The organism is Paraburkholderia sp. FW306-02-B (genome assembly GCF_058782725.1).
This window is the reverse complement of record NZ_JBYSXZ010000001.1, coordinates 1,373,349-1,431,019: the sequence shown is the minus strand read 5'-3', so window position 1 is coordinate 1,431,019 and position 57,671 is coordinate 1,373,349. Positions and strand designations below refer to the sequence as shown.

Genomic DNA, 57,671 nt, shown 5'->3' with positions numbered 1-57,671 from the left:
CGCTGATCGAACTTGCCAGAAGCCGCATCGCCGCTGAAACAACCACGTGCCCCAGTACGATCTGCGCATCATTGCAACGTGCGCATAGGGATCGAAAGCGACGCTCCGAAAACTGAAGCGCACGCTGATGTAGATGGCGTCAAGGAGGGTGGCCGGTCGCTATTGCTGAAACGTGAATAGCGGGTATGGCCGAGGATCACGATCGGCGCGTGAAGGTCCGTTGCGTTGGCAGATTGTGTTGAAAAAGTCGCCCGTGGTTCGGAATGTTCGGTATCCTGGAAGACATCGATCGACGGGAGTGATTCGTCATGATGGGTCAACTGGGCCGCGGACAGGACAAACTCTTCTACTCGTTTAACCTCGATAATCACGTCCCTCGCGAACACCTGTTGAGAGGCATCGATCACTTCCTTGATCTGCGCGATCTACGCCAGCATCTCGCGCCGTTCTACAGTCCGATGGGGCGGCCATCGATTGATCCGGAGCTCATGATCCGCATGTTGATCGTCGGCTACTGTTTCGGCATCCGGTCCGAGCGCAGGCTATGCGAAGAGGTACATCTGAACCTGGCGTATCGATGGTTCTGTCGCCTGGGCCTGGAGGACGCCGTACCCGAACACTCGACATTCTCCAAGAACCGCCACGGTCGCTTCCGCGATAGCGATGTACTACGCCATGTGTTCGAGTCGGTGCTGGGTCGGTGCATGTCCGAAGGGCTCGTAAAGGGTGAAGGATTCGCGATTGACGCAAGCATCATCAGAGCCGACGTGAGCTCTGCACGCGGTGTTCCGGGTTCCGGGCCCATCGACTGGGGTTGCGTCAAGGGACAAAGCCGTGCAGTGCGCGAGTATCTGGAAGCATTGGAAGAAGCGAATCCAGCGGGCACCGAAGCGGCGGAGATGGCAGAGACATTGCCCCCTCCAAAGAGGATATCTCTGACGGATCCCGCCGCGAGCTGGACAGCGGCCAAGGGTGGCTTGCCGTTCTTCGCCTACTCGACCAATTATCTGATTGACCTGCAGGCAGGGATCATCGTTGACGTCGAGGCGACGCCCGCGAACCGTTCGCACGAAGTGGAATCAACCAGGACGATGATTGACCGCGTTGAGCGGCGGCATGATCTCAAACCTCGACGTCTTGCAGGCGACACCGCGTATGGCTCGGCAGCGATGCTTGCCTGGATGATCGAAGAGAAGGAGATTGCACCACATGTTCCGGTCTGGGATAAAACGACGCGCAAGGACAATACATTGTCCAGCAGCGAGTTCCTATGGGATGAACTGGCCAATGAATATCGCTGTCCCACCGGGCACGCACTACGCAGTGATCGGCGCAAATTCACGAATCCGCGCTCGCGCGTCACGAAGGCTGACACGATCATCTATCGGGCAAGTCAGCTCGACTGCGAGAGCTGTTCGATGAAGGATCGCTGCTGTCCGAATACACCATTCCGCAAGATCGCCCGCAGCATCCATGAAGCTGCGCGTGACGAAACGAGGCGTATTGCGAAGACGCCTGAATACAAGCGATCTTGCCGTGAGCGAAAGAAGGTGGAAATGCTCTTTGCCCATCTCAAACGCATCCTGAAACTGGACCGTTTGCGACTGCGAGGTCCAAGCGGTGCTCATGATGAGTTCCTGATGGCAGCGACTGCGCAAAACCTGCGAAGAATGGCCAAGCGGTTCATGTCAGGAAGCAAGCAGATGAACCAGGCAGTTGCATGACGAGAAATGAGGATCGTTGCCTCGCCCAAGTTCACCGCTTCGCCGATCGTCACAACTCGATAACGTCGTGCCAACTCCAGCGCCCTGATCCAAAACAAGACTTTTTCAACACAATCTTGGCAAAAAGCCGACGTTCGAATGTCCGGGCGAGAGCGCGGGCCAAAGGCCGTAGTTGGCCGCACTGAGGCGCACGGCGATCGTCCCTGGCAGGTAGAGTCGAGATGTGGCGCGGTAGCGGTAGGCTCGGTTTGTCGGTTGAAGGAACAGAAACTTCACGACACGCTCGTCTTCCGTCGTCGCGCGAGAAGGTACTCAGCGGCATGACGCTCACCGCGCCGGGTCAAGGCAAAGAGCGATACGCCGGGACGCTTTGCAACGGCGCACGGTTTCCGTTCCAGCTTCCGCGATTGGGCCAGCGAACATGGCTACCCACAAGTGATGATTGGATTGTGTAGGTAGACGCGGGAAGAGGCAAGAACGGCAACATCCCCAAATCCCTAGCATTCAAGTGGTACATTGAATGTAGCGAGAGTGCTAAAGAATCAACGAGAAGGTTTCCTGGCGGAGAGACGGGGATTCGAACCCCGGATAGGTTATTAACCTATACACGCTTTCCAGGCGTGCGACTTAAACCGCTCATCCATCTCTCCGGCGGGGAGCCGAATTATAGCAAACTTCGGGCCCTGCGCCACACCCATGCGCAAACCGGTCTACGGATGCCGGATATAGTCCACCAGCGCCCGCGTATAAGCATCGGGTTTCCGGTCGATCAAACTCACGCCGATCGCCACCAGAAACCCCGCCGGCACGCCGAACACGCCTGAGCTGATCGGTTCGATCCCGAACCACCGCGCGCCCGCGAAGCCTGTCATCTGCGTAAAGAACGGATACGTCGACACGATGTAGTAAATGCACACCACCAGCCCCGCCACCATCCCCGCTACGGCACCCAGACGCGTGGTGCGCTTCCAGAACACGCCCAGCACCAGCACCGGAAACAGGCTCGACGCCGCCAGCGAGAACGCGGCACCCACCAGAAACAGAATATTCCCCGTATTCAGCGACGCCACATACGACGCGAACAGCGCCACCCCCAGCAGCAGAATCTTCGAGATCGTCACGCGCCGCTGGCTCGATGCCGACGGATCGATCATGTGATAGTAGACGTCGTGCGATAACGCGTTGGCGATCGTCAGCAGCAGACCATCCGCGGTCGAAAGCGCCGCCGCCAGCGCGCCCGCCGCGATCAGCCCGGACATCACATACGGCAGCCCCGCGATCTCGGGCGCGGCCAGCACCACCATGTCCGGCTGCATCTGGATCTCGCTCCAGCGCACGATGCCGTCGCCGTTCGTATCGGCAAGACTGATCAGACTCGGCTCGACCTTGCCCCATTGCGTCAGCCATTGCGGCAAATCGGCAAAGTGATGACCTACTACGCTGGTCAGCATCTCGTACTTGATCAGCACGGCGAGCACCGGCACCGTCAGATAAAACAGCGCGACGAAGAACAGCGTCCAGCCGACCGAGCGTCGCGCGGAGGCCACCGAGGTCGTTGTGTTGTAGCGCGTCAGGATGTGCGGCAGGCTCGCCGTGCCGAGCGACAGACACAACAGCAGCGACAGGAAATTGCGCTCATGGGTGCGCCGATCCTCATCGCTCGCGGTTGGAAACGGTTCGTGCATCGGCACCGGTGCGGCGGCACGCATCAGCATCTCGTCACGTCGCTGGGTCCAGACGATCTGCGCGGCAGCGGCATCGCGTGGAAACTGTTCGAGCGCCCGCTCGCGCTCCTTGATCTCGCGCAGCGGGCCGTTGTGGCGCCGCAAGTCCGCTACTTCCTGCGTGAGCCGCTGCTTCTCGTCGACGAACGATTGCGGCAGCGCGTCGAGGCGCGTCTGCATCAGCGCGGCACGCCGCCGATAGTCGTCGCGTACGGTCTGCTCGAGAGGCGCGTCACGCACCTGCTTCTCCAATACTTCAACGCGCGCCATCAAGCGGCCGTAATTGAACTGCGGTACCCAGCCGAGGCCGTCCTTATGCGCGATCATCGATACCGGAATCAGAATCGCCGCGATCAGGATGATGTATTGCGCGACCTGGGTCCACGTCACGGCACGCATGCCCCCCAGAAACGAGCACACCAGAATGCCCGCCAGTCCGCAGAAAATGCCGACGGCGAAGTCGACGCCGATAAAACGCGTCGCAATCAACCCGACGCCCTGAATCTGCGCGACCAGATAGACGAACGAGCACAGGATCGCCGCTAACGCCGCAAGTCCACGCACGGCGTTGCTCGAAAACCGCGTGCCGAGAAAGTCGGGAATCGTGTAGCGCGCGAGCTTGCGCACGTACGGCGCGAGCAGAAACGCGACAAGGCAATAGCCGCCGGTCCAGCCCATCACGTACGCAAGGCCGTCGTAGCCGGTCGCGAAGATCGAACCGGCCAAGCCGATGAACGACGCAGCGGACAGCCAGTCGGCGGCGGTCGCCATGCCGTTGAAGGCGGACGGCACGCGCCGCCCCGCTACGTAGTATTCGACCAGATCGGACGTGCGTGATAGCAACCCGATCACCGCATACACCGCGATCGGCACGAACAGGAACACATAGCCGATCCAGACGCCGGGGCCGGTAGTGCGCTCGATGCGCCACATCACATAGACGAACAACAGGAAGCCGAGCGTGTAGAACGCGTAAGAGCGGATCAGCCGATGCGTGAGCTTCATCGGTTCAGTTTCCGCGCACGGTCGAGTCGGCGCTAGCGTCGGTATCGAATGCGCGTTGCAGCCGGCGGTCGGCGCGCTGCATCAGCACGATATAGACGACGATCAACGCGACGTACACGAGAATCGCCCCTTGTGCGCCGAAGTAGAACGGCAATCTGAAGCCGCCGATGCGCACCTGCGCCAATGCCGGCGCCACCAGCGGCACGCCGAACGACACGACGAAGCCCAAGGTCATCAACGTAGCGATCAGCACGAGGTTGAAGCGCCAGTACTTCTGATGCGCGCGCGCCATCGCTGCCGAGACCGTAGGCGGTTCAGGCGCGGGATTGAGCGTAGCGTGAGAGGAGTGATGCGGCGCGGCCATGCGCCTATGTATCAAAAAGCCACCGGGCAGGCAATCGGGATTGTCCGCGCGGTGGCTTCGAGACTCAGAGCGACTCGCCGAGTTGATCGAGAATCGCCGGGTTCTCCAGCGTCGACACATCCTGCGTGATGGCCTCGCCCTTCGCGAGAGAGCGCAACAGGCGGCGCATGATCTTGCCCGAACGCGTCTTCGGCAGGTTCTCGCCGAAGCGGATGTCCTTCGGCTTGGCGATCGGACCGATCTCCTTGCCGACCCACGCGCGCAATTCGTTGGCGAGCTTCACCGCTTCCTCGCCTTCCGGCCGCGCGCGCTTGAGCACCACGAATGCGCACACGGCTTCGCCGGTCGTATCGTCAGGACGTCCGACCACGGCTGCCTCGGCGACAAGCGGGTTCGACACCAGCGCCGACTCGATCTCCATTGTGCCGAGGCGGTGCCCCGACACGTTGAGCACGTCGTCGATGCGGCCCATGATCGTGAAGTAACCGGTTTCCTTGTCGCGCACCGCGCCGTCGCCGGCGAGATACAGCTTGCCGCCGAGTTCTTCGGGGAAGTAGCTCTTCTGGTAGCGGTCCGGATCGCCCCAGATCGTGCGGATCATCGCCGGCCACGGCCGCTTGATCACCAGAATCCCGCCCTGCCCGTTCGGCACGTCCTGCCCGGTTTCATCGACGACCGCTGCCATGATGCCCGGCAGCGGCAGCGTGCACGAACCCGGCACCAGCGGTGTGGCGCCCGGCAACGGCGTGATCATGTGGCCGCCCGTTTCGGTTTGCCACCACGTATCGACGATCGGACAACGGCCGCCGCCGACATTCTCGTGATACCACACCCACGCCTCCGGATTGATCGGCTCGCCGACCGTACCGATGATGCGCAGCGACGACAGGTCATAGCTCTTCGGATGCACTTTCGCGTCCGCTTCAGCGGCCTTGATCAGCGAACGGATCGCCGTCGGCGCCGTATAGAACAGCGAGACCTTGTGCTTCGCGATCATGTCCCAGAAGCGGCCGGCGTTCGGATAGGTCGGCACGCCTTCGAACACGACCTGGGTGCCGCCGAGCGCCAACGGTCCGTACGCGATATAGCTATGGCCGGTGATCCAGCCGATGTCGGCGGTACACCAGAACACATCCGTGGGTTTCCAGTCGAAGGTCCACTTCATGGTCTGCGCGGCCCACAGCAGCAAGCCGCCGGTGCTGTGCTGCACGCCCTTCGGCTTGCCGGTCGAACCGGACGTATAGAGGATGAAGAGCGGATGCTCGGCGCCGACCCATTCGGGCGCGCATTGATCCGATTCGGCCTGCGTGAGTTCGTGCATCCACAGGTCGCGGCCTTCGTGCCATGCAATTTTGCCGCCGGTGCGCTGATAGACGATCACGCTCCTCACCGCTTCGCAGCCGCCCATGGCAATGGCTTCGTCGGCGATGTTCTTCAGCGGCAGCGCTTTGCCACCGCGCATCTGTTCGTCGGACGTGACGAGCGCGACCGCGCCCACATCCACCAGCCGCTCGTTCAGCGACTTCGACGAGAAGCCGCCGAACACCACCGAATGCGTTGCGCCGATTCGCGCGCAGGCCTGCATCGCGACGACGGCTTCGACCGACATCGGCATATAGATTACGACGCGGTCACCCTTCTTCACGCCACGCTTCTTCAGTGCGTTCGCAAAGCGCGACACGCGTTGCAGCAGATCTTTGTAGGTGATGTTGGTGACGGTGCCGTCGTCGGCTTCGAAGATCACCGCGACGCGCCCGCCGTTGCCCGCTTCGACGTGACGGTCGATGCTGTTATACGAAGCGTTCAGCTGACCGTCTTCGAACCACGTGTAGAACGGCGCATTCGATTCGTCGAGCACCTTCGTGAAGGGCTTATGCCAGCTTAGCGTCTCGCGGGCGAGGCGCCCCCAGAAACCTTCGTAATCGCGTTCCGCTTCGGCGGCAAGCGCCCGGTACGCGTCCATGCCGGAGATCGTCGCACCGGCCGCTGTTTCAGCGGAGGGCGGGAAAACGCGGCGTTCCTGAAGAACCGATTCAATCGCAGACATCGACAACCCCTTGGTGAAGATGAAACGTAAAACCTGTGCCGGCGCGCCTGTGACGCGCCATGTCATGGTGACGCCGCGAAGCGCGGCGCCTTGTCTCCAACCCTCGTGCCCCGGCCGCATAGGTCGAAGCGCAGCAAGCCGTCCGTTTGAACATACAACCTATATGTGCAACCCATGCGGCAGTGCAGCATGGATGCGCGTTCAGCGAAATGCCTGCTCTCGCAGCAAAGATAAGCTTTGCAACTTACCGGCCACTTACGTGAACGCACATGAGCGTACAAAGCGCACGGAGCGCACATGTGCGGCCGGACAGTTCGATGCTACGCGTTATGGCACGCTCGTGCCTCCGACGTGGCACGCACAAGCATCGCGGCTTGCGGACAACATCGGCGTCGCGCCTTTACGCCGGCGAACGCGCCCTTTTACAATGCTAACTGAACTAGCCGTCCGGATTCCAGCTTGAATCGTTACGCCCTGCTTCTCATCACCTCGATGTTGCTCGTCGGCAGCAATGTCGGAATCGGTAAATCGATCGTCGCGTTTGTCCCCGTCCCGCTGTTCGCGCCGCTGTGCTTCGTGATCGCGATGGCCGTGTTGTGGCCGCTGCTGCGTGTGGCCAAGCTGCGCCGCGTCAAACGCGACGAATGGTTCAATCTGTTTCTGCAGGCGCTGTTCGGCACCTTCGGGTTTACGCTGCTGATGCTCAACGGCGTGCAGCGCACCAGCGCGGTCGCCGCCGGCGTCATTACCAGCACGATTCCCGCTGTCGTCGCGCTGCTGTCGTGGCTGATCCTGAAAGAGCGGCCGACGCTCGCGCACGGCATTGCGCTCGCCTGCGTGGTCGCGGGCATCGGTCTCGCGAGTCTGAGCGTCAAGCGGGTGCCGCCGGTGGCCTCGTGAGCGTCGAGGCCCGCGGGGATCCGGCGCGGCAGCGTCCGCCCCTCGATCCGGCCCGCGCCGTCGCGGCAAATTCAGGAGGCGCTGTACAATAGCGCGCCTGGCGCGAGTTTTCCGGCCCGCCCGGGCCGTACACCGCGTCGTCCGCGCCTGGTCCGTGTACTGTGCCGCGCGCCTGATCCGCGCGTTCGGCCCAGGCGCCAGACCGGCGCATTTAATCTGCGTATTTGATCCGCATTCCATCACCTGCGCCTCATCCGACTCTAGCCTATGTCCGCCACGCGACCCGACTTCGCCCGTCAGCGCCGCCCGATGCGCCCGCTGCCCGTCATCATCTTCATGAGCCGCTGGCTGCAGGTGCCGCTCTACCTGGGCCTGATCGTCGCCCAGGCTGTCTACGTGGTCCTGTTCCTGAAAGAAGTCTGGCATCTTGTCTCGGCGTCGATGACGCTCGACGAAACCAGCATCATGCTGGTCGTGCTCGGGCTGATCGACGTGGTGATGATCTCGAACCTGCTGATCATGGTGATCATCGGCGGGTATGAAACTTTCGTATCGCGCCTCGGCGTAGAGGGGCATCCGGACGAACCGGAATGGCTCGACCACGTGAACGCCGGTGTGCTGAAAGTGAAACTGTCGATGGCGCTGATCAGCATCTCGTCGATCCATCTGCTGAAGACCTTCATCAGCCCCGATCAGAATACGACGCACACCATCATGTGGCAGGTGATCATTCACGTCGCGTTCCTCGTCTCGGCACTGGTGATGGCGCTGGTCGACCGCCTCACCACGCACACGCACCCCAAACATTTTCAGGAACCCGCGGCATTGCATGTCGTGAGTTCAAACAGTTCACACGATTCCACTCCCCTGAAGGCGCACGACTGACCGCATAACCCTGCGGCCAGAAAACAGGCGCCACCGTCCCCACTGAGCTAGCCATGACCGTCATCAAACAGGAAGATCTGATTCAGAGCATCGCTGATTCGCTACAGTACATCAGCTACTACCACCCGCTCGATTACATCCAGGCCTTGGGCCGCGCGTACGAACTCGAACAGAGCCCGGCCGCGAAGGATGCGATTGCGCAGATCCTGACCAACAGCCGCATATGCGCCGAAGGCAAGCGGCCGATCTGCCAGGATACCGGCATCGTCACGGTGTTCGTGAAGGTCGGTATGGACGTACGTTGGGACGGTGCGACGATGAGCGTCACCGACATGATCAACGAAGGCGTGCGCCGCGGCTATCTGAACCCCGACAACGTGCTGCGCGCATCGATCGTGAGCCCGCCGGAAGGCACGCGCAAGAACACGAAAGACAACACGCCGGCCGTGATCCACTACGAGATCGTACCGGGCGACAAGGTCGACGTGCAGGTCGCGGCCAAGGGCGGCGGCTCGGAGAACAAGTCGAAGTTCGCGATGCTGAACCCGTCGGATTCGATCGTCGACTGGATCCTGAAGACCGTGCCGACCATGGGCGCAGGCTGGTGCCCGCCGGGCATGCTCGGCATCGGCATCGGCGGCACCGCTGAGAAAGCGATGGTGATGGCCAAGGAATCGCTGATGGATCCGATCGACATCCAGGACGTGATCGCACGCGGCCCGAAAGACTGGATCGAAGAACTGCGCATCGAACTGCACGAGAAGGTCAACGCACTGGGCATCGGCGCGCAGGGTCTCGGCGGTCTGGCTACCGTGCTCGACGTGAAAATCATGGCTGCGCCGACGCACGCTGCAAGCAAGCCGATCGCGATCATCCCGAACTGCGCCGCCACGCGTCACGCGCACTTCACGCTGGATGGCTCGGGTGTCGCGAAGCTCGAAGCGCCGTCGCTCGACGCATGGCCGAAGGTGCAGTGGGAACCGAATACGGAAACCAGCAAGCGCGTCGACCTGAACACGCTGACGCCGGAAGAAGTCGCCGGCTGGACGCCGGGTCAGACGCTCCTGCTGTCGGGCAAGATGTTGACGGGCCGCGACGCCGCGCACAAGCGCATCGCCGATATGCTCGCGAAGGGCGAAAAGCTGCCGGTCGACTTCACCAACCGCGTGATTTACTACGTCGGCCCGGTCGATCCGGTACGCGACGAAGCGGTCGGCCCGGCCGGCCCCACCACCGCCACGCGGATGGACAAATTCACCGAAACGATGCTGTCGCAAACCGGCCTCATTTCGATGATCGGCAAAGCCGAACGCGGCCCGGTCGCGATCGAGGCAATCAAGAAGCACAAGGCCGCGTATCTGATGGCCGTGGGCGGCGCCGCGTACCTTGTGTCGAAAGCGATTCGCAGCGCGAAGGTTCTCGCGTTCGAAGACCTCGGCATGGAAGCGATCTACGAGTTTGACGTGCTGGACATGCCGGTAACGGTTGCGGTCGATTCGAACGGCACGTCCGTGCATCAGACCGGCCCGAAGGAATGGCAAGCCAGGATCGGCAAAATTCCGGTCGCGACGGTTTGATTCGCTGCTAACGCCTGTCACGTGTGTCAAGAAGCCGGGGCTGCGGTCCCGGCTTTTTCATAGCTGCGGCAAGCGCGGCGCGTGACGCCAGGAACAACGTCAAAAGATGCATCCGTTTCCTTGGCTTTTTCAGGTCTGGCGTTTATTGTTGTTGAAAATTCAAAGCCCCCATAAGGAATCATCATGCAAGGCGACAAGAAAGTTATCGAGTATCTGAACGCTCAACTGAAGAACGAGCTCACCGCCATCAATCAGTATTTCCTGCACGCACGGATGTACAAGCACTGGGGCCTCGAAAAACTCGGCAAGCATGAATACGACGAATCGATCGGCGAAATGAAGCACGCCGACTGGCTGATCGAACGCATTTTCATGCTCGACGGCCTGCCGAATCTGCAAGACCTGCACAAGCTGCTGATCGGCGAGGAAACCAGGGAAATCCTCGAATGCGATCTGAAGCTCGAACAGATCTCGCAAAACACCTGTAAAGAAGCGATTGTGTATTGCGAATCGGTTCGCGATTTCATCTCGCGTGAAATCTTCGTCAAGATTCTCGACGACACCGAAGAACACATCGACTGGCTCGAAACGCAACTGGATCTGATCGACAAAGTCGGCATTCAGAACTACCAGCAAACCGCGATGGGTTCGGTCGAGTCCTGATCGAACCAGGCTGGAAAAGCCCACGCGCCGGCTCATGCATCAGATCATGCGCGCGCGGGCGATATACTTGCGCACTTCCCTGTTTTCGTGATTTTCCCTTGACCGCTGTCCCGCACGCGCCCTCTTCGCCTATGCCTGCAAAATCGCCGTCTCCGAGTGCCCCGCTTGTGACCTCAGGTGCCAATGCGCGCGCGCCAGTCGGCATTTTCGATTCGGGCCTGGGTGGCTTGTCGGTGCTGCGCGCGGTTCGGGCGCAACTGCCGGACGAAGCGATTCTGTATGCCGCCGACTCGCTGTACGCGCCCTATGGCGAACGCGACGACGACTTTATCGCCGACCGCACCCTCGCGATCGGTGAATGGCTGGTCAAGCAAGGCGCGAAAGTGTTGGTGGTCGCATGCAATACGGCGACGGCGCAGTCGATCGCGCTGGTCCGCGAAAAGCTGCCGATTCCGTTGGTGGGCGTAGAGCCCGGCGTCAAACCGGCCGCGCTGCAATCGAAAACACGCGTCGCCGGCGTGCTCGCCACGCAAGTCACCTTGCGCAGCGCCCGCTTTCAGGCGCTGCTCGAACGCTACGCCGCGGATTGCCGCTTTCTGTGCCAGCCGGGCCACGGGCTTGTGCAGGCGGTGGAACGGTGCGACGTCAGTTCGGCCGAACTGCGCGCGCTACTGCGCGGTTATCTGCAGCCGATGCTCGATGCCGGCGCCGATACACTGGTGCTCGGCTGCACCCACTATCCTTTTCTCGATGCGGCGATCCGCGACATCGTCGGCGACCGGCTGACGCTGATCGATACGAGCGTCGCGATTGCGCGCCAGCTGGAACGGGTGCTCGACCAGCACGGCCTGCGCGCCGCCCCGGAAAGCGGCAGTGTTCTGCCCCGTTTTTTTTCGACCGGCGACGGCGCCCATCAGCAACAGCTCGCCGCCACCCTGCTACATATCGACGCGGCAGTCGAACGCGTACTGATCCCCTCGCGCCGCACCGCAACGCCGGATTCCCAAGCCGCATAAAACCATCGGAAGCGCTGCTTTGACGCCGCCGAGCGGCCTTCTTGCGCGCTTTTTAGGCGTTTTTTGGCGTTTCTGCACCCTTCCAGCCACTCTCGCCGCCCCCTGTCTATCGGCGAAACCCTTCTAACAGTCTGGTTTTGTTACAAAAATTCATGCGGGACGCTTGCCAAACGCCTCAAACAAAATGATAATAATTCGCATTAACGTTAGCTATGACGCCCTACCATGATTGTCTGTGTCTGCAAGTCTGTCTCTGACCGAAAGATCCGTGCCTCGATCGCGGAAGGCGTCGATTCGTTCGACGAGCTTCAGTTCGAACTGGGTGTCGCCTCCTGCTGTGGCAAGTGCGCGGATTCCGTGCGCGACGTCATGCTGCAAAGCGGGGTCTGTGCGAGCCGCTGCGGCTTCGAGCATCACCAGCAAGTGATGCCGCTGACATTTTACGAACGCAAGGCGGCCTGAAGTCAGGTTCACGGCGCGGCCCATGCCGCGCCAGAAGTGTTTATCGCTCCGGTTCACCGCCTCACTCTGCTTCTCACGCTGCTTCTAGCGTTTTCCCACTGCCGTCAGCAAGCCAGTATCCGTACCAGCCAGCTACCCGCCTCCCCCGTTAAAAGGAGCTTGAGATGGAATTGCTGATCGGTTTCGTAACTACTTTGTGCATTTCGCTGCTGATCTTCCGAACATGACGCTGTCTTGTCTGACGTGCTGTATCGACGGCGCGCCGCCACGCTAAGATGCCGGCTTCGCCTACCGTTTCAGCCGGCGCCGCGCCGGCCACTTCCGTCCGAATGAATTCCCGTGCCTTGACCGTGACTGCCGCGGTGGCCGCGCTTCACGTCGCGCTACTGGCCGTTGTGCTCACACTGCGTAACGAACCCGTCGTACGGCCGATCGAGTCACGCACCATGACCGCCGAGTTGCTGAGCCCCGCGCCGGTCGCGGCGCCCGTCGCATTGCAATCGATCGCGCCGCCACCTCCCAAGCCGACGCCGCCGGTTCACACCAAGCCGAAGGTCCAGCCGAAACCGGCACCCACGCCCAAACCGACGCCTACTCCATTGCCGCAGGCCGCCGCGCCGTCGCCAACGCCGGTCGCAGCTGCCGATCCGACTCCGCCCGCACCTGCTGCGCCGGCAGCGCCCGCCGCTCAGGCCGCGCCCGCAATCGGCCGTCAGACGATGGAAATCGCCGCGCCGAAGAACGTCTCGCACCTCGACTGCAACATCGCCAGGCCCGACTACCCGTCGCTGTCCAGGCGACGCGGCGAAACCGGCACCGCGTATGTGAAGTTCGTGGTCGGCCTGACCGGCAAGCTCGAAAACATCGAACTGAAGAAGAGCAGCGGCTTTAGCCGCCTCGACGATGCCGCGCTCGCCGCCGTGCATGCAAGCGCCTGCAAACCGTATCTCGAGAACGGCCAGCCGATTCGGGCGGCGTACACCCAGCCTTACGACTTCAATCTGAACGATTGAGGCAGCTTTCAAAAAAAGGAATTGCAATGCAAAACTACGGATTGGCGCACGTGTGGGCGCAAGGGGATTTCGTGACGCGCGGTATCGCGCTCGCGCTGTTGCTCATGTCGGTGATGTCGTGGAGCGTGATCGTCATCAAAGGCTGGAACGTGATGCGGCTGAAGCGCCTCACGAAGAACGCCGAGCAGGCGTTCTGGCATTCGGACGATCTCGCCGACGGCGTGAAGAAGCTCGGCGCCGAATCGTCGACGCCGCAGGACAACCCGTTCCTCGCGCTGGCGGTCTCGGGCCAGGAAGCCGCCGATCACCATCATCAGACGCAGCCGCACCTGCACGACCGCATGGACGTGTCGGACTGGGTCACGCGCTGCCTGAAAGACACGATGGACGAAAGCGTGGCGCGCATGCAGAGCGGTCTGGCGATTCTCGCGTCGATCGGCAGCACGGCGCCGTTCGTCGGCCTGTTCGGCACGGTGTGGGGCATCTATCACGCGCTGCTGGCGATCGGTGCAAGCGGCCAGTCGTCGATCGATCAGGTGGCCGGCCCGGTCGGCGAAGCGCTGATCATGACCGCATTCGGCCTGTTCGTCGCGATTCCGGCGGTGCTCGGTTACAACGCATTGACGCGCGCCAACAAGGCGATCGTCGCCAAGCTAAGCCGCTTTGCGCACGGCCTGCACGCATTCTTCGTGACGGGCGCCCGCCTGTCGTCGTCCAGGCGCGGCGACGGTCTGCGCCTCGCCACGCGCGCCAACTGATCAGCGAGGCACTCCGATGGCAATGAGCCCCTTTGCCGGCGACGATGACGACGGCCTGATGAACGAAATCAACATGACGCCGCTCGTCGACGTCATGTTGGTTCTCCTGATCGTATTCATGGTGACGATTCCGGTGATTCGTCACGCGGTCAAGATCGATTTGCCGCATGCAAGCAGTCAGAAGGAAGACACGAAGCCCGCGCAGGTCTCGGTCTCGGTCGATGCGAACGGCAACGTGTTGTGGGACGAGCAAAAGGTCGACGACGCGACGCTGCGTGTGAAGATCGCGCAGGCCGCGCAAGCGAACCCGCAACCGGAGCTGCACCTGGATGCGGACCGCAAGGTCGCATATGAGAAAGTCGCTGAGGTGATGTCGGCGGCGCAGGCCGGCGGCCTGACCAGGATCGGCTTCGTTACACAGCCGAAGGCCAGGTAAGTACGAGGTACGGCACTCTTAAGCAGAGTCTGCAGAAGTACGGAAAAGTCCTTGTTTCAAGGGCTAAAAGTAAAAGGCCCTCATCGTCAGATGAAGGCCTTTTTTTGTGCGCACTCGGCGCCTTCGGGCGGCGGGATCACTTGCCATCGGAATGATAGCCAGTGCCATCGCATGCGGCAGCCGTGGTCGACACGGACAGCGCGGTCAGCCCTATCAGGCCGGCTATCATAGCGGCCATGAGTTTCCGCATAAGAGACTCCTTAGCGAAGGGATTTCAATATAGGCCTGCGAGCGCGCGCATTCAAGCAATCAGCCATTGAAAGTACTCATGACAAGCGGCGCTTAAATGCTAAAAGCGATGCCGTGCCACGTAAGAAATGCTATGACGCGACGGCGAGTACCTGCTGCGTAACGGGCTTCTTTTCTTCCCGCGCCGGACATTCGCCTGCGGTGTGTTTACCGCTGTCCGGGTCGAGCATCTCGACCAGATAATCGACGAATGCGCGCACCGCCGGCACCATCCCCTGCCGCGAGACGAATACGGCGTATAACTGCGGCGTCGGAAAGGTCCAACCCGGCATCACCGGCGACAACTGCCCCGCGCGTAACGCTGCGCCGTACATCATTTCCGGCAACGCCGCGATGCCGACGCCGGCCAGTACCGCTTCGCGAATCGTCATGAGATCGGCGGTCACCAGACGCGGCTCGTGCTCATGCACGTGGCGCGTGCCGTCGGGCGCGATCAGGTTGAATACGTGGCGGCCGTCGCTGGTCGGCACATCGAGCGTTTCGAAGCGGTTCAGATCGGCGGGCAACAGCGGTGGTGCGTTCTGCTGCAACAGGCTCGGCGCGCCGACCAGCATCTGCTGCGTGCGCCACAACGGCCGCACGACGATGTTGGCGTTTTCCGGCGGATCGGAACGCACACGCAATGCGACATCGATCGAATCCTCGAACAGATCGACCACGCGGTTCGTCACACGCATCACGACGCGCACCTCCGGGTAGCGATGCATGAATTCCGGCAGGATTTGCGACAGGATGGTCTGCGAGATGGTCACCGGCACGCTCACGCGCACGGTGCCGCGCGGCGACGAGCGCAACTGCTGCACGACGTTGACGGCCGCCTGCGCCTCGCTGAGCATCGCCTGACAGTGCTGGTAGAACAGTTGCCCGGCTTCGGTCAGCGCCAGCTTGCGGGTGGAGCGCTGCAGCAAACGCACGCCCAGCGATGCTTCCAGCTCGGTCAGCCGGCGCGAGAGCCGCGACTTCGAGATGCCCAGCACGCGCTCGGCGGCGGAAAAGCCGCCATGTTCGACAACCTGCGAGAAGTACATCAGGTCATTCAGATTGTGTGAATCGATCTTCATCTCATCGTTCCAGTAATAGAACAATCCATTGCGTGACAGCGGCTGGCACCTCGAAAAACGGTCCCTATAATAGCTCCATGTTTCAAAAATAACGCTATTCCCCATTTTTTAAGGTGACTTTGATGAGCACGACACGCACGATCGAACGCACGTATCCCGCCGTTCGCACGACCGAGGGTGGCGGCTTTATCGTCCACCGGCCGTTCCCGACCCGCATGCTGATGGATTTCGACCCGTTCCTGCTGCTCGACGAAATGGGTCCGATCGACTACGCGCCCGGCGAGGCCATAGGCGCGCCAGACCATCCGCATCGCGGCTTCGAGACGGTCACCTATGCGCTCGAGGGTCAATTCGGCCATAAGGATTCAGCAGGCCATTCGGGCACGCTGCATGCCGGCGACGTGCAATGGATGACCGCGGGCGCCGGCGTCGTGCACAGCGAAATGCCCGATCCGGAGTTTGTCCGCACCGGCGGCCGCGTGCATGGATTGCAGCTGTGGGTGAATCTGCCGCGCCGCGACAAGATGATCGAGCCGCGCTACCAGGAGATACCGTCGTCGAGCATTCCGGTCGCGACGTCCGCGGACGGCAAGGTGCGCGTCAAGGTCATTGCCGGCGAGGCGCTCGGCGTCAAGGCGGCAATCGAAACACGTACGCCGATCCTGTATCAGCATTTCTCGCTGCAACCGGGCGCGACGATTCAGCAGCCGGTGCCGGCGGACTATCGTGTGTTCGCCTACAGTCTGTCGGGCAAGGGCTTTTACGGCGAAGGCGACGCGCGTCAGGAAATCGACGCGCGGAAGATGGTCGTATTTCAGAACGACGGCGATAGCGTCACGCTCACGGCCGGCGCCGAGCCGCTCGAAGTGCTGTTGCTCGGCGGCGTACCGCTGAAAGAACCGGTGGTGCGCTACGGCCCGTTCGTGATGAACACCGAAGATGAGATCCGTCAGGCCGTCACCGACTACCAGGCCGGGCGCATGGGCGCGATCACACACTGATCGGGCACTGGACACCGGGTACGCCTGGCCACCCGGAAACACCGCGGCGCGGTTAGCAACGCGCCGCCGCGCCGCACCATGTGGCGCGAACGCCGGTAAATTCGTTCACAATAGCGATTCATGCCGCGCGCCGCGCCGTTTAGCCATAACGGTTGCCGGCGCGCGGCGATTTCCGTCCCTGTTCAGGAGCGCGCATGGCAGAGTCCACCGTCACCGCCCACATCGGTTCGACGAATTTTCAGGTCATTTTCGACGACGGCAAGCACACGTGGCTCGCCGACGAACCCGAGTCGCTGGGTGGTGGTGATCGTGGGCCGGCGCCCATCGCGCTATTGCTGTCGAGCCTCGGCGCCTGTACGTCGATCACGCTGAAGATGTACGCGCAGCGCAAGGGCTGGCCGCTCGCCGGTGTGCGCGTGGCGCTGTCGATGGAAACCGGCGATGCCGGCTCGACCATCGACCGCCGGATCGTGCTGGAAGGCGATCTGTCCGACGAACAGCAGGAACGGCTTTTGCAAATTGCCAATGCGTGTCCGGTTCACAAGATCCTGACGCATTCGATCACGATTCGTTCGGGACTCGCAGTCGCGTAACGTCGCGCGAAAACGGCACAAGACCCGGCTGAACAGGGCAGAACGTATTGCAGCGCTTTCATAGGAAGCTGTCGTCTTGAATTTCGAACACCTTATCCAGATCAACGATCCGTTGAATCCGTTTGTCGACACGATGACCCGCGAGCAGTTGTGGGAAGGTCTCGTGCTGCGCGCCGAGCAGCCGCAGCTGTTTGTGCTCGGCCTCGACAGTTGCACCATCCTGTCGCGCACCGGGAACATACTGGAACGTGAGCTGCACTACGGCCAGGCCACCGTGCGCGACCGTGTCACGCTGCTGGAGAGCCAGAGCGTGCGCTACGACATTCTGCCGACCGAATCGCATGTCGGCGGCTCGCTGACCATGACCATCGAACAGCCCGACGAGTTGCAGCTGTTTCTGCGCTTCGAGTACACGACCACCCTGCCCGTCTCCGACGACCAGGATGCGGTGCAGACGACCGAGATCGTCAAGTCGGCGTATCGCGAGTCGGACATCGATACGGTGCGGCTGATTCGTCAGTACATGCAGACGCGTCAGGAACCCGGTTCGTTGCATTGAAATTTGCGCGTGGGCGGCCCGCCCGTGCGTTAGCATTCCGGGCCGCCAGTTTGACGGCGGCCCCGCCTCCATGCCTTTCATCGCTTTGCTCCCGCTTGTCTGGCTATCGAAAGTCGAATCCGATCAATTTCTCTTTCTTGTAAATAGGAATAGTTATCATTTAGAATTAGTCCATCGAATCGACTAACAGCTAAAACGAATGACCGATCTCACGCGCTCTTCCACACTCAGCCTGCGCCGCCCGGCGGCCGCGCTGACCAGCCGTCCGAAACCATCGACGGCTACGGCGACCGCCACGAAGCCCGTCGCGGATCGCGTCAACAGTTCGGGAGAGTCGTCGAATCGGGTTGTGCGCAGCGACGCACTACTGCAAGGACAAAGCCACGTCAGCATCATCCATAACGGCGAAACCTACCAGCTGCGCGCAACGCGTCTGGGCAAGCTGATCCTGACGAAATAAGGAACGAATAGAAGGACGTACCGGGTATTGTGGGGACCACCTCCTCGAGAGGTGTTGGGCATTAGCCAGCCACGACGGCTTGCACGTGAGAACTAGACCCCTTCGTGCAGACACCAAGCCAGCCGTCGCAGCCAGCCAGGCCGCTTTTTTGGTCCTCATTTGGGTTCTCAACCAATGCGGATACACGAAACGACGTGTGTCGCACGCGATAGATGTAAAAAAGCCGTGGGATGTTTTCATCTCCACGGCTTTTTTACGGCCCAAACACGACAAGCACTGCGACAGCGCGCTTACTTCGACGCCCAGCCCCAGAACATTAGCCACCATGCGCTATCGACCACGGCCAGCGCCGCGACGAACCACAGCATCGCGAGGCCACGCTGAACGAAGTGCTCGCTATAGCGGCGTGTGACGAGCCAGGCCAGCCACGCGCTCCACAGGTTGGCAATCACCAGAATGCCGATGCGCAGATCCGATGCCCACCACAACGGCACATGTTCCGCGCGCAGCAGCGACAGCGTAGTGGCCGACAAACCGAGGAATACTCCCGCGCCGGCAATCGGAATCAGCCCTTGCGTCAGATGATGCAGACGCACGAAGTTGAAGCGCCCCAGCATGCGCGTGGCGCCCGTCAGCAGCAGCAGCAGCGCCGTGCCGTACACCAGCGCCGTGGCGAGGATATAGCCGATCACCATCGTGCCGTCGAGCCACGAGAACACGTCGTTCTGCTCGGGGTAATGCGTGAACAGAAACCACGGCACGTCGGTGTCGAGCGGCCACGTGATGTCGTGATCGACCAGCCACGTCGCGAAGAACATCTTCAGGTCGACGAACCAGCGCGAAGCGGTCCAGTGGAACGCGCCGATCGCGATGCCGAGCAGGCCATAGAGGATCAACGCGGTGTCCCATGCGCTCGCCTGCTTGTCGCCGAGCTCGACCACTTCCGATGAAGACGCGCGCCACGTCAAGGCAATCGCGTCGCGATGCCCGCTGCAACGGCCGCACATATGGCAGTCCGATGCGCCCTTCATATTGCGCAGCGGCACCAGCGGCGCGCAATTGATCGGAATCACCCGATGCCCATGCTCACCGTTCTTGTACGAACGGCGCCACGCGTCTTCGTCGACTTTGTAGTGAAACGGCGCGAGGCGCGCCAGAAGCGAAAAAACCCCGTTGACGGGGCACAGATATTTGCACCAGACGCGCTTCTCGCGCCCGTACAGCAAACCGATGATCATCGCCGCGAAGGTCGAGCCGCCGAGCACCAGCAGCACCGCCTTCGGATACTGGTAGACACTCACCATCTGGCCGTAGATGGTGGTGAGGCCGAACGCGACGAACGGCCAGCCGCCCCAGCGCATCCAGCGCGGAATCGCCCAGCCGCGGCCATATTTGCTGGCGAACTCGGCGAGCGCGCCTTCCGGGCACAGCACGCCGCACCATACGCGGCCGAGCATCACCATCGACAGCAGCACGAACGGCCACCAGATGCCCCAGAACACGAACTGCGCAGCAAGCGTCAGGTTGTTCCACAGATGCGCGGTGTCGTCCGGCAGCGGCGTCACCGCCGGCACCAGAATCAGAAACGCGTACACCGCCACGACCACCCACTGAATGCCGCGAATCAGCCCGCCGTGACGCTGCATCCATTGACCGGCCGCAGCGAGGCGGCCTGGGCGCGCCATGACTGTACTCACGCTGCGCGCCCAGCGGCCTGCTGCACCGGCTTACGGTTCGCGCGACGCACCAGCAGATAGACGACCGCCCAGTACGCAGCGTAGGCAATCAGATTCATCAGCGCCGGATGCGCGCGATAACCGGTGAGCGTGGCGACCAGCGAACCGAAGGTGCTCGAATCGTCGAGGATGGCTGACGAATTCCACATCTGGCCGACCAGCGTCGGCAGAATTTCCTTGTCGATCAGCTTGTCGACGCCGGTCTGGAACAGGCCCGCACCGAGGAACAGCAGCATGATCTCGGTGACGCGGAAAAAAAGCCGCCACGAGAAGAACTTGCCGCCCAGTTGCAATGCGTAGAAGGTCAGAAGTGCGAGACCGAGGCCGATGAACACTGCAAGCATCTGGCTGCCGTCCACGTGACCCGACTGACCGAAGCCGAGGCCGTACAGGAAGATGACCGTTTCGCTGCCTTCACGCGCAATCGCCAGCGCGACCAGCAATGCGACGCCCCACCAGTTCGAATCGCGTGTGCTCTTTTGCAGCGACTGTTCCATGTCGCGCTTGAGCGAGCGGCCGTGCTGCTTCATCCACAGCACCATCTGCACGATCAGCACGCAGGCGACCAGCACCATGGCGGTCTGGAAATAATCCTGCGCGTCACCGGAAAGCACCTCGGTGAAGCCGACCAGCGCCGCGCCGAGCGCGACCGCCGCGATCACCCCAGCCGCGACGCCGCCCCACAAATACGGCAAACCACGGCGCGCATCTTCGTCGCCATTCTTCAACCACGCGTACAGGATGCCGACAACCAGCAATGCCTCGACACTTTCCCGCCATACGATGAACAACACCTGACCCATCTAGCCCTCCGTCTACTGCAGTGGCGAACGCCCGATCAACTGCGCTCGCGGCCCAAGCCCTTATTTCGCGACGATCACGCCCTGCGCCTGCTGGTGAAAGTCGTCAAAAAACTTGTACTCGCCCGGATCCAGCGGCGCGATCACGACGAACGATTCCGCCCCCGGCGCCAACACCTTTTCCTTGCGCAACTGAACGCTTTCGAACTCGGCCGCACCCTTGCCGGTGTTGCGTATTTCGATCTTGATACGCTGTCCGACAGGCACCTCGATACGTGCCGGATTCAGCTTGCCGTCGTTCATTTCCAGCTTGAAGGTCGGCAAATCGGCCGCGTGCGCGGCACCGGCCAGCGACGCCATCGTGGCGAGGATCGCGATCTTTCGGTTGATTCTCATTAGCCCTTCCGGAGAACACGGCGCAGCGGGTTTCATCGCCCGGGCGCCGCCTGCTGCATTCACTCACTCACGCGGTGGCCACGCGGGAATGCGTGGCAAGCCGTGACGATTCCCGGCGATCAGTAACCGCCCTTCTTGCCGATACCCGCGAACGTGAAGTCGTATTCGAGCGTGATCGGCTTGAACCACGAGCCCACGCCGGTTTCCTTGTCGACGTGACGGCCGAAGGCCATGTGGCCAGTTTGCATCGGCGCTTCGACGACCATCTTCAGGTGATACTTGCCCGGACCTTGCAGCTTGACGTTGTCGCCGTAGTGCGGACCGTCGTTGGCGACCATCGCCATCATGTCGCCCTTCTGCGTCTGATTCGAACCTGCTTTCGTCAATTCGTAGCGCACTTGCAGGTACGGCATCCAGTCGCCTTCGGCGAAACCGGTCGGGTTGTTCTTGACCGCGTGGATATCGGCCTCGAGATGGATGTCCGAATCCGACGCTTTGCGCATCATGCCTTCGGGTTCCATCGTGATCGGCTGCAGATACACCGCGCCGATTTCCATGCCGCCCTGAATCTGATGCTTGCCGATCGGGTATTCCGCTGCTGTTGCCGAAAGCGCCGCTACTGCGGCTACCGCTGCGGCGCCACCGCGCACCAATGAAGAAATCCGCATTGAAACTCCTTGTTTTTATCTGACTGGAACCGAACCGATTGGAACAGTACGTTGCGTGTGCCTTGATGCGGCGACCCACCAATCCCTTGGCAGAGGCGATGGGTCATAAGCAAATCGCATATACGAACGTTAATGCGAACCATTCTCAATATTGGTCGAGTTTATCATCGTTCGACAGGGAGAACAAATGCGACAGCACGCAAAGCCTTATGGCAGCGGGGTCTTAAGGCAGGCTTAAGGAAGGGCGCGTGGAGGGATTGGCGGGTGAACGGCCTGCGGAGACGGGACGCGGCACATTGCCGCGCCCAGGTGCGGGAGGAAACATTGACTCGAACTTAGTCGATGCCGGACACGTGATCGCCGACGTTGGCGCCGAATACGCGCTGACGCAGCAGCGCCAACTGGTCGCGGGTCTGCGCGGCCTTTTCGAACTCGAGGTTCCTGGCGTGCTCCATCATCTGCTTTTCGAGACGCTTGAGCTCCTTGGCGAGCTGCTTCTCGGACATGTCCTCGAATTTCGCGCGGGTTTGCTGCTCCTTCAGTTCGGCGCGCGCGTCGTCGACGTTGTACACGCCGTCGATGATGTCCCGAATACGTTTGACCACACCGCGCGGCGTAATGCCGTTCTCGAGGTTGAAGGCGATCTGCCTGGCGCGCCGCCGCTCGGTTTCGTCGATTGCACGGCGCATCGAATCGGTCACTTTGTCCGCGTAGAGAATCGCCTTGCCGTTCACGTTACGCGCGGCCCGGCCGATGGTCTGAATCAGCGAGCGCTCGGCGCGCAAGAAGCCTTCCTTGTCCGCGTCGAGGATCGCGACCAGTGACACCTCGGGGATATCGAGCCCCTCGCGCAGCAAGTTGATCCCGACCAGCACGTCGAAGGTGCCCAGACGCAGATCGCGGATGATTTCGACCCGCTCGACCGTGTCGATATCGCTGTGCAGATAGCGCACCTTGACGCCGTGATCGGCCAGAAACTCGGTGAGCTGCTCGGCCATCCGTTTGGTCAGCACAGTGACCAGCACGCGGTCGCCCGCCTTGACGCGCTCGTTGATCTCGGCGAGTACATCGTCGACCTGCGTGCGTGCCGGACGCACTTCGATTTCCGGATCGACCAGCCCGGTCGGACGCACGAGCTGCTCGGCTACCTGCCCGGCCGTCTTCTTTTCGTAATCGGCCGGCGTGGCCGATACGAACACCACCTGGCGCATCTTGCGCTCGAACTCGTTGAACTTGAGCGGCCGGTTATCGAGCGCCGACGGCAAACGAAAACCGTAGTCCACCAGATTCTCTTTGCGCGCGCGGTCGCCGTTGTACATGCCGTTCAGCTGGCCGATCAGCACGTGCGATTCGTCGAGCAGCATCAGCGCGTCCGACGGCAGATAGTCGACCAGCGTCGGCGGCGGCTCGCCGGGCGCGGCGCCCGAGAAGTGCCGCGAGTAGTTCTCGATACCTTTGCAGAAGCCCAGTTCCTGCAGCATTTCCAGATCGAAGCGGGTGCGCTGCTCGAGCCGCTGCGCTTCGACCAGCTTGCCTTCGCCATAGAAGAACTCGAGCCGCTCGCGCAGTTCGTTCTTGATGGTTTCGACCGCGCGCACCACGGTATCGCGCGGCGTCACATAGTGCGACGACGGGTACACGGTGAAACGCGGAATCTTCTGGCGCACGCGGCCCGTAAGCGGGTCGAACAGCTGCAGCGTCTCGACTTCGTCGTCGAACAGTTCGAGGCGCACCGCCATTTCAGCGTGCTCGGCCGGGAAAATGTCGATCGTGTCGCCGCGCACGCGGAACGAACCACGCTGGAAATCGGCTTCGTTGCGGTTGTACTGCATCGCGATCAGCCGCGCGATGATGTCGCGCTGGCCGAGCTTGTCGCCGGTGCGCAGCGTCAGAATCATCTTGTGATACTCGGACGGGTTGCCGATACCGTAGATCGCCGACACCGTGCCCACGATCACCACGTCGCGCCGCTCCATCAGGCTCTTGGTGGCGGACAGCCGCATCTGCTCGATGTGCTCGTTGATCGACGAATCTTTCTCGATGAACAGGTCGCGCTGCGGCACGTACGCTTCCGGCTGGTAATAGTCGTAGTACGAGACGAAATACTCGACCGCGTTGCGCGGGAAGAACTCGCGGAACTCCGAGTAAAGCTGGGCGGCAAGCGTCTTGTTCGGCGCGAACACGATCGCCGGGCGGCCGAGCCGCGCGATCGTGTTGGCCATCGTGAAGGTTTTGCCGGAGCCGGTCACGCCGAGCAGCGTCTGGAACGACAGGCCGTCCTCGACGCCCTCGACGAGCGTGTCGATCGCCGTCGGCTGATCGCCGGCCGGCGGATACGGCTGGTAGAGCTGGAACGGCGAGCCTTCGAACGTGACGAATTTGGATTCGTCGAGCGTATCGTCGACTTCAGTCAGATGGTGTTCGGACATGTGGGCGGCACCGGGCCTTGGGCAAAAGACTATTCTAGCGGTTTGCGGGAAACGCGGGCTCAGCGGGTCTGCGTAGGGTTCCTGGGGGCGCGGGCTTGCTTGCGGCCCTTCGTGCGAGCGTGCCGGGGCGGCGCTTTTTGAGCGCCGGGCGGCCGGCCCCGGGCTGGTCCCGGGCAGATCCGCTACGGGCACGTGGCGCCGGAGTGCCTGTTTTTCAAGCAAATAATTCGCTCTGACGGCCTTCCCATCCCGAAAAATGCCCGCGGATTCGCTACAATGCCAAGTCGCGCTCGTTCGCCGCTGTCCGCCGCCGGTCCCGGTCTGCACCTTTTGTCAGGCACCTCAGCCGGGCCGCCCGCGCTCGAAGCCACCCCTCTTTTTACAACTGCTGCTGCCCACCCATCATGTCTCTGTTCTCCGCCGTCGAACTTGCTCCCCGCGACCCGATTCTGGGCCTGAACGAAGCCTTCAACGCCGATGCGCGCGCCACCAAGGTCAATCTTGGCGTCGGCGTGTACTTCAACGAAGAAGGCAAGATTCCGCTCCTGCGCGCCGTGCGCGACGCGGAAAAGGCTCGTGTCGAAGCCGCGCTGCCGCGTGGCTATCTGCCGATCGAAGGCATCGCCGCCTACGACGCCGCTGTGCAGAAGCTGCTGCTCGGCAATGACTCGCCGCTGATCGCCGCTGGCCGCGTGGTGACGGCACAGGCATTGGGTGGCACGGGCGCGCTGAAAATCGGCGCGGACTTCCTGAAGCGCCTGAACCCGAACACCAAGGTCGCGATCAGCGATCCGAGCTGGGAAAACCACCGTGCGCTGTTCGAAGGCGCCGGCTTCGAAGTCGTGTCGTACCCGTACTACGACGCGCACACCCACGGTGTGAACTTCGAAGGCATGCTGAGCGCGCTGAACAGCTACGCTGCGGGCACGGTTGTCGTGCTGCACGCGTGCTGCCACAACCCGACCGGCGTCGATTTGAGCGTCGAGCAATGGAAGCAGGTGGTCGAAGTCGTCAAGGCACGCAATCTGGTGCCGTTCCTCGACATCGCCTATCAGGGTTTCGGCGACAACATCGAATCGGACGCTGCAGCAGTGCGCCTGTTCGCCGCATCGGAACTGAACGTGTTCGTGTCGTCGTCGTTCTCGAAGTCGTTCTCGCTGTACGGCGAGCGCGTCGGCGCGCTGTCGATCATCACGGGCAGCAAAGAAGAATCTGCTCGCGTGCTGTCGCAACTGAAGCGCGTGATCCGCACGAACTACTCGAACCCGCCGACGCACGGCGGCTCGGTCGTCGCAGCCGTGCTCGGCTCGGCTGAACTGCGGGCCACGTGGGAAGCGGAACTGGCCGAAATGCGCGACCGTATCCGCGCAATGCGCAACGGTCTGGTCGAACGCCTGAAGGCAAGCGGCGTGGATCGCGACTTCAGCTTCGTCAACGCGCAACGCGGCATGTTCTCGTACTCGGGTCTGACGGCGCCGCAAGTAGACCGTCTGCGTGAAGAATTCGGCATCTATGCCGTCGGCACGGGCCGCATCTGCGTGGCTGCGCTGAATACGCGCAACCTCGACGTGGTGGCGAGCGCGATCGCGCACGTGCTGAAGTAAAGCTTTCCAAAGCGCGTGCGCTTGTCGTGCGTTTCTTTTTGCGCGCTTTGCTGAAACTGGTTGTAGAAACGGCGCCCTTTCGGGCGTCGTTTTCGCGTGCCGCTAACTACCGCCAACTACCGCTTCAGCGAGAATCCCGGTGAATATCGTGCGTGACAAAGCCCGCGTCGTTCTCGGGCATGTCGAGCCAATCGGGCTGCGCAAGCGATTGGCGGATATCCTGCAAACCGCTTTCCCAGTGTTCACGCATCGTCGACAGGCCGAACTGGAAGTCCTTGAAGTGCCCTTCGTATTCCTTCTGCCGGTAGATGAGGTGGATCACGTTGTAGCGCTTCGAACACGATAGCTCGTCGGCCAGCTTGCACCACGGATCGTCTCGCTGATCGGCCGGCACGCGATCGAGCACCTCGCGCAACACATGCCGGAAACGCTGCGATCGCTGCAGCATGTCGGTCACAAGACGTGTGCGGCTCGAATACTGAATGTCTTTCACGCGCCCCTGGACGTCGGTGATGTTGTCCGGCACCGGCCCGATCGCACTCCAAAGATCGACCTGGAAGGCGAGCGTGTCGCGGCGCGGCGTGGTCTGAATCACTTCGTAGAGCGGCGTGTTCGACATCAAGCCGCCGTCCCAGTAGTACTGGCCGTCGATTTCAACCGCCGCAAAGCCCGGCGGCAACGCGCCCGACGCCATGAAATGCTCCGGCTTCAGTGTCGTGTGCGTGTTATCGAAGTACGCAAAATTACCGGTGCCGCAATTCACCGCACCGACCGATACCCGTATTTCGCCGGAATTGATCCGGTCGAAATCGCACAACGCTTCGAGTGTCGCTTTCAGCGGCGCAGTGTCATAGTAGCTGGCCGCTTGCGGCGGCCCCGACACGGTGGGCAACGGCGGTGGGAAGCGCGGCACGAAAAAGCCCTTCTGCCCTTCCATGATTGCGCCCATTGCCTGCGTCGCGGTGAAGGCTTTGCGCACAGCGTCGCTGGAATTGAAGAGTGCATGCTCGATGAAGGCAGGCAGCGGCGGCCCGAAAGCCGGTTGGCAGATCGTCTCCCAGAATTGCCGCAGCCGTTCGACGCGCTTCTCCGGCGGATTGCCGGCAATGATGGCGGTGTTCAACGCACCGATCGAAATGCCGGCGAGCCAGTTCGGCTCGATGCCGGCTTCGTAAAGCCCCTGAAAAACGCCTGCCTGATAGGCGCCCAGCGCGCCGCCGCCTTGCAGCATCAGCGCGACGGTTTCATAGTCGGGTACACGGAGCAGCCGGTCGGGACGGACGGAAGGCGCCGGCCCGGCGCCCTCACCATCCCCGTCGCCCGGCGCGCCGACGCGCGCCCGCTTGAGATTGCGTTGCGCCATGTGCGCCTCCTTATTGCATGTACCAGCCGTGGCTCACAATAAAGGACTGGCCGGTCAGCGCCGCAGTCGGGAAAGTGGACAGGAACAGCACTGTCTGCGCGACGTCTTCCACCGTGGTGAAGATGCCGTCGACCGTGCCGCCCAGCATCACGCGCTTGACCACGTCTTCCTGGCTGATGCCTAGCTCCTTGGCCTGCTCGGGAATCTGTTTGTCAACCAGCGGCGTGCGCACGAAACCCGGACACACAACGTGCGAACGCACGTTATGCTTCGCGCCTTCCTTCGCCAAAACGCGCGACAGACCCAGCAACGCATGCTTGGCCGTCACGTAGGCGGACTTCAGCGGCGACGCTTCGTGGGAATGGACCGAACCCATGTAAATCACGATACCGCCGCGATCGTCCTTGTACATGTGTTTGAGCGCCGCCTTGGTGGTGAGGAACGCGCCGTCCACATGGATCGCCTGCATTTTCTTCCAGTCGGAAAACGAGTAGTTTTCGATCGGATTGACGATCTGAATGCCGGCGTTGGAAATCAGAATATCGACTGAGCCGAGCTCGGCAGCGACCTTGTCGATCCCCTGGTTGACGGCGTCTTCGTTCGTAACGTCCATCGCGACGCCGATTGCCTTGCCGCCGCCCGCTTTGATTTCTTCAGCGACGGCGTTCGCGCCGTCCTGATTCAGGTCGGCAATCGCGACCGCAGCGCCCGCCGCGGAAAGCGTCAGCGCAATCTGCTTGCCGATGCCGCTCGCGGCGCCAGTAACTACCGCGACCTTGCCATTCAGATTCGTATTCAGTGACGACATCCAGAACCTCCATGCAGTTGATGAGCAATGACACCACAAGCCGCAGGCGGCGTGAAGTCAGCCGAACGGCATAAACCGTCCGGCCGGATGTTGCACTGCGGCCAACGCTGCTATTGTGCATGAACCGCGTGAACCACATCTGGAAAACGCACATCGGACCGTATCTCTTTAAACTGGACGTTTCAGCGGGATTCCGGCGGCATCACTACAAAGGAGGAATGCATGAATTATCGACGTCTGGGCCGTTCCGGCCTGCAAGTCAGCGAGCTGTCCATCGGCTCATGGGTTACCTACGGCAATCAGGTCGACCATCGCGCGGCGCGCGAATCGCTCGCCGCCGCGCGCGATGCGGGAGTCAATTTCTTTGACAACGCCGAGGTGTATGCCGCGGGCCAATCCGAAGAAATCATGGGTCAGGCGCTCAAGGAACTGGCATGGCCGCGCGTGAGCTACGTGGTGTCGACGAAATTCTTTTGGGGTCTGGAAGAGGCGCCCAACCAGTACCACACGCTGAACCGCAAATATCTGCTGAACGCGATCGACGCGTCGTTAAAACGCCTTCAACTCGATTACGTCGATCTGGTGTTCTGTCATCGTCCTGACCCGAACACGCCGGTCGAGGAAACCGTCTGGGCGATGAGCGACATGATCGCGCGCGGCAAGGCGTTGTACTGGGGCACGTCCGAATGGAGCGCCGATGAAATCCGCGCCGCTTACGACATTGCCGAGCGGCATCATCTGCACAAGCCTGTCATGGAACAGCCGCAGTACAACCTGTTCCACCGCAAGCGCGTCGAGCAGGAATACAAGCGGCTTTACGAGGACATCGGCCTTGGGCTGACGACCTGGAGCCCGCTCGCCTCCGGCCTGCTCACCGGCAAGTACCGCGATGGCGTGCCCGCCGATAGCCGTGCGCAGTTGCAAGGCTACGAATGGCTGCGCAAGCAGGTGACCGATGCCGGCAAGAACAACGTGGTCGGCAAGCTCGGCGAAGTGGCCGACGAGCTGGGCTGCACGGTCGGCCAACTGGCGATTGCGTGGATCCTGAAGAATCCGAATGTGAGCACGGTCATCACCGGCGCGTCGCGGGTCGAACAGATCGCTGAGAACATGGCCTCGGCAGAGGTGGCGGAGCGTATCACGCCGGAGATCAAGCAACAGATCGAGGAGATTATCGGCGACGCCTACAACTAAGGCGGCAGAGCGTCCGCCAAGCCGTGAACGCGGCCCGCGCAGCATCCGGGCCGTGTCGCGCGGAACGCACTGCGGCCTGCAACGCGGCGTCGCGTACAATACGCGACCGCACACCGGTTGTGCCGCCGCATTGCATCCGCATCGCCGAATCCGCCCTGGACCGGCACGCCCTCTTTCAGCGTCTCCTCATCATGCTCAGCTACCGCCACGCCTTTCATGCAGGCAACCACGCCGACGTTCTGAAACACGCCGTCGTGTTGCAGCTACTGCGCTACCTCGGCCAGAAGGACAAAGCCTACTGGTATATCGACACGCACGCGGGCGCCGGCGTCTATTCGCTGAAGGAAGGCTACGCGACCAAAACCGGCGAGTTCCAGACCGGTATCGCCAAACTATGGGGCCGCAACGATCTGCCGCCGCTCTTCGCCGATTACGTCGACGAGGTGAGCGCGTTGAATCCGGATGGCCAGTTGCGCTTCTATCCGGGCTCGCCGTATATCGCGTGGCGGCAGATGCGCGAGCAGGACCGCATGCGTCTGTTCGAACTGCACACCACCGAGATCGACGTGCTGCGCCACAACTTTCGCGATGCAGGCCGGCGAGCCATGCTCTACGCGGGCGACGGCTTTGACGGCATTCTGGCCTTGCTGCCGCCGGCGCCGCGCCGCGCGCTGGTGCTGCTCGATCCATCGTACGAGGACAAGCGCGACTACACGCGCACATTGCGCTGCGTCGAAGAGAGTCTGAAGCGCTTTCCGACTGGCACGTATGCAGTCTGGTATCCGCAGGTGAAGCGCCTCGAATCGCAGCGCTTTCCCGATCAGTTGAAGAAGCTGCAGGAGCGCAACTGGCTGCATGTGAGCCTGACCGTCAGCAATCCGCCGACCGACGGTTTCGGCCTGTTCGGCAGCGGCATGTTCATCCTGAATCCGCCGTACACGCTGGCAAAAACGCTGAAAGAGCAACTGCCCTGGCTGGTCGAAGCGCTCGGTCAGGACAAGGCAGCGCAGTTCAAGGTCGAATACCGCGGCGATTGATCTTTCTCGCCGGCTGCGCGCATACGCCGTCGAAGCGGTACGGCGGGCAGCCTGACGGTGAGCGGCTTAAGCCGCTTACTTCAGTTGCGCGGCGGCCTTGCGAGCGAAGTCGTTGGTATAGGTTGCGTTCAGGTCGATCTTTTTCGGGTCGAGCCGGTTGTCGAACGACGACAGCGCGCGCAATGAGGTGGCCGGGCCGTCCGCGGGCATCAGGCCATCCGGCGAATACGCGTCGCGCACGTTGTGGAAAGCTTCCACATAGAGCGCCGAGTCGTTGAGCAGATAGGCCGGCGGCACCATCTTCAGCAAGTCGGCGTCGCTTGCGGTCTGCAGCCAATGGTCAGCGCGCACGATCGCGTTGGCGAGCGCCTGCGTCGTCTTCGGATACTTCTGGATAAAGCTCTCCGATGCATATAGCGTCGCTGCCGGCATCGTTCCGCCGAATATCTCTTGCGTGCCCTTCACCGTGCGCGTGTCGACCAGCACCTTGATCGCGCCGCTGTGCTGCAGCTTGGTCATCATCGGATCGACGTTGGACAGCGCGTCGATCTGACCACCGCTTACTGCGGCTAGTACCGTTGCACCACTGCCCACACCGATCGCCGAAATCTCGTTGCGCTGTACGCCGGCTTTGCGCAAGGCCACGGTCAGCACCAGATCGGTCGACGAACCCGGCGCGCTTACGCCGACTTTTGCGCCCTTGAAGTCTGCCAGCGTCTTGATCTGATCGGCCTTCGACTTGAGCACCGCAACGACGATCTGCGGCGCGCGCCCCATCAGCGCGAATGCTCGATAGTGCTGCCCCTTCGCCTGCATGAACAGCGTGTGCTCGAATGCGCCGGCGCCCACGTCGGCGCTGCCGCCCACTACCGCTTCCAGGGCCTTTGATCCGCCCGCGAAATCTTCGAGCGTGATGTCGAGCCCTTCGTCCTTGAAATATCCCAACTGCTGCGCCGCGAGCACCGGCAAATAGTAAAGACCCGGCAAACCACCGACGGCCATTGTCAGCGTGGGTTTTTCCGGCGTGTCTTTGGCGAGTGCAACAGCGGGTAGCGCAACGAGCGCGATCAGTGTGGCGCATCTGCCGGCGGCACGCCGCATCCAGTGAGTAGGCATTTCGATGTCTCCTTGTTCTGTTTTCGTTCGATGCGGCGGCACAGCGCAATGTGCATGCCCCATATCGTTGGCGTGAGGCCGCGCAACGATTGTCGTCGGACGGTTTCACCCACGCCATGCGCCGAAACCCGAATGGCCCAATGCCGTGCGCGTGATCCAAAGGCGCGCGTCAACACACGGCGGCGCCACGCAGGGGCCGCGGCTCGAACGTCAACGAATCGCGGAGGAACTGCTGAGAACTATCGCGCGGAAGACGCTTATTGCGGACGTAGCGCCGGACCAGGCTGCGGTTGTGGTTGCGGCTGCGGAACTCCACCGCCGCCGGGCAACTGGATGTAAGGCGCGACAATGATCGGGATCGACGAATTCGGCGTCAGTTCGGTGGGTGCCGCGATTGGCTGAGCCTCGACGATCCGCGCCCGCGAAAGCGGTGCGGTTTGCAGCACGGTGCCGCTCTGGCCATCGCTAATGCCGCTCTGCGTGTCGAGGATCAACGGCTTGCCGGTATTGCTCGACGCGGCGAAGCTCGCCGGTACCGCGAAAACCGTTGTCAGCGATGCGGCGACGGTGGCCGCCAGTATGGATTGGAGCGAGCGGACAGGAAGCATGGGCGGACCCGATAAGTTTTGGGAATGCCGGATTGCGCAAAAAACGCTTTACCTTACCGCGGTGGCAACCTTCAGGCTAGTCGATATTGGCCTGTAGACAGTTTTCGAGCATAGATTGCCTGCAGTTCGAGGAGTCCAGATGTGACAAAGCCCCGTCTATACGGGGCTCAACACTGTACTGCTATGGCCGCGCGACGCGCGCTGCCGGGTCAGACTTGATGCGCGTGCTGCTTACAACGAGTAGCCGTTGGTTTCGAGCGAGCGGATGCGTTGCTCAAGCTGAACGATATCCGACGACGACGCCAAGTAGGCTTCACGACGGCTACGTTCTGCGGTTTCAAACCAGGTGCTCAGCTTTTCAAGAAGGTATGCAAACATGATGTTCTCCAAGGATCAGATTGAATCCCCGGTGAGTTGTGCATCAGGGATTTCCCGTAAAAGGGTTAACCCGGATTATAACCCTATGGTGCAACCTGGCTAGTGAAATGCCCGCATGACGTGCATTCCGTTTTGGAATGGTGCACGCGATTGGGGCGTCTAAGTTTTTGATTTTATGAGATGTATGGCGATTTTTCCGTGACAGGCGGAATTTCCCGCACCAAAACGCACATTATTGGTGCGTCCACGTGACAGGTTGCAACAAATGTCACATTCAGGTTGCACCACCCCCCTGTCAAATCGGATGACAGCCCTTCCCCGACACCAGATCCGTATCCGCCAGCCGCTCGATAATCGGGCAGTCCGGACGCTCGTCACCGTGGCAATGATCGGCCAGATGCGCCAACGTGTCGCGCATGTCCGTGAGTTCGGCGATGCGGCGATCGAGATCCGCGACGTGTTCAAGCGCAATCGCCTTAACTTCGGCACTGGCGCGCGATCGATCGTGCCACAGCGCCAGCAGCCGGCGAATGTCTTCGACCAGAAAACCGAGCCGGCGCGCCTGCCGGATGAAGCGCAGCGAATGAACCTCCTGCGGTCCATAGACGCGATAGCCGGCGCTCGTACGCGCTTTGGCTGCCAGCAAGCCGACCCTCTCGTAGTAGCGAATCATTTTCGCCGTGACGCCCGACGCGCGAGCCGCTTCACCGATGTTCATGACTGTTTACCCAGTATGTGCGTCGATCGTACACCTTCCCATGATGGGAAGGTCAGTCACTCAAGTGCGTATCGGCAGGCATAATTCAACCATCGCAACATTCATTTTTTCGAGGCAATCCAGATGACGATCGAATTCCAGGTAGAAGGCATGAGCTGTCAGCATTGTGTGGCGGCAGTCACCCGGGCGATCCGTGAACACGACGGCGCCGCGCAGGTACAGGTCGACCTGGCATCCGGCCGCGTGGTGGTCGAATCGGCGCAGCCGGCCGAAACGCTGAAGGCCGCGATCGACGAGGCCGGTTATACGGTCACGGACGTGATCAGCGGCGCGGCCCGATAAGGCGGGTTCCTGTCATGTTCAAAGTAGCAGTCATTGGTGCTTCTGGCTTGCTTGGCCGCGCGCTCGTCGATGAATTGGCGCAGCAAACCGGCTGGCAGGCGGTCGCAACGGCGTTCAGCCGGCCTGGGTTCAACACGGTCGCGCTCGATATTCGCGACGCGCAGGCGGTCGAGCAGTTTGTCGAGCGCGAAGCGCCGGATGCGCTCGTGATTGCCGCGGCGGAGCGTCGCCCGGATGTGTGCGAGCACGATCCGGCGCTCGCCCGTGCGCTGAACGTCGATGCGGTGCGCACCTTGGCAGCGGCGGCAAAACGGCGCGGCGCATGGACGCTGTCGATCTCCACCGATTATGTGTTCGACGGCACTCGGCCGCCCTATCAACATGATTCCGAGCCGGCCCCCCTCAATGCCTATGGGCACAGCAAGCTCGACGGCGAGCGCGCACTGATGGAGACAACCGATCTCGGCTGCGTACTGCGTTTGCCGCTGCTGTACGGGCCGATTGTCAATTGGGCAGAATCGGCGGTAACGAGTCTCGTGCCGGCGATTGCCGCGTCGGCTTCACTCAATGGCAAGGTTGCCGTCATGGATGCCTGGGCGATTCGTTATCCGACCTTCACGCCGGACGTCGCGTTCGTGATCCGGCAAATGCTCGAACGGCATGAGCGCGGCGAAGCACTTCGCGGCATCGTGCAATGGTCGGGCGACGAGCCAATGACCAAGTACGAGATCGCCTTGCGTCTGGCCGAAGCGCTGCAACTCGACGCGCAACTGACGCCGCAGTACAGGCCGACCGACGCGACCCCGCGTCCGCATAACTGCCACCTCGCCTCGAGCCGGCTCGAGGCGCTTGGCGTCGGCCGCCGCACGCCTTTCGACACCGCGATCCGGCAAGTGCTGACCCGCTTTCCATGGCGCGGCGATGCAGGTGATAAGCAGGTCTAGCATCTGGCGGCGATGTCAGCCGCGTCGAGCCGGCATCAATGAAAATCGCGGCTTGCCGTGGCCAGTTCGCCGAGCAATTCGCTGTGATCTTCGAGACGATGCGCAACGAGATGAATCACCTCGCCCTGGTGTTTCTGTTTCGCCTTGCCTGCTTTATTGACGCTCACCACGTTGCCGACGCTGTCGCCGCCGGTAGCGACGCCGTCGTCACGCTGCAAGACGCCATACACCGCCAGCAACGATGAACCCAGCAACACCTTGCGCTGCTTTTCCACCAGCGACGGCCAGACGATCACATTGATCGAGCCGGTCTCGTCTTCGATGGAAACGAACACGGTGCCGTTTGCTGTGCCCGGCCGCTGCCGTACGGTGACGATGCCGCATGCGCGCGCCAGCGTGCCGTGCTGACACGCAGCGAGTTCGGCCGCCGTGCGAAAACGCTGTTTGGCAAGACGTGCACGCAATAGCGCGACCGGATGGCGATTGAGCGTAAGGCCAAGGCTCGCGTAGTCGTCGACAATCTCGCGGCTTTCGGCTGCCTGCGGCAACGCCAGCGGCGCTTCGGCAATCGGCGCATCGCGCAGCAGCTTGGGCACCGTGTGCTGCGCGGTCACCGCCCACCACGCTTCGCGCCGATGGCCCGCGATGCTGACCAGTGCGTTCGCCGCGGCAAGCGCTTCGAGATCGCGCCGCGTCAATGTCGCGCGGCGCGCCAGATCGTCGACATCGGCAAACTGCGCGTCGCTGCGAGCCGCCATGATGCGTTCGGCGGCCACCTGCGAAAGGCCATTGATCAGATGCATGCCGATGCGCACCGCCGGGCCGCCCGCGCCGTACGTGCTCGACGGCTGAAATACACGTGCGGTCAGACGTTTCGCCGCGCGCCGGACGGTCCGGCTCACCGCGAAGCGCCGCAGCGATAAATCGCGCAATTGCTGCGCCGATAGTACGGTGTGCTGACGATGCAAACAGGTTTCGCTCGATGAAATCCGCTGCCCTTCATAACCGTTTCTTTCAAAGGTCGATTCCCAGTCGCTCAACGTCACGTCGGGCGGCAATACTTTGACGCCGTGACGCTTCGCATCCTGCACGAGTTGCGACGGCGAATAAAAACCCAGCGGCTGACTGTTCAGCAAGCCCGCCAGAAAAGCGGCCGGCTCATAACGCTTCAGCCACGCGCTGAGATAGACGAGCAACGCGAAGCTCGCCGCATGGCTCTCCGGAAAACCATATTCGCCGAAGCCTTCGATCTGTTTGCAGATGCGGGTTATGAACTCGAGTTCATAACCCCGCTTGAGCATGCGCTCGGTCAGATCCTTCTGGTACTTCGCCAGGTTGCCGGTGCGCCGCCACGCGGCCATCGCACGCCGCAACTGGTCGGCTTGCTCACCGGTGTATTCCGCCGCAACCATCGCGAGGTGCATCACCTGCTCCTGGAAAATCGGCACGCCGAGCGTGCGTTGAAGCACCGGCCGCAATTCATCCTTTGCATAGTCCTCCGCCTCGAGACCTTGCTTGCGGCGCAGATACGGATGCACCATGCCGCCCTGAATCGGCCCGGGCCGCACGATCGCGACTTCGATCACGAGATCGTAGTATTCGGTCGGTTTCAGCCGCGGCAACATGCTTTGCTGCGCACGCGATTCGATCTGAAAAACGCCGATCGTATCGGCATGGCCGCACATCTCATAGACGGCCCGGTCCTCGCGCGGAATATCCCGCACTCTGAACTTAGGAAAGCCGCGCCGCAATGCGACGAACTCCAGCGCGCGCCGGATCGCCGACAACATACCTAGCGCCAGCACGTCGACTTTCAGCAGCTTGAGCGCATCGATATCGTCCTTGTCCCACTCGATTACGCTGCGATCTTTCATCGTCGCGTTCTCGATCGGCACGAGCCGCGACAGTTTGTCTTTCGCGATCACAAAGCCGCCGACGTGTTGCGACAGATGACGCGGAAAATTGCGCAACTCTTTGGTGAGGCGAATCAGATTCTGCGTGATGTGCGAGTCGGCATCGAAGCCCGCTTCTGCCAGATATCTGGCGACCGCATCCGTGCCGTCCCACCATTGCTGCGATTTACTGATCCGCTCGATCAACGACGCTTCGAGTCCCAACGCCTTGCCGACGTCTTTCAGCGCGCTGCGCGCGTGATACGTGATCAGCGATGCAGTCAGCGCCGCGCGGTGGCGGCCGTACTTCCCGTAGATATATTGAATCACCTCCTCCCGGCGCTGATGCTCGAAATCGACGTCGATATCAGGCGGTTCGTTGCGCGCGCGCGAGATGAACCGTTCGATCAGCATGTTCATGTGCACCGGATCGATTTCCGTGACATGCAGGCAATAACATATGATCGAATTCGCCGCCGAACCTCGCCCCTGACACAGTATGTTTCTGGAGCGCGCGAAGCTCACGATATCGTGCACCGTCAGGAAATATTTTTCGTATTTCAACTCGGCGATCAACCTCAGCTCTTTCTCGATCTGATCGATGCGTTTGAGATCCATGCCGTCTGGCCAGCGCTCCATCGCACCGGCCATCACCAGCTTGCGCAGATAGCTCGATGGCGACTCGCCAGCGGGAACCAGTTCCTCCGGATACTCGTACTTGAGTTCATCGAGCGAGAAGCGGCATAGGACTGCGATACGCAGTGTTTCTTTGAGTGTATCGTGCGGATACAGTTTGCCGAGCCGCACACGCGTACGCATATGCCGCTCGGCATTCGCCTCGAGCGCGTGGCCGCAGGCCGATAGCGGCGTGACCAGACCGATCGCGGTCATGGTGTCCTGCAGCGGTTTGCGCGAACGCACATGCATCAGGACGCCGCCTGCAGCAACCAGAGGCAAGCCGCTGGCCTTTGAAATCATCCGCAATGCGTCGATCTGAAGATCGTCGCTGCCGGTTTGCCAGAGTTCGAGCGCGATCCATGAACGTTGCGATGCGAATGAGGCAAGCCAATGTGCGCAGCGCAGTGTGTGCGCGAGCGTCGCCGTGCGCTGCGGCACGAGAATCAGAACGCAATCGGGTAACGTCTTGAGATGTTCGAGATGCGGTAGCGAATCGGTGAAGTCGGACGGACCGAGGCGATAGCTGCCTTTGTCCGCACGTGAGCGGGCTAGCGTGATCAGTTCGGAAAGGTTGCCGTAGCCGTTGCGGTTGGTTGCTAGCGCAACTAGTGTGCAGAACGGTTCGCCTTGAGCATCGGTCAGGTTGAGTTCGCTGCCGATGATCAGGTGAGGAATGGGGTTGAGCGTGTCTTCTTCAGCCTCTACTGGCTCTTCCGCCCCATCTGAAGACGCTCCTGCTTGTGCGGCTTTTGCTTTGTCTTCGCGCTCTTGCTGCTGACGATCCCGCTCCTGTTTGATTTCTCTCACCGCCGTGTGCGCGCGTACGACGCCCGCCAGCGAGCATTCGTCGGTGATCGCGAGCGCGCGGTAGCCGCACGACATCGCCTGTCCGACCAGTTCGTGCGGGTGCGAAGCGCCACGCAGAAAGGAGAAATTAGTCAGGCAATGCAATTCCGCATACGCCGGCAAGCGGGACGCAAGCGCCTGCTCCGATGAGGATGGAAAGCGGGAAATTGCCATGATGATGCTCAGCCGAACAAACCCTGCAAATACCACTCGCCGCTAATACGTTCGCGGTACACCCAGAACATATGACCGCGATCGTCGGCCGCGACGTAGTAATCCCGCTCGACGCGGTTGCCGTCCCACCACCCTGCTTCAATCCGCTCGGTACGCGTGAGCATTTTCAGCGGCCGACGATAAATCGGCCGCTGGTCGCGCATCATCAAACGCAGTGGCTTATCGAGCATCCAGACAGGGCGAGGTTGCGACGGCAACGCACTGTCGGGCAGATCGAGCGAGGCCTGTGCATCGCCCGGTTGTGTCGCGAACGTGCGGCTGCTTTTATCGCCCGCCATTTCATCTAGCCATCGTGCGCTGTGCGGCGATCGTGTTGCCGCATCGCCATCTGCGTGATCTTCTTCAGATGCCGCATGTTGCAACTCATCCGTCAGCCAGGTTTTATCCGCTTTGATCTTCACCCTGGCTTTGGCGGGCGAACGCTTCTTGCGTGAAAATGCTTGTGCCTGGTACGGCTCGACACGCATTGCCTGCTCAGGCCGATGATCATTCTGCACCGACATCTGCAACACGTTCTCCGGCCCCAATCGCGCGCCCAAGCGTTCGAGCAGACGCGCGATCGAATCGCCGTCTGTTTCAGGCATCGGAAACAAGGTGTCCGATTGCCCCGCATACTCGCCAATCTGATCGGCGATCAGCTTCAACTCGATCACCGGCGCCACCAGTACGGTCTGATTCAACTTTTCGCGCAACAGCCAGATCAGATGTTCGGCATCGCGCGACGGTACGGCCCACGCGACCTTCAGACTCGACGTCTTCGGCGCATGACGAAACGCCAATTCATGCTCGAGCAATAGCGTGTAGCCACTGAGCGCCGCATGATGCGCGCTCAGCCATCCGGCCAGTTGCACGATCAGCCGACGCGCGGCAAACAACAGTGCGTCGGCGTTATCGACCCGCGACGGCAACTCCAGTTGCGCATGAAACGACGCCGGCGCACGAAACGATTCGCGTGGATCCGGGCGCGTGCCATACGCTTGCGCCAGCAGATCCAGAATGCCGCTGCCGAAACGTCGCACGACGCCCGCCCGTGGCAACTGACGCAAATCGGCCAACGTAGCGCAGCCGATCTGCGAGAACGCATCGCGATGCGCCTGCGCAACCGGCAGCAACGACACGGATAAACGGTCGAGGACGCGCGCAAGCGAAGTCTCCTTCACTACATGCCAACGCTGTCCCTGCCGATTGGCGCACGCTTGCGCCAACAACCACGCGCCCCACGCGGTCGGCGCACAAGCGATGCGCGTCGTATAGCCGAATTCAGCCACCGTGGCGGATACTCTCGACAACAACACTCGCAAGCCGCCGAATAATCTCAAACCGGAGCCTACTTCCAGCAGCAACGTGTGTGCGTGGGCGAGCGACACTTTCGGTGTGTACATCAGCAATGCAAGCGCCATCGCTTCGAATGCCTGAGTTTCACGGGTGGTATCTGCGGCAAGCATTTTGAGACCTGGTGCCAACGCCAATGCATACGAGCGCGAATGACCGGCATGCACACCGGCACGCAATGCGTCGAAATCGGGCAACAGAATGTGTGCGTGATCGGCCAGCGCATAGCAATACCCACCGCCGACATCTTCGCCGACGGGAAGTTGGCTTGCGTCGGCGCCCGGCTCAGGCCGATTCGACCTGGCGGGCAAACCATCCGGAAGCGGCATGAGAGGCTTCACTGCTTCCAGCGACAAGAGTGGCAATGTGACTGCGATCCACAACATGATTGATCTCTCGTCCTTGATTGCTAACGCCCCCGTTCTCCGGCAACACGACGCCTTGTAACGGCAAAATGAGACGCAGAGGCTCTGCTAGCGGCGGGCCGCGACGCTTGAAGATATCGATCGAGATGCCGATCTCCTGCAACCATTGGCGACGGTTAATCGTCTGCGCATTGGCCGGCAAAAGTGGTTCGCAGATCATCCGCAATGGCGCCGGCGAAGATTGCGTAGCGGCTTCAACAGGACGGATCAGAAATACCAGCGATGCCGACTCCTGAGCTGCCACTTGCAGACGCCGAACCTTATCGGCGCGCGCATTCGGTAGCCACACCAGTACCGCGCCGATGCCATCCTGTTTCAATGCTTGAGCCGCGGCCCATAGAGACTGGTCTTCACCCGGGCGCACCCATAGGACTCGCCCGACATCGACACCCCAAGCCCTCAGTGCCGCGGCACATGGCTGGTAAGGCGGCGCCACGAGCATGACGTGCCGTTCGGCTTGCGTCGTAAGATGCCGAAGCGTGTGAGCGAGCAGGCGCACCTCGCCCACTCCGCCATGTTCGATCAGTAGCTCCGTCAGGCCGCCGGCCGACCAGCCTTGTCCCGGCAGCAGTTGATCCAGCGCGGCGTAGCCGCTGGAAATTACTCGCGAGTCCGCCTCGGCAAGCTCATTGCCCTGCCACACCTGACGCCGCAATTGCGGCGTCAGTGCGGTCGTCGCAAGCTGAATTGCTGCTGCCATAGACACGCTCTTTCAATGGGTAATGCTCTGCCCCACCCGGCATCGGGCAAGCATCAGACGGCAAATTTTCACTGTATATTTATACAGTATTTTGAGAAGGATGTTAAGACGGAACGACGCTGCGCGGTGCGTACAGAGGGACATTTAGGGTGGGCGATGAAGCTCACGCGGCTTGTCGTTTGCAGGTTTTATGCGGCGCAGCGATTGCTGTTTTTGGGGCTGCGGCTACGCATGGGGGGAAAGCCGGATTTGGCTGCTGCGGAGGGGCTCGGGGATGCTATAGCGCGGTGTATGTACACGGCAATGGAGGGCTTTTTTGCGTTGCGGTTTTCGGGCCGTAAACGCAGAAACCCCACCGTTGCGGGGTGGGGTTTCTGGTCTTGCATGGGAGCCTGACGATTACCTACTTTCACACGGGAATCCGCACTATCATCGGCGTGGAGTCGTTTCACGGTCCTGTTCGGGATGGGAAGGGGTGGGACCGACTCGCTATGGTCATCAGGCATGACTTGTTGCCGTACTGTTCTTTGGGAACAGCACAACCAATCGGGAAGAAGTAGTTTCTGGTGATGCTCACCAGAGGGAGTTGTGTTGTTTCCGGCACAACATCGATCTCAACCTGTGTGTTCTGCTACCCCATCTGGGGGTTCACACGCATCCCCTTCGGGGATCGGACCAGAGTAAGGGCTTTGCATGGGCCCGGAGCAAGTGCTAAAGCACTCACTCCGGCCGACAGCTAAAGCGCTAACGCTGGTCGAGACACACCTGTTATAGGATCAAGCCTTACGGGCAATTAGTATCAGTTAGCTTAACGCATTACTGCGCTTCCACACCTGACCTATCAACGTCCTGGTCTTGAACGACCCTTCAAGGGGCTCGAAGCCCCGGGGATATCTCATCTTAAGGCGAGTTTCCCGCTTAGATGCTTTCAGCGGTTATCTCTTCCGAACATAGCTACCCGGCGATGCCACTGGCGTGACAACCGGTACACCAGAGGTTCGTCCACTCCGGTCCTCTCGTACTAGGAGCAGCCCCCTTCAAATATCCAGCGCCCACGGCAGATAGGGACCAAACTGTCTCACGACGTTTTAAACCCAGCTCACGTACCTCTTTAAATGGCGAACAGCCATACCCTTGGGACCGGCTACAGCCCCAGGATGAGATGAGCCGACATCGAGGTGCCAAACACCGCCGTCGATATGAACTCTTGGGCGGTATCAGCCTGTTATCCCCAGAGTACCTTTTATCCGTTGAGCGATGGCCCTTCCATACAGAACCACCGGATCACTATGACCTGCTTTCGCACCTGCTCGACTTGTCGGTCTCGCAGTTAAGCACGCTTATGCCATTGCACTATCAGCACGATTTCCGACCGTACCTAGCGTACCTTCGTACTCCTCCGTTACACTTTGGGAGGAGACCGCCCCAGTCAAACTGCCTACCATGCACTGTCCCCAGTCCGGATCACGGACCAAGGTTAGAACCTCAAACAAACCAGGGTGGTATTTCAAGGACGGCTCCACGGAAACTGGCGTTCCCGCTTCATAGCCTCCCACCTATCCTACACAGATCGGTTCAAAGTCCAATGCAAAGCTACAGTAAAGGTTCATGGGGTCTTTCCGTCTAGCCGCGGGGAGATTGCATCATCACAAACACTTCAACTTCGCTGAGTCTCGGGAGGAGACAGTGTGGCCATCGTTACGCCATTCGTGCAGGTCGGAACTTACCCGACAAGGAATTTCGCTACCTTAGGACCGTTATAGTTACGGCCGCCGTTTACCGGGACTTCAATCAAGAGCTTGCACCCCATCATTTAATCTTCCGGCACCGGGCAGGCGTCACACCCTATACGTCCACTTTCGTGTTTGCAGAGTGCTGTGTTTTTATTAAACAGTCGCAGCCACCAGTTTATTGCAACCCCTTCACCCTCCTGGCGCAGGCCAGTCAGGCTACAGGGGCGTACCTTATCCCGAAGTTACGGTACCAATTTGCCGAGTTCCTTCTCCCGAGTTCTCTCAAGCGCCTTAGAATACTCATCTCGCCCACCTGTGTCGGTTTGCGGTACGGTCCTGTTAAACTGAAGCTTAGAGGCTTTTCTTGGAACCACTTCCGATTGCTTCTTCACCGAAGTGAATGGCCTCGCACCCTTGAATTCCGCGCCCGGATTTGCCTGAGCGCCTTCTCCAATGCAAGGACCGGGACTTCCAACACCCGGACAACCTTCCGCGATCCGTCCCCCCATCGCATTTAACAATGGTGCAGGAATATTAACCTGCTTCCCATCAGCTACGCATTTCTGCCTCGCCTTAGGGGCCGACTCACCCTACGCCGATGAACGTTGCGTAGGAAACCTTGGGCTTACGGCGAGGGGGCCTTTCACCCCCTTTATCGCTACTCATGTCAGCATTCGCACTTCCGATACCTCCAGCGCACTTTTCAATGCACCTTCGCAGGCTTACGGAACGCTCTCCTACCATGCACATTACTGTGCATCCGCAGCTTCGGTATATTGCTTAGCCCCGTTACATCTTCCGCGCAGGACGACTCGATCAGTGAGCTATTACGCTTTCTTTAAAGGATGGCTGCTTCTAAGCCAACCTCCTGACTGTTTTAGCCTTCCCACTTCGTTTCCCACTTAGCAATATTTGGGGACCTTAGCTGGCGGTCTGGGTTGTTTCCCTCTTGACACCGGACGTTAGCACCCGATGTCTGTCTCCCGTGATTGCACTCTTCGGTATTCGGAGTTTGCTATGGCGTAGTAATCCGCAATGGACCCCACAACCATGACAGTGCTCTACCCCCGAAGGTGATACACGAGGCACTACCTAAATAGTTTTCGGAGAGAACCAGCTATTTCCAGGTTTGTTTAGCCTTTCACCCCTATCCACAGCTCATCCCCTAACTTTTCAACGTTAGTGGGTTCGGACCTCCAGTACGTGTTACCGCACCTTCATCCTGGCCATGGATAGATCACCTGGTTTCGGGTCTACACCCAGCGACTGAATCGCCCTGTTCGGACTCGCTTTCGCTACGCCTGCCCTAATCGGTTAAGCTTGCCACTGAATGTAAGTCGCTGACCCATTATACAAAAGGTACGCCGTCACCCCTTCGCAGAGGCTCCGACTGTTTGTATGCATGCGGTTTCAGGATCTATTTCACTCCCCTCCCGGGGTTCTTTTCGCCTTTCCCTCACGGTACTGGTTCACTATCGGTCGATCACGAGTATTTAGCCTTGGAGGATGGTCCCCCCATCTTCAGACAGGATTTCACGTGTCCCGCCCTACTTGTCGTACACCCAGTTCTTCCATTCTGTTTTCGTCTACAGGGCTATCACCTGCTATGGCAGCACTTTCCAGAGCCTTCGACTAACAGTACGGATAAAGAGTACAGGCTGGTCCCATTTCGCTCGCCACTACTCTGGGAATCTCGGTTGATTTCTTTTCCTGCGGTTACTTAGATGTTTCAGTTCACCGCGTTCGCTTCACGTAGCCTATGTATTCAGCTACGGATGACCCATACGGGCCGGGTTTCCCCATTCGGATATCGGTGGATCAAAGCTCGTTTGCCAGCTCCCCACCGCTTTTCGCAGGCTACCGCGTCCTTCATCGCCTGTGATCGCCAAGGCATCCACCACATGCACTTGTTCGCTTGACCCTATAACGGGTGTGTCTCATGTGTCACCCACTGGGAATGACACGTTCGTCACAATCGCTACAGGTTGAGTATTCGTGTTGCGCCGTATTCCAAGAGCAATCTTTCGATCTCTCTTTTCATACATTGATACAATCACAACCCTGATTCACCTACTCAGCACCCATCTCTAAGTGCCTTTCGTGAATCTCTTTACTACTTCTTCCTGATTGTTAAAGAACGACAGCCGATATCGCAGTTGCTATAACCGCGTATCACTCTGACTGGCTCAATCGCCAATGCCTGTTTCACTACACCGCAAACCTCTTTCAAGGTTCACCGCAGTAAAACCGGCATTGAAGATTGGTGGAGGATGACGGGATCGAACCGACGACCCCCTGCTTGCAAAGCAGGTGCTCTCCCAGCTGAGCTAATCCCCCAGTCATGCACAGATAATCACCCTACTTCGGGATTCATCGATTAGCGCAGCCATCGCAGACAAGACAATGGTGGGTCTGGATGGATTCGAACCATCGACCCCCGCCTTATCAAGACGGTGCTCTAACCGACTGAGCTACAGACCCCTCAGTCTGTCTGACTTACTGTCCTAATTCACAGCCGATAAGCGTGAGCGCTCAACGTTTGACACGTTAGCTCGAGAAAGGAGGTGATCCAGCCGCACCTTCCGATACGGCTACCTTGTTACGACTTCACCCCAGTCATGAATCCTACCGTGGTGACCGTCCTCCTTGCGGTTAGACTAGCCACTTCTGGTAAAACCCACTCCCATGGTGTGACGGGCGGTGTGTACAAGACCCGGGAACGTATTCACCGCGGCATGCTGATCCGCGATTACTAGCGATTCCAGCTTCACGCACTCGAGTTGCAGAGTGCGATCCGGACTACGATCGGTTTTCTGGGATTGGCTCCCCCTCGCGGGTTGGCGACCCTCTGTTCCGACCATTGTATGACGTGTGAAGCCCTACCCATAAGGGCCATGAGGACTTGACGTCATCCCCACCTTCCTCCGGTTTGTCACCGGCAGTCTCCCTAGAGTGCTCTTGCGTAGCAACTAGGGACAAGGGTTGCGCTCGTTGCGGGACTTAACCCAACATCTCACGACACGAGCTGACGACAGCCATGCAGCACCTGTGTTATGGCTCCCTTTCGGGCACCCCGGCCTCTCGGCCAGGTTCCATACATGTCAAGGGTAGGTAAGGTTTTTCGCGTTGCATCGAATTAATCCACATCATCCACCGCTTGTGCGGGTCCCCGTCAATTCCTTTGAGTTTTAATCTTGCGACCGTACTCCCCAGGCGGTCAACTTCACGCGTTAGCTACGTTACCAAGTCAATGAAGACCCGACAACTAGTTGACATCGTTTAGGGCGTGGACTACCAGGGTATCTAATCCTGTTTGCTCCCCACGCTTTCGTGCATGAGCGTCAGTATTGGCCCAGGGGGCTGCCTTCGCCATCGGTATTCCTCCACATCTCTACGCATTTCACTGCTACACGTGGAATTCTACCCCCCTCTGCCATACTCTAGCCCGCCAGTCACAAATGCAGTTCCCAGGTTAAGCCCGGGGATTTCACATCTGTCTTAGCGAACCGCCTGCGCACGCTTTACGCCCAGTAATTCCGATTAACGCTTGCACCCTACGTATTACCGCGGCTGCTGGCACGTAGTTAGCCGGTGCTTATTCTTCCGGTACCGTCATCCCCCCGCCGTATTAGGGCAGAAGTTTTCTTTCCGGACAAAAGTGCTTTACAACCCGAAGGCCTTCTTCACACACGCGGCATTGCTGGATCAGGGTTGCCCCCATTGTCCAAAATTCCCCACTGCTGCCTCCCGTAGGAGTCTGGGCCGTGTCTCAGTCCCAGTGTGGCTGGTCGTCCTCTCAGACCAGCTACAGATCGTCGCCTTGGTAGGCCTTTACCCCACCAACTAGCTAATCTGCCATCGGCCGCCCCTGTAGCGGGAGGTCCGAAGATCCCCCCTTTCCTCCGTAGAGCGTATGCGGTATTAATCCGGCTTTCGCCGGGCTATCCCCCACTACAGGACACGTTCCGATGTATTACTCACCCGTTCGCCACTCGCCACCAGGATTGCTCCCGTGCTGCCGTTCGACTTGCATGTGTAAGGCATGCCGCCAGCGTTCAATCTGAGCCAGGATCAAACTCTTCAGTTCAAACCTGTTACTGTTTTTCGGTTCTCGCAGTTGCCTGCTTATGAACCGGTCGCTCACTCAACGTACTGACGAATGATCAACCTGCCGGCGTGAATCCACCCCAGCAGGAAAACCTTCCTTTAATACTAGTGTGAGACTTGATACTTTCGCTTATGCCGGACCCCGAAAGACCCGGCGCGCGTCGCGCATCAAGCGCCCACACTTATCGGCTGTTAATTTTTAAAGATCGATTACGCATTCACCACCGTCACAGCACCGCGCGTCGTCAACCTCACAACCACCCGGCACCGCTTCGTTCTGCGTCGCTGCATCAGCAGCAGAGAAACGAGATTATGGAGAACTTTCGCTACGTCGTCAACAGGTTTTTCTAACTTCCTGAACCTGCCCGACCTGTCGGAAACCCCCGCCATTGCTGGCTCTCCCGCCTCCCGCGCCCCGTTGTCCGAAGCGCGAAAGAGCGAGATTCTAGCGAGCCGGACGACGGCTTGCAAGCGTTATCTGAAATTTATTCAAGGCGCCTTTTCTACGCGCCCCGATTCATCGCCGACTGGCGCTTTTACGTCTGGCGCCAAGGCTCGCGCAGCTGGAGCCCCGATCGTCCAATCGTGCAGCACGGTATAAGCAACCGCCAGCAAAGTCGGGCCAATGAAAACGCCAAGGAAACCAAAAGCGAACGCGCCGCCCAAGATACCCAGCATCACCAGGATCAGCGGCATGTCGCTATTCTTGCCGATCAGAATCGGCTTGATGACATTGTCAGCCATGCCGACGACCAACACGCCCCACACGATCAGAAAGATTGCCCAGCCGGTTGCGCCGCCGTGATACAGCCAGATCGCCGCGGGCAACCACACGACCACCGGGCCGCCCGGTATCACCGACAGGAAGAAAGTTGCCAGCCCGAGCAACGCCGGTGCCGGCACACCGGCGATCCAGCAACCGAAGCCGGCAAGGATGCCTTGCACAAGCGCAGTGCCAAGAATCCCGTAGACCACGCCCTTCACCGTGCTGCCCGCCAGCGCCAGCAGATAATCGGCGCGTTCGCCGGCAATCCGCCGCATGCCCGCATTCAACCAGGCAGCTGCGCCCTCTCCACCGGTATAAAAGAAGAACGCCAGCACGATACTCAGCGCCAACAACCCCAGACCGTGCGTGACAGCAATTGCCGCAGCCAGAATCCACTTGCCGGCCGGCGCCGCGAGCGTACGCAATTGCGCGATCAGTTCAGAGTTGTTGCTTGTCAGATGCCCCCAAAACGCCTCGATATTCGAACCAACCAGAGGAATTCGCCCGACCCACGACGGCAAATCCGGCAAGCCAGCGTCAAAAAGCCTTTCCACCAGCGCAACGATTTCGTGAACGTGCGCGCCAAACGCAAAGCCCGCATAGACGAACGGTCCAAGCACCACGACCAAAATGATGATCACGATCAACGTCGCCGCCCACTTGCGCCGCCCGCCAACTGCCGCTGTCAGTCGGCGGTACAGGCCCCACGAGCTATAGCTCAGAATTGCCCCCCACAGCAGCGCCGTCGTGAACGGCGCCAGCACCAGTAGCGAACCGCCCACCAATACAATCAAAGCGAATACAGCGGCGAGACGTTCGATCAATTGGTCCGATTTCACAATGAATCTCCCTGTTGTGCCAGACCACGGCGACGAATGGACATACGCTTGCCCCGGGTGCGTACTGAAAGCTGTCAGGTCAGTATAGGAGCGAGTTACTGCGCCGGAGACGTCTTATATCATCCGGCCAAGCCGGCGTGCAACGCACCCAACGGCGCTCGTGGCAGGCCGTTTTTTCATGTCGAAACGTCTTAATTCATCCGGCATCGCCGGACAAATAATATGGCGGCATAGAAAAGACTAGAATATAAGGTTCTCTGCACCCCAATTTCCGGATTTATGCGCTCGCGAATCGCCAAACGTCTCCCCCCCGATGCCGACAAGCTTGTCGGTCTCTCGCTCGCGCTATTCGCGTCGGGCAGCCGCACCGAAGACCGCTTCTGGGAAGCGAAGCTCGATGCGTTGCTGGCCAAGATCGTCCGCAACGCCAACCAGACTACGCTGGACGCCGCGCTCGATCATCTGCAGCAAAACCACCCTGATGCTTACGGCGCACTCGCCGATATGGCGGAAACGCACAGCGAATCGTTCATTGTCGACCACGAAGGTGTTCCGCATGAAGCGCTGCTGATCGCCGCGCCCGTGCTGGCCTGGACTCGCTACATGATTCCGTCCGGTCCGCTAAAAGGCGACGCAGCCGACGCCCTGCGCGCACATCTGCAGGCACATGTCCTCGCGGCCAACACCCGTGTCGCGATGGCGCCGTTCCTGTACAGCATCGATCAACTGCCGCGTCACCACGTCGAAACGTGGCGCCTTGCCCAGCAACTCGCTCAAGCAGCAATGGGCGGCGGCAACGTCAAACTCAATTTCGGCGAGTTGCCGGAAACCTCGCCGATTCTGGCCGACCCGCGCTTCCTGCTGGCCGTGGTTGCCGCGCCGGTCGGCGAGCCGACATTCCGCTGGCAGGAAGAAGAACACGGCAGCCGGATCGAACGCGGGCAATGCCTCGAACAATGGGCAACGCAAGGAGGCGCCAATCTGTCGCTGGTGCTGCCCGGCTGCGAATTCGAGTGCCTGCTGCCCGATGCGTACTATTCGGCCTGCCGCGACGCCGACGAACGTGTGCGCCCTCACACGGTACGTACCGCCGTACGCTACCTGTTCGACACAATCGGCGCGGCGCCGCAGGAACTGCGCGCGGTTGTCGCAGGCTTCGGCGAGCGCCGTATCGACGAATACCGCGTCGGCTTCACACGCCGGGGCAGCAATGAAGTGATCTACGGCGTCGTGTGGCCACTGTACGGCCGCGAGAACGGCGAACCGGGCATCGACGAAGAACCGCAAGAGACCGCCGCGTCGGACGACCCACTCGAAGAAATCGTCGCGCTGCTAAAAGAGACCGGCGTGACCGACGTGCGCCGCCACGCGGGCCGCTTCGAGCCGGAATATTGCGACGACTGCGGCGTCCCGCTCTACGCAGACCCGCTCGGCGAAATCGTCCACGCCGAAATGCCGGAGGACGCGGAGCCCGCTCAGCCGCACTTCCATTGACGCGGTGCCAGCGCCCCGGCGTCTTGTCATCGAAATGAAAAAGCCCCGTCGTGCGCGGGGCTTTTTTATGGCTTTCTTCTTATGCCTTTTGGACAGGCCGTCAAGTCGAAGGGAATTTGTCATCATAGGCCCGGTGACGCATCGCAACGCGCCCGGCCCCTTCGCCGGATCGCCTGATCGCGCCACTTCAGCCGATTCATCAGGAGACATGGCATGCGATTCTCGATACTCAACTCAGACGCGGAACGACGCGATGGGCTCAAAGCCCTACTGCGGCAAATCGACCGGCTGGCGCGTTTCAATGAAGCACAAGATTGGCGTCAGGTAGAACGCACGCTCAAGCGCCAGCAGCCCGACTTGCTGGTAATCGACTGGCAAGACTGGATGTCGGTGGCGGATGCTCGCCGCCTGCTCAGTCACTATCCGGACCTGCGCATTGCCGTGCTGGCCGACGAGGTCTCGCCTGCCTGCGTGCGGGACCTGATGGACGAAGGTGTGCTCGGCGTGGTGCCGCGCGAAACCGACCCGTGCCTGATTGTGCGCGCTTTCGAGATGGTGCTGCTGGGCGGCCACTATGTGCCGGCAGGCGCGTTGGCGCTCAATCCCCCACTGCCTCCGGATGCCGCCATCCGCCTGTTCGACGAGAAGAATCCCCCACCTCGTCGCGCCCGGCTTTCCAGCGGCCTGTCGCCACGCCAGGAGCAGATCATGCGCTGCGTCCACATGGGCAGCACCAACAAGATGATCGCGCGCACGCTCGGCATCAGCGAAGGCACCGTCAAGATTCATCTAACCAGCATATTCCAGCAACTCGGGGCACCCAATCGCGCCGCCGCGGTCGCGCTTTACAACGGCTGGCTGTCGGCCCATTTGCAGGTACTGCGCAACGATGGCGAAAGTCCAGTTCGGCCGGTGATGGGGCAAGCCGGCGTGGTGCCATTGCGGCGCCGCACGCGGCAGCGTTTCCAGTATCCGTTGCCAGCTAACGACACGGCCGACGCGCTGCCTATGGCAGCCGAACCGAGCACGCCCTTTGGCGATCCACCGCCAGCCGGTTCAGCGCCGGAACCGGCTACGGAAGGCTCGACCTGACAACAACCGGCGCCCGCGCCGATATCAGGACACGCACCGTTCTGGCAGTGTTTGCGCCGGCTGGCATGGAATCCGCTCACACCTTTCGCCGTCCAACGAGTAATATGAGAAACATGGGTTTCCTCTACACACCGCTTCCGTTTTGGGTTGCTGTCGGTGGCTGGATCGCCACTGCGATAGTGGTCGCGCTCGCGCTCTGGAAAAACCCCTTCAAACGACTTCAGGACGGCACGCTGCAGCACGTCTGGCTCGCGATCGTTGTCGCGATTTCCGTGCTGTGGGCCAGCAATGCGTGGCTCGACGACGGCACCGTCATGCATCTGCTCGGCGCCACACTGGTCGTCACACTATTCGACTGGGCGCTGGCGCTGATTGCAATGGCGGTGGTCACCGGTCTTGCCGCCGTCGTTTTCGACGCACCCTGGCAGGGCATCGCGCTGACTTTCCTTGTATTCGGTGCACTGCCTGTCGGCATCTCGACGCTGGTTCAGCGCGCCAGCATCGCCTGGCTGCCACGCAACATGTTCATGTTTATCTTCGGCCAGGGTTTTGTGTCGCCGGCTATTGCCGTGTCGCTCACCGCCTCTGCGGCACTTGGCATTCACATCGCGCTTGCCGACGGATCGATGACCGTGGTGCCGGCCGGCTATGCATTCAGCGTGCTTCTACTAGCCACCGGCGAAGCATGGTTCACCGGCATGTCGACGGCTTTGATCGCGGTCTACCGGCCCGCATGGGTCACCACCTACGACGTGCGCCGATATCGATTGGGCGGACCACGCACCTGACATCCGGCGCTCCATGAAGCGCGTATCTGCGGCGATCGGCCACCTCGACGCGCAACGCGTCCGAGCCCGCACACCACAACAGGACAAAATATTTGTGTCAGGATTGAACTCCTTCCTCGCGTTGGGCATCTTACGTGCCTGATGTCTCATTAGCGTCTAACGAACTAGATGGATAGCACCAACGTACCGCGCCGATTGCTGCGGTTGGTCGGCCGGTTAGCGGCATGTGCAGCGAGTCTCTCGCTCATGTGCTCCGCTCCCGCATTCGCCGATCAACTCGAACAGCACAACGATCTCGTAAACAGATTTGTCAATGACATGCACGCGGACCCGCTGGTCGCGGACTGCGCAGCTCATGGCAACTTTGTCGCCAGCACCTCGACCGCCTTCGAGCGTGTCGAATTCCCACCCAGCTCCTTCGATAGCGCGCATGCGTCGGTCACGCCCTGGAACGACTCGTTCGACCAGGGCAAGCAGCGCGTCAAGGTGGATAGCATCGTCACCGTCGAAGGGCTTGGTATCCGTCAAAGCGGCGACGGCGATCCAGCCGATCTCAAATTCCGCTGCGGCTATGTCGGCACTCAGATGCTGGCGTTCAGCTGGAACGATCCAGTGCCGCCGGCTCGCGCCCACAGTACCGGGTCTACCGGGGCCAGGGTGTCGCCGGGTAAGCACAAGAGCGTAAAGGGCAAGCACTCGGCGAGCGGCAAGACAACGAAGAAAGCGTCGGGCAAATCTTCCGGCAAAACCACTTCGAGCAAATCGGCCGCGAGGAAAGCACCCGCGAAAAAGACTCACTAACTGGCGAAACCGGCGGCCGCATCAACGAGGCCGCGCCGCCGGTCATGCAGGCACACAAAAAAGCGAGGCACGCACTTCAGAAGTGCGTGCCTCGCTTTTTTGTGTCGCGTCCGTTTAGGGAACGAACGTCAAGTGAATGTCAGGCAAACGTCTCGACGTGCCGCAAAATCGCCTGCAGCATCGCAGCGCCGAGCGACGCGCTGCGCTCGCCGTTCCAGCCCACCCGCTCGTCGGGCAGATTGGCGTTGTCCTTGAAGGGCATTTCGAGCGTCAACGACAGGCAGCCGAATTCGTTGCCGATGTACTTCGAAGCCAGCTTCAGCGCGTCCTCGCGATACTTGCTCGCGGCATAGCCATACTTGTCCTGAAAGTCCGGGCTCGCATGCTTGAACGCCTCGATAAACGCCTTTTGCTCCACCCCTTGCCGCTCAGTGAAACCCGGCAGCATTTCGGAGCCGGCCACGAACACGTATGGCAGCGCTTCGTCGCCGTGAATATCGAAGAACAGATCGCAACCGGTCGCGTGAATCGCATCGCGCACCACCAGCACTTCCGGGCTGCGCGCGACATCCGGCTCCATCCATTCACGATTCAGGTTCGCACCGGCCGCGTTGGTGCGCAGATTGCCGTGCACGCTGCCGTCCGGATTCATGTTCGGCACGATGTAAAACACCGCGTGATCGTACAGCTTGCGCGCGACCGGGTCGCCCGCCCAATCCCCCCAGCCCGCCAGACGTTTCACCAGGCCCTCGATAAACCATTCAGCCATCGTCTCGCCAGGATGCTGACGGGCAATCAGCCAGATCTTCTTCTTGAGCGTGTCGCCGGTTTGCGGCGTGCCGAGCGTCAATAGCGACATCGGCCGGCCTTCGACAGTCTTGCCCAACTCCGTGAGCGAAGCCTGCGGCATCTGCTGGACCGCGCCGAGAAACGCCGAGTGCCGTTCTTCGCTATACGGTTCGAAATACGCGTAATAGATGCGGTCGAAATCCGGCGTGTGATCGATCGTCAGTACGCGGCCGTCGTAAGAGGTCGGCACGCGGAACCAGTTCACCCGGTCGTAGCTCGCCACCGCCTGATAGTCGCGCCAGCCTTCGGCGAACGCGCATGCAGCGGCATTTTCGAAGGTCATCACGCAACGCTCGCGAGCAGCGCCGGACACCCGGAAGTAGAACCATTGCGCGAACTCGGCGTGACTGTCGGGCCGCACACGCAGACGGATATTGCTGGCCTCTTCGCAGGACAGCAGTTCGATCGCACCCGCGTCGAAGTTGCTCGTAATCGATAACGTCATGGTGTTCTTCCCTGCTTGTGTGTAGGCGGCAATCGCTTAGTCAGCGACGCGGCGGCGGAATACGTAGGTGGAATCGTTCGAAGCTTCGGGCTCGAACGCGTAGCCTTCGGCGTCGAAGCCCTTCAGTTGCTCCGGCGCCCCAAGGCGGTTTTCGACCGCGTAGCGCGCCATCAGGCCGCGCGCGCGCTTCGCGTGGAAGCTGATGATCTTGTAGCGGCCGCCCTTCCAGTCTTCGAACACGGGCGTGACGACCGGTGCCTCGAGCAGCTTAGGCTTGACCGACTTGAAGTACTCGCCCGATGCGCAATTCACCAGCACGCGCGAGGCGGTAGCGTTCTTCTTCAGTTGCGCGTTCAACGCCTGCGTGATCCGCTCGCCCCAGAACGCGTACAGATCCTTGCCGCGCGTATTGGCAAAGCGCGTGCCCATTTCGAGCCGGTACGGTTGCAGCAGATCGAGCGGCCGCAGCAATCCGTACAAACCGGATAACACCCGCACATGGTTTTGCGCGTAATCCAGATCAGCCGACGACAGCGTCTTCGCGTTGAAGCCTTCGTACACGTCGCCGTTGAACGCGAGCACCGCCTGCTTGGCGTTGTGCGTGCCGAAGGTCGGCGACCATTCGGCGTAGCGCTGGAAATTGAGTTGCGCGAGCGGATCCGAAATGCTCATCAGCGTGGCGATCTGCTGCGGTGACAAACGGCGCAATCCGCCGATCAATTCGGCCGCGTCGTCGACAAAATCGGGAATCGTGTGTTTTTTGACGTGTGGCGGGGTTTCGTAGTCGAGCGATTTCGCCGGCGACAGAACGATTATCATAGAGGCTTGCAGGCACGCCGTGCCTGGCGGTCAAAGACGAAAGCCAGATTGTAACGAATGCCCGGTTCCCATGCCTCACGCGGCGCTTTGCGCGTCGTCCTCGATTCCAATGTCTGGATCGATATTCTCGTGTTCGACGACCCGCACACGCGGCCGATCCGCGCCGCGCTCGAAAGCGGCGCTCTCGCCGCGCTGATCGACGCGCGCTGTCTCGCCGAACTGACCTACGTGCTCGACTATCCGCAATTCGTGCATCGAAATGTCGACAAGGCGGCGGCTCTTGCCGTCGTCGCGCGCCTCGCGCAGCGGGTCGAACCAGCCGCGCCGGCGGAAGACGCAAGGCCGCTGCCCAGATGCAAAGACCGCGACGACCAGAAGTTTCTCGAACTCGCGCACGCCGCGCAGGCCGACTGGCTGGTGTCGAAAGATCGTGCGGTGTTGAAGCTCGCCAAGCGTATCGCGCGCGACTTCGGCTTTCAGATCGCCCAGCCGGCGCCCTTCGTCACGTTAGTCGGCGCCTCTTTGACGGCCGCCGGCGAGCCTGCGCCCGCGTGACCCCTAGCCGAATGGCCAACAGGGGACCGATGGCGCGCACGCAGCGCCGCGATTCCCTACAATCAGGCTTCGTTCTTTTCAAACGACGTCTTTCGCCAACTCACCCGCTTACGCTCCGGACAGCGCCATGAATGCACCGCACGACACGCCCACGATTCCTTCGTTTCCGTCTCGCCTGCCGGATGTCGGCACGACGATTTTCACCGTGATGAGCGCGCTCGCCGCCGAAAAAGGCGCGGTGAACCTCGGCCAGGGCTTTCCCGACTTCGGCTGCGATCCTCGAATTGTGGATGCGGTCGCGAACGCCATGCGCGACGGCCACAATCAATACCCGCCGATGGCCGGCGTCGCGCCGCTGCGTCAGGCGATCTCGGACAAGATTGCGAACCTGTACGGCCGCCGCTACGACGCCACCAACGAAATCACCGTGACAGCAGGCGCTACGCAAGCGCTGCTGACCGCGATTCTCTGCACCGTGCATCCCGGCGACGAAGTGATCGTGGTCGAACCAACCTACGACAGCTACCTGCCGTCGATCGAACTGGCGGGCGGCAAGCCGGTGTTCGTCACGCTCGACGCACCTGATTACGCGATTCCCTTCGACAAGCTCGCTGCTGCGATCACGCCGAAAACACGGCTGCTGCTGATTAACACGCCGCACAATCCGACCGGCACGGTCTGGCGCGCCGAAGACATGCGCAAGCTCGAAGAAATCGTGCGCGGCACCAACGCGCTGATTCTGTCGGACGAAGTCTATGAACACATGGTGTACGACGGCGCACCGCACGAAAGCGTCGCGCGTTATCCGGAACTGGCGCAGCGCAGTTTCGTGGTGTCGAGCTTCGGCAAGACCTATCACGTGACGGGCTGGAAGGTAGGCTATGTGGCCGCGCCCGCCGCACTGACCGCCGAATTCCGCAAGGTGCACCAGTTCAACGTGTTCACGGTCAACACGCCGATGCAGATCGGTCTTGCGCAATACATGCGGGATCCGGCACCGTATCTGGATCTGCCGGCGTTTTATCAGAAGAAGCGCGACTTCTTCCGCACCGGTCTCGCGAATTCTCGCTTCAAGCTGCTGCCTTGCACAGGCACGTACTTCCAATGTGTAGATTATTCGACGATCAGCGATTTGCCCGAAGCCGAATTCGCGCAGTGGCTGACCAGTGAGGTCGGCGTCGCGGCGATTCCGGTGTCGGCGTTCTATCACGAAGCGCATGAATCGGGCGTGGTGCGCTTCTGCTTTGCCAAGCAGGAAAGCACGCTAGCCGCCGCGCTCGACCGGCTGGCGCGGCTCTAGGACGCCCCGCGCGATGCCGCGAACGAATCCACGTTCCTCGCCATCGCGCGCAGCGGCCAAGGCGTGCGTTGCAAGCCGGCCCTCACGCCAGCGCTCAGGCCGCACGCGCCGCCGCGATATACGCCTTGCGGTCCTCGGTCACGCGCTGCGCGGCCGGCCGGTCGTTGATCGCCTTCACATAGCTTTTCCAGTCGACGCCGGCGTCGAGCAGAAGATCGCGGCCGTAGATCGTCTGTGTCGCCATGCCCACCAGCGGCAAACTGACATAACCCGCCGTATCGGCGACACTGAAACGCTCGCCGCGCAAATAAGGCCCGAACTTTGCGATTCTCCTGAAACCGGCGATGTGATGCGCGAGCAACTTCTCGACTCGCGCCCTGGTCGCGTCGGTCACCGTGCCGCCGAAGAACGCTTCCTTGTAGAGATTGCGCGCGGTCAGTTCGAGATGCACGTCGACGAACATAATCAGTTCGCGCTCTTTGGCCGCTTCCCACGGGTCCGGCGAGAAGATGGCCTTGTCGGGAAAACGCGCGGCCAGATAGTCGACGATGCATTGCGACTCGCACAGATCGCCGTGCTCGGTCTGGATATAAGGCACCTTGCCGAGCGGCGAATGCTCGAGCATGGCCTCTTCCTGGCTCGGCAGCACGGGCACTTCCTCGAACGGAATGCCGTGTTCGAGCAGCACGAACTTCACTTTGTTGTAGTAATTGGACAGCGCGAAACCGCACAGCTTGATCATCGGGTGTCTCCTTCCTTCGGGTTGTTGAGACCGCTCGCCAGACTCAATGCGGCCGCCTTCGATCAATCATCCAGTAAATTGCACGATCGTGCTATTCTAAAATAACCATGGAGTCGAGCATCACAATGACCTCTCGCAATTACAGCATCGAGACTATCGGCATTGTCGGAACCGGTGCAATGGGCCGCGGTATTGCCCAGATCGCCGCGCTGGCGGGCCTCACCGTGCGTCTTTACGACACGAATCCCGCCGCGATCGGCGCCGCGCGCGACTACCTTGCCGAGACTTTCGCCAGGTTGAGCGCCAAAGGCAAGCTCGACCAGGCTCGCTCGCTCGCCGCGTTAGCGAACGTGAGCGACGCACAGGTCATCGGCGATCTGGCCGATTGCGATCTGGTCATCGAGGCGATCGTCGAAAAGCTCGACGTGAAGCAGGCCCTCTTCCGCGAACTCGAAACGGTGGTGAGCGGCCGCTGCGTGCTGGCTTCGAACACGTCGTCGCTGTCGATCACGGCGATCGCCGCGGGTTGCACCGAT

General features: G+C 60.7%; 48 protein-coding genes, 3 tRNA genes, 3 rRNA genes and 1 pseudogene (1 of these 55 only partly in view). 26 read left to right on the top strand and 29 right to left on the bottom strand.

Annotated features, from left to right (window positions below):
• Positions 1–308: 308 nt before the first annotated feature.
• Positions 309–1,724: an IS1182 family transposase gene (locus AC3WOG_RS06315; RefSeq protein WP_492576091.1), complete on the top strand. Its 1,416-nt coding sequence runs from the start codon at positions 309–311 to the stop codon at positions 1,722–1,724.
• A 559-nt stretch (positions 1,725–2,283) separates the two neighbouring features.
• Here AC3WOG_RS06315 and AC3WOG_RS06310 read toward each other — a convergent pair.
• From AC3WOG_RS06310 to acs, 4 genes are all read right to left on the bottom strand, one after another.
• Positions 2,284–2,374 (bottom strand) — tRNA-Ser (locus tag AC3WOG_RS06310).
• Positions 2,375–2,434: 60 nt separating this feature from the next.
• Positions 2,435–4,453 carry a sodium:solute symporter family protein gene (locus tag AC3WOG_RS06305; protein ID WP_492577180.1) on the bottom strand — a complete coding sequence of 673 codons (2,019 nt, stop codon included), beginning with the start codon at positions 4,451–4,453 and terminating at the stop codon, positions 2,435–2,437.
• A 4-nt stretch (positions 4,454–4,457) separates the two neighbouring features.
• Complete coding sequence (locus tag AC3WOG_RS06300) at positions 4,458–4,817, bottom strand: DUF4212 domain-containing protein (RefSeq protein WP_492577179.1); 360 nt, start codon at positions 4,815–4,817, stop codon at positions 4,458–4,460.
• Between the two features lie 64 nt (positions 4,818–4,881).
• Positions 4,882–6,864, bottom strand: coding sequence for an acetate--CoA ligase (gene acs, locus AC3WOG_RS06295; protein WP_492577178.1), 1,983 nt, complete (start codon positions 6,862–6,864; stop codon positions 4,882–4,884).
• Positions 6,865–7,323: 459 nt separating this feature from the next.
• Here acs and AC3WOG_RS06290 point away from each other — a divergent pair.
• The 3 genes and pseudogenes from AC3WOG_RS06290 to AC3WOG_RS06280 all read left to right on the top strand — a co-directional run.
• A pseudogene (locus AC3WOG_RS06290) lies at positions 7,324–7,672 on the top strand (EamA family transporter); the annotation flags it as partial.
• 401 nt (positions 7,673–8,073) lie between these two features.
• Positions 8,074–8,649: a TIGR00645 family protein gene (locus AC3WOG_RS06285; protein WP_492579730.1), complete on the top strand. Its 576-nt coding sequence runs from the start codon at positions 8,074–8,076 to the stop codon at positions 8,647–8,649.
• A 53-nt stretch (positions 8,650–8,702) separates the two neighbouring features.
• Positions 8,703–10,226, top strand: coding sequence for a fumarate hydratase (locus tag AC3WOG_RS06280; RefSeq protein ID WP_492577177.1), 1,524 nt, complete (start codon positions 8,703–8,705; stop codon positions 10,224–10,226).
• Between the two features lie 26 nt (positions 10,227–10,252).
• On the opposite strand, the gene AC3WOG_RS06275 is transcribed toward AC3WOG_RS06280, so the two are convergent.
• Positions 10,253–10,411, bottom strand: a complete 159-nt coding sequence (locus AC3WOG_RS06275; protein WP_492577176.1) for a hypothetical protein — start codon at positions 10,409–10,411, stop codon at positions 10,253–10,255.
• On the opposite strand from AC3WOG_RS06275, the gene bfr reads away from it, so the two are divergent.
• From bfr to AC3WOG_RS06245, 6 genes are all read left to right on the top strand, one after another.
• Positions 10,410–10,889 (top strand): bacterioferritin, encoded by a 480-nt coding sequence (bfr, locus tag AC3WOG_RS06270; RefSeq protein ID WP_341312691.1) that lies wholly within the window; start codon positions 10,410–10,412, stop codon positions 10,887–10,889. The genes AC3WOG_RS06275 and bfr overlap by 2 nt on opposite strands.
• A 131-nt stretch (positions 10,890–11,020) precedes the next feature.
• Positions 11,021–11,905 (top strand): glutamate racemase, encoded by an 885-nt coding sequence (gene murI, locus AC3WOG_RS06265; RefSeq protein WP_492577175.1) that lies wholly within the window; start codon positions 11,021–11,023, stop codon positions 11,903–11,905.
• A gap of 225 nt (positions 11,906–12,130) precedes the next feature.
• A complete protein-coding gene (locus AC3WOG_RS06260; RefSeq protein WP_492577174.1) occupies positions 12,131–12,367 on the top strand; it encodes a (2Fe-2S)-binding protein in 237 nt (78 codons plus the stop codon).
• A 275-nt stretch (positions 12,368–12,642) separates the two neighbouring features.
• Positions 12,643–13,380, top strand: coding sequence for an energy transducer TonB (locus AC3WOG_RS06255; protein WP_492577173.1), 738 nt, complete (start codon positions 12,643–12,645; stop codon positions 13,378–13,380).
• Between the two features lie 26 nt (positions 13,381–13,406).
• Positions 13,407–14,138, top strand: a complete 732-nt coding sequence (locus tag AC3WOG_RS06250; RefSeq protein WP_492577172.1) for a MotA/TolQ/ExbB proton channel family protein — start codon at positions 13,407–13,409, stop codon at positions 14,136–14,138.
• A gap of 16 nt (positions 14,139–14,154) precedes the next feature.
• Positions 14,155–14,574 carry an ExbD/TolR family protein gene (locus AC3WOG_RS06245; protein WP_492577171.1) on the top strand — a complete coding sequence of 140 codons (420 nt, stop codon included), beginning with the start codon at positions 14,155–14,157 and terminating at the stop codon, positions 14,572–14,574.
• Positions 14,575–14,954: 380 nt separating this feature from the next.
• On the opposite strand, the gene AC3WOG_RS06240 is transcribed toward AC3WOG_RS06245, so the two are convergent.
• Positions 14,955–15,944, bottom strand: coding sequence for a LysR family transcriptional regulator (locus AC3WOG_RS06240; protein WP_492577169.1), 990 nt, complete (start codon positions 15,942–15,944; stop codon positions 14,955–14,957).
• Between the two features lie 122 nt (positions 15,945–16,066).
• On the opposite strand from AC3WOG_RS06240, the gene AC3WOG_RS06235 reads away from it, so the two are divergent.
• The 4 genes from AC3WOG_RS06235 to hemP all read left to right on the top strand — a co-directional run bounded on the left by AC3WOG_RS06235 (position 16,067) and on the right by hemP (position 18,557).
• Positions 16,067–16,945: a pirin family protein gene (locus AC3WOG_RS06235; RefSeq protein ID WP_492577168.1), complete on the top strand. Its 879-nt coding sequence runs from the start codon at positions 16,067–16,069 to the stop codon at positions 16,943–16,945.
• Between the two features lie 194 nt (positions 16,946–17,139).
• On the top strand, positions 17,140–17,538 hold the full coding sequence (locus AC3WOG_RS06230) for an OsmC family protein (RefSeq protein ID WP_492577167.1): 399 nt from the start codon (positions 17,140–17,142) through the stop codon (positions 17,536–17,538).
• A gap of 76 nt (positions 17,539–17,614) precedes the next feature.
• The gene (locus AC3WOG_RS06225) at positions 17,615–18,097 is read left to right on the top strand and encodes an SRPBCC family protein (RefSeq protein ID WP_492577165.1); all 483 of its coding nucleotides are present in this window, start codon (positions 17,615–17,617) and stop codon (positions 18,095–18,097) included.
• Positions 18,098–18,296: 199 nt separating this feature from the next.
• Positions 18,297–18,557, top strand: coding sequence for a hemin uptake protein HemP (hemP, locus tag AC3WOG_RS06220; protein ID WP_492577164.1), 261 nt, complete (start codon positions 18,297–18,299; stop codon positions 18,555–18,557).
• Positions 18,558–18,847: 290 nt separating this feature from the next.
• On the opposite strand, the gene AC3WOG_RS06215 is transcribed toward hemP, so the two are convergent.
• The 5 genes from AC3WOG_RS06215 to uvrB form a co-directional block, all read right to left on the bottom strand.
• The gene (locus AC3WOG_RS06215; protein WP_492577163.1) at positions 18,848–20,254 is read right to left on the bottom strand and encodes a 4Fe-4S binding protein; all 1,407 of its coding nucleotides are present in this window, start codon (positions 20,252–20,254) and stop codon (positions 18,848–18,850) included.
• Entirely contained in the window at positions 20,251–21,096 is an 846-nt protein-coding gene (locus tag AC3WOG_RS06210; protein WP_492577162.1) for an FTR1 family iron permease, read from the bottom strand. The genes AC3WOG_RS06215 and AC3WOG_RS06210 overlap by 4 nt, the downstream gene beginning before the upstream one ends.
• A 60-nt stretch (positions 21,097–21,156) precedes the next feature.
• Positions 21,157–21,489 carry a cupredoxin domain-containing protein gene (locus AC3WOG_RS06205; protein ID WP_341312704.1) on the bottom strand — a complete coding sequence of 111 codons (333 nt, stop codon included), beginning with the start codon at positions 21,487–21,489 and terminating at the stop codon, positions 21,157–21,159.
• A 119-nt stretch (positions 21,490–21,608) separates the two neighbouring features.
• Positions 21,609–22,157 (bottom strand): iron transporter, encoded by a 549-nt coding sequence (locus tag AC3WOG_RS06200; RefSeq protein ID WP_492577161.1) that lies wholly within the window; start codon positions 22,155–22,157, stop codon positions 21,609–21,611.
• Positions 22,158–22,492: 335 nt separating this feature from the next.
• Positions 22,493–24,586, bottom strand: a complete 2,094-nt coding sequence (uvrB, locus tag AC3WOG_RS06195; protein WP_492577160.1) for an excinuclease ABC subunit UvrB — start codon at positions 24,584–24,586, stop codon at positions 22,493–22,495.
• A gap of 404 nt (positions 24,587–24,990) precedes the next feature.
• Between uvrB and AC3WOG_RS06190 the strand changes: the two genes are divergently transcribed.
• The gene (locus AC3WOG_RS06190; protein WP_492577159.1) at positions 24,991–26,190 is read left to right on the top strand and encodes an amino acid aminotransferase; all 1,200 of its coding nucleotides are present in this window, start codon (positions 24,991–24,993) and stop codon (positions 26,188–26,190) included.
• Positions 26,191–26,314: 124 nt separating this feature from the next.
• On the opposite strand, the gene AC3WOG_RS06185 is transcribed toward AC3WOG_RS06190, so the two are convergent.
• Both AC3WOG_RS06185 and AC3WOG_RS06180 read right to left on the bottom strand, forming a co-directional pair.
• Complete coding sequence (locus AC3WOG_RS06185; RefSeq protein WP_492577157.1) at positions 26,315–27,553, bottom strand: DUF3734 domain-containing protein; 1,239 nt, start codon at positions 27,551–27,553, stop codon at positions 26,315–26,317.
• A 10-nt stretch (positions 27,554–27,563) separates the two neighbouring features.
• Positions 27,564–28,361 carry a 3-hydroxybutyrate dehydrogenase gene (locus AC3WOG_RS06180; RefSeq protein ID WP_492577156.1) on the bottom strand — a complete coding sequence of 266 codons (798 nt, stop codon included), beginning with the start codon at positions 28,359–28,361 and terminating at the stop codon, positions 27,564–27,566.
• 222 nt (positions 28,362–28,583) lie between these two features.
• Between AC3WOG_RS06180 and AC3WOG_RS06175 the strand changes: the two genes are divergently transcribed.
• Positions 28,584–29,555, top strand: coding sequence for a potassium channel beta subunit family protein (locus AC3WOG_RS06175; RefSeq protein ID WP_492577155.1), 972 nt, complete (start codon positions 28,584–28,586; stop codon positions 29,553–29,555).
• 191 nt (positions 29,556–29,746) lie between these two features.
• Positions 29,747–30,592, top strand: a complete 846-nt coding sequence (locus AC3WOG_RS06170) for a 23S rRNA (adenine(2030)-N(6))-methyltransferase RlmJ (RefSeq protein ID WP_492577154.1) — start codon at positions 29,747–29,749, stop codon at positions 30,590–30,592.
• Between the two features lie 75 nt (positions 30,593–30,667).
• On the opposite strand, the gene AC3WOG_RS06165 is transcribed toward AC3WOG_RS06170, so the two are convergent.
• The 4 genes from AC3WOG_RS06165 to cueR form a co-directional block, all read right to left on the bottom strand.
• Entirely contained in the window at positions 30,668–31,708 is a 1,041-nt protein-coding gene (locus AC3WOG_RS06165; RefSeq protein ID WP_492577153.1) for an ABC transporter substrate-binding protein, read from the bottom strand.
• Positions 31,709–31,965: 257 nt separating this feature from the next.
• The gene (locus AC3WOG_RS06160) at positions 31,966–32,316 is read right to left on the bottom strand and encodes a hypothetical protein (RefSeq protein ID WP_492577152.1); all 351 of its coding nucleotides are present in this window, start codon (positions 32,314–32,316) and stop codon (positions 31,966–31,968) included.
• Between the two features lie 231 nt (positions 32,317–32,547).
• Complete coding sequence (locus tag AC3WOG_RS06155; protein WP_074265275.1) at positions 32,548–32,694, bottom strand: DUF3563 family protein; 147 nt, start codon at positions 32,692–32,694, stop codon at positions 32,548–32,550.
• A 295-nt stretch (positions 32,695–32,989) separates the two neighbouring features.
• Entirely contained in the window at positions 32,990–33,412 is a 423-nt protein-coding gene (gene cueR / locus AC3WOG_RS06150; RefSeq protein ID WP_492577151.1) for a Cu(I)-responsive transcriptional regulator, read from the bottom strand.
• 123 nt (positions 33,413–33,535) lie between these two features.
• Between cueR and AC3WOG_RS06145 the strand changes: the two genes are divergently transcribed.
• Both AC3WOG_RS06145 and AC3WOG_RS06140 read left to right on the top strand, forming a co-directional pair.
• A complete protein-coding gene (locus tag AC3WOG_RS06145; RefSeq protein WP_492577150.1) occupies positions 33,536–33,754 on the top strand; it encodes a heavy-metal-associated domain-containing protein in 219 nt (72 codons plus the stop codon).
• A 14-nt stretch (positions 33,755–33,768) separates the two neighbouring features.
• On the top strand, positions 33,769–34,698 hold the full coding sequence (locus tag AC3WOG_RS06140) for a dTDP-4-dehydrorhamnose reductase family protein (protein WP_492577149.1): 930 nt from the start codon (positions 33,769–33,771) through the stop codon (positions 34,696–34,698).
• A gap of 35 nt (positions 34,699–34,733) precedes the next feature.
• Here AC3WOG_RS06140 and AC3WOG_RS06135 read toward each other — a convergent pair whose 3' ends face one another.
• The 9 genes from AC3WOG_RS06135 to AC3WOG_RS06095 all read right to left on the bottom strand — a co-directional run bounded on the left by AC3WOG_RS06135 (position 34,734) and on the right by AC3WOG_RS06095 (position 48,250).
• Positions 34,734–38,288: an error-prone DNA polymerase gene (locus AC3WOG_RS06135; protein WP_492577148.1), complete on the bottom strand. Its 3,555-nt coding sequence runs from the start codon at positions 38,286–38,288 to the stop codon at positions 34,734–34,736.
• An 8-nt stretch (positions 38,289–38,296) separates the two neighbouring features.
• The gene (locus AC3WOG_RS06130) at positions 38,297–40,066 is read right to left on the bottom strand and encodes a Y-family DNA polymerase (protein WP_492577147.1); all 1,770 of its coding nucleotides are present in this window, start codon (positions 40,064–40,066) and stop codon (positions 38,297–38,299) included.
• Complete coding sequence (imuA, locus tag AC3WOG_RS06125; RefSeq protein WP_492577145.1) at positions 39,966–40,805, bottom strand: translesion DNA synthesis-associated protein ImuA; 840 nt, start codon at positions 40,803–40,805, stop codon at positions 39,966–39,968. The genes AC3WOG_RS06130 and imuA overlap by 101 nt, the downstream gene beginning before the upstream one ends.
• A 390-nt stretch (positions 40,806–41,195) precedes the next feature.
• A 5S ribosomal RNA gene (rrf, locus tag AC3WOG_RS06120) occupies positions 41,196–41,308 on the bottom strand.
• A 269-nt stretch (positions 41,309–41,577) separates the two neighbouring features.
• A 23S ribosomal RNA gene (locus AC3WOG_RS06115) occupies positions 41,578–44,459 on the bottom strand.
• A gap of 340 nt (positions 44,460–44,799) precedes the next feature.
• A tRNA-Ala gene (locus AC3WOG_RS06110) sits at positions 44,800–44,875 on the bottom strand.
• A 67-nt stretch (positions 44,876–44,942) separates the two neighbouring features.
• A tRNA-Ile gene (locus AC3WOG_RS06105) sits at positions 44,943–45,019 on the bottom strand.
• 76 nt (positions 45,020–45,095) lie between these two features.
• Positions 45,096–46,625: ribosomal RNA gene (locus AC3WOG_RS06100) — 16S ribosomal RNA — on the bottom strand.
• The 16S, 23S and 5S rRNA genes sit together here with 2 tRNA genes alongside, the layout of an rRNA operon.
• A 509-nt stretch (positions 46,626–47,134) precedes the next feature.
• Positions 47,135–48,250, bottom strand: coding sequence for an AI-2E family transporter (locus tag AC3WOG_RS06095; protein ID WP_492577144.1), 1,116 nt, complete (start codon positions 48,248–48,250; stop codon positions 47,135–47,137).
• 279 nt (positions 48,251–48,529) lie between these two features.
• On the opposite strand from AC3WOG_RS06095, the gene AC3WOG_RS06090 reads away from it, so the two are divergent.
• The 4 genes from AC3WOG_RS06090 (at position 48,530) to AC3WOG_RS06075 (ending at position 52,425) form a co-directional block, all read left to right on the top strand.
• Positions 48,530–49,744, top strand: coding sequence for a DUF2863 family protein (locus AC3WOG_RS06090; protein WP_492577143.1), 1,215 nt, complete (start codon positions 48,530–48,532; stop codon positions 49,742–49,744).
• Between the two features lie 213 nt (positions 49,745–49,957).
• A complete protein-coding gene (locus AC3WOG_RS06085; RefSeq protein ID WP_492577142.1) occupies positions 49,958–50,836 on the top strand; it encodes a response regulator transcription factor in 879 nt (292 codons plus the stop codon).
• 113 nt (positions 50,837–50,949) lie between these two features.
• A complete protein-coding gene (locus AC3WOG_RS06080) occupies positions 50,950–51,624 on the top strand; it encodes an energy-coupling factor ABC transporter permease (RefSeq protein WP_341312723.1) in 675 nt (224 codons plus the stop codon).
• A gap of 168 nt (positions 51,625–51,792) precedes the next feature.
• Positions 51,793–52,425 carry a BspC domain-containing protein gene (locus AC3WOG_RS06075; protein ID WP_492577141.1) on the top strand — a complete coding sequence of 211 codons (633 nt, stop codon included), beginning with the start codon at positions 51,793–51,795 and terminating at the stop codon, positions 52,423–52,425.
• Between the two features lie 139 nt (positions 52,426–52,564).
• Here the strand turns inward: AC3WOG_RS06075 and AC3WOG_RS06070 are convergent, their stop codons facing one another.
• Both AC3WOG_RS06070 and yaaA read right to left on the bottom strand, forming a co-directional pair.
• The gene (locus AC3WOG_RS06070; RefSeq protein WP_492577140.1) at positions 52,565–53,719 is read right to left on the bottom strand and encodes a M14 family metallopeptidase; all 1,155 of its coding nucleotides are present in this window, start codon (positions 53,717–53,719) and stop codon (positions 52,565–52,567) included.
• Positions 53,720–53,755: 36 nt separating this feature from the next.
• Entirely contained in the window at positions 53,756–54,538 is a 783-nt protein-coding gene (yaaA, locus tag AC3WOG_RS06065) for a peroxide stress protein YaaA (protein WP_492577139.1), read from the bottom strand.
• A gap of 57 nt (positions 54,539–54,595) precedes the next feature.
• Here yaaA and AC3WOG_RS06060 point away from each other — a divergent pair, with 57 nt between their 5' ends.
• Together AC3WOG_RS06060 and AC3WOG_RS06055 are read left to right on the top strand one after the other, a co-directional pair.
• On the top strand, positions 54,596–55,093 hold the full coding sequence (locus tag AC3WOG_RS06060) for a putative toxin-antitoxin system toxin component, PIN family (protein ID WP_492577138.1): 498 nt from the start codon (positions 54,596–54,598) through the stop codon (positions 55,091–55,093).
• Positions 55,094–55,220: 127 nt separating this feature from the next.
• The gene (locus AC3WOG_RS06055) at positions 55,221–56,393 is read left to right on the top strand and encodes a pyridoxal phosphate-dependent aminotransferase (RefSeq protein WP_492577137.1); all 1,173 of its coding nucleotides are present in this window, start codon (positions 55,221–55,223) and stop codon (positions 56,391–56,393) included.
• A gap of 94 nt (positions 56,394–56,487) precedes the next feature.
• Here the strand turns inward: AC3WOG_RS06055 and AC3WOG_RS06050 are convergent, their stop codons facing one another.
• Positions 56,488–57,135, bottom strand: coding sequence for a glutathione S-transferase family protein (locus AC3WOG_RS06050; RefSeq protein WP_492577136.1), 648 nt, complete (start codon positions 57,133–57,135; stop codon positions 56,488–56,490).
• 125 nt (positions 57,136–57,260) lie between these two features.
• On the opposite strand from AC3WOG_RS06050, the gene AC3WOG_RS06045 reads away from it, so the two are divergent.
• Positions 57,261–57,671, top strand: partial view of a 3-hydroxyacyl-CoA dehydrogenase gene (locus tag AC3WOG_RS06045; protein WP_492577135.1) — the 5' end (the start) only. 1,146 nt of this gene lie beyond the right edge of the window; the window shows 411 of its 1,557 coding nt (coding positions 1–411); its start codon is at positions 57,261–57,263; its stop codon lies off the right edge, out of view.

Bases quoted from the DNA above. Each gene is read 5' to 3' on its own strand.
- yaaA (WP_492577139.1), bottom strand. From the start codon at position 54,538: ATGATAATCGTTCTGTCGCCGGCGAAATCGCTCGACTACGAAACCCCG.
- AC3WOG_RS06275 (WP_492577176.1), bottom strand. From the start codon at position 10,411: ATGATGATTCCTTATGGGGGCTTTGAATTTTCAACAACAATAAACGCC.
- uvrB (WP_492577160.1), bottom strand. From the start codon at position 24,586: ATGTCCGAACACCATCTGACTGAAGTCGACGATACGCTCGACGAATCC.
- AC3WOG_RS06300 (WP_492577179.1), bottom strand. From the start codon at position 4,817: ATGGCCGCGCCGCATCACTCCTCTCACGCTACGCTCAATCCCGCGCCT.
- AC3WOG_RS06155 (WP_074265275.1), bottom strand. From the start codon at position 32,694: ATGTTTGCATACCTTCTTGAAAAGCTGAGCACCTGGTTTGAAACCGCA.
- AC3WOG_RS06140 (WP_492577149.1), top strand. From the start codon at position 33,769: ATGTTCAAAGTAGCAGTCATTGGTGCTTCTGGCTTGCTTGGCCGCGCG.
- acs (WP_492577178.1), bottom strand. From the start codon at position 6,864: ATGTCTGCGATTGAATCGGTTCTTCAGGAACGCCGCGTTTTCCCGCCC.
- AC3WOG_RS06165 (WP_492577153.1), bottom strand. From the start codon at position 31,708: ATGCCTACTCACTGGATGCGGCGTGCCGCCGGCAGATGCGCCACACTG.
- AC3WOG_RS06180 (WP_492577156.1), bottom strand. From the start codon at position 28,361: ATGTCGTCACTGAATACGAATCTGAATGGCAAGGTCGCGGTAGTTACT.
- AC3WOG_RS06135 (WP_492577148.1), bottom strand. From the start codon at position 38,288: ATGGCAATTTCCCGCTTTCCATCCTCATCGGAGCAGGCGCTTGCGTCC.
- murI (WP_492577175.1), top strand. From the start codon at position 11,021: ATGCCTGCAAAATCGCCGTCTCCGAGTGCCCCGCTTGTGACCTCAGGT.
- AC3WOG_RS06085 (WP_492577142.1), top strand. From the start codon at position 49,958: ATGCGATTCTCGATACTCAACTCAGACGCGGAACGACGCGATGGGCTC.
- AC3WOG_RS06230 (WP_492577167.1), top strand. From the start codon at position 17,140: ATGGCAGAGTCCACCGTCACCGCCCACATCGGTTCGACGAATTTTCAG.
- AC3WOG_RS06160 (WP_492577152.1), bottom strand. From the start codon at position 32,316: ATGCTTCCTGTCCGCTCGCTCCAATCCATACTGGCGGCCACCGTCGCC.
- AC3WOG_RS06175 (WP_492577155.1), top strand. From the start codon at position 28,584: ATGAATTATCGACGTCTGGGCCGTTCCGGCCTGCAAGTCAGCGAGCTG.
- AC3WOG_RS06235 (WP_492577168.1), top strand. From the start codon at position 16,067: ATGAGCACGACACGCACGATCGAACGCACGTATCCCGCCGTTCGCACG.
- AC3WOG_RS06190 (WP_492577159.1), top strand. From the start codon at position 24,991: ATGTCTCTGTTCTCCGCCGTCGAACTTGCTCCCCGCGACCCGATTCTG.
- bfr (WP_341312691.1), top strand. From the start codon at position 10,410: ATGCAAGGCGACAAGAAAGTTATCGAGTATCTGAACGCTCAACTGAAG.
- AC3WOG_RS06090 (WP_492577143.1), top strand. From the start codon at position 48,530: ATGCGCTCGCGAATCGCCAAACGTCTCCCCCCCGATGCCGACAAGCTT.
- cueR (WP_492577151.1), bottom strand. From the start codon at position 33,412: ATGAACATCGGTGAAGCGGCTCGCGCGTCGGGCGTCACGGCGAAAATG.
- AC3WOG_RS06260 (WP_492577174.1), top strand. From the start codon at position 12,131: ATGATTGTCTGTGTCTGCAAGTCTGTCTCTGACCGAAAGATCCGTGCC.
- AC3WOG_RS06070 (WP_492577140.1), bottom strand. From the start codon at position 53,719: ATGACGTTATCGATTACGAGCAACTTCGACGCGGGTGCGATCGAACTG.
- AC3WOG_RS06200 (WP_492577161.1), bottom strand. From the start codon at position 22,157: ATGCGGATTTCTTCATTGGTGCGCGGTGGCGCCGCAGCGGTAGCCGCA.
- AC3WOG_RS06245 (WP_492577171.1), top strand. From the start codon at position 14,155: ATGGCAATGAGCCCCTTTGCCGGCGACGATGACGACGGCCTGATGAAC.
- AC3WOG_RS06080 (WP_341312723.1), top strand. From the start codon at position 50,950: ATGGGTTTCCTCTACACACCGCTTCCGTTTTGGGTTGCTGTCGGTGGC.
- AC3WOG_RS06075 (WP_492577141.1), top strand. From the start codon at position 51,793: ATGGATAGCACCAACGTACCGCGCCGATTGCTGCGGTTGGTCGGCCGG.
- AC3WOG_RS06210 (WP_492577162.1), bottom strand. From the start codon at position 21,096: ATGGGTCAGGTGTTGTTCATCGTATGGCGGGAAAGTGTCGAGGCATTG.
- AC3WOG_RS06055 (WP_492577137.1), top strand. From the start codon at position 55,221: ATGAATGCACCGCACGACACGCCCACGATTCCTTCGTTTCCGTCTCGC.
- AC3WOG_RS06060 (WP_492577138.1), top strand. From the start codon at position 54,596: ATGCCCGGTTCCCATGCCTCACGCGGCGCTTTGCGCGTCGTCCTCGAT.
- AC3WOG_RS06305 (WP_492577180.1), bottom strand. From the start codon at position 4,453: ATGAAGCTCACGCATCGGCTGATCCGCTCTTACGCGTTCTACACGCTC.
- AC3WOG_RS06280 (WP_492577177.1), top strand. From the start codon at position 8,703: ATGACCGTCATCAAACAGGAAGATCTGATTCAGAGCATCGCTGATTCG.
- AC3WOG_RS06285 (WP_492579730.1), top strand. From the start codon at position 8,074: ATGCGCCCGCTGCCCGTCATCATCTTCATGAGCCGCTGGCTGCAGGTG.
- AC3WOG_RS06255 (WP_492577173.1), top strand. From the start codon at position 12,643: ATGCCGGCTTCGCCTACCGTTTCAGCCGGCGCCGCGCCGGCCACTTCC.
- hemP (WP_492577164.1), top strand. From the start codon at position 18,297: ATGACCGATCTCACGCGCTCTTCCACACTCAGCCTGCGCCGCCCGGCG.
- AC3WOG_RS06185 (WP_492577157.1), bottom strand. From the start codon at position 27,553: ATGGCGCAACGCAATCTCAAGCGGGCGCGCGTCGGCGCGCCGGGCGAC.
- AC3WOG_RS06145 (WP_492577150.1), top strand. From the start codon at position 33,536: ATGACGATCGAATTCCAGGTAGAAGGCATGAGCTGTCAGCATTGTGTG.
- AC3WOG_RS06250 (WP_492577172.1), top strand. From the start codon at position 13,407: ATGCAAAACTACGGATTGGCGCACGTGTGGGCGCAAGGGGATTTCGTG.
- AC3WOG_RS06170 (WP_492577154.1), top strand. From the start codon at position 29,747: ATGCTCAGCTACCGCCACGCCTTTCATGCAGGCAACCACGCCGACGTT.
- AC3WOG_RS06130 (WP_492577147.1), bottom strand. From the start codon at position 40,066: ATGTTGTGGATCGCAGTCACATTGCCACTCTTGTCGCTGGAAGCAGTG.
- AC3WOG_RS06205 (WP_341312704.1), bottom strand. From the start codon at position 21,489: ATGAGAATCAACCGAAAGATCGCGATCCTCGCCACGATGGCGTCGCTG.
- AC3WOG_RS06315 (WP_492576091.1), top strand. From the start codon at position 309: ATGATGGGTCAACTGGGCCGCGGACAGGACAAACTCTTCTACTCGTTT.
- imuA (WP_492577145.1), bottom strand. From the start codon at position 40,805: ATGGCAGCAGCAATTCAGCTTGCGACGACCGCACTGACGCCGCAATTG.
- AC3WOG_RS06050 (WP_492577136.1), bottom strand. From the start codon at position 57,135: ATGATCAAGCTGTGCGGTTTCGCGCTGTCCAATTACTACAACAAAGTG.
- AC3WOG_RS06240 (WP_492577169.1), bottom strand. From the start codon at position 15,944: ATGAAGATCGATTCACACAATCTGAATGACCTGATGTACTTCTCGCAG.